Origin of the sequence: Leuconostoc carnosum, from assembly GCF_014207505.1 — a bacterium.
In the GTDB taxonomy this organism is placed as follows: domain Bacteria; phylum Bacillota; class Bacilli; order Lactobacillales; family Lactobacillaceae; genus Leuconostoc; species Leuconostoc carnosum.
Map to the genome: position 1 here is coordinate 240,408 of NZ_JACHGL010000002.1, position 57,671 is coordinate 298,078.

The 57,671-nt window shown below is 37.7% G+C and carries 57 protein-coding genes, 1 tRNA gene and 1 pseudogene (2 of these 59 cut by a window edge); 46 read left to right on the plus strand and 13 right to left on the minus strand.

Going from position 1 to position 57,671, the window contains the following annotated elements:
* The 5 genes from polA to thmT form a co-directional block, all read left to right on the plus strand.
* Positions 1 to 31, plus strand: the final stretch of a protein-coding gene (gene polA / locus HNQ98_RS03250) for a DNA polymerase I (protein ID WP_014974135.1). It extends 2,651 nt beyond the left edge of the window; the window shows 31 of its 2,682 coding nt (coding positions 2,652-2,682); its start codon lies off the left edge, out of view; the stop codon is at positions 29 to 31.
* Between the two features lie 104 nt (positions 32 to 135).
* Positions 136 to 471 carry a MerR family transcriptional regulator gene (locus HNQ98_RS03255; protein ID WP_014974136.1) on the plus strand — a complete coding sequence of 112 codons (336 nt, stop codon included), beginning with the start codon at positions 136 to 138 and terminating at the stop codon, positions 469 to 471.
* Between the two features lie 52 nt (positions 472 to 523).
* Positions 524 to 1,870, plus strand: a complete 1,347-nt coding sequence (gene glnA, locus HNQ98_RS03260; protein ID WP_014974137.1) for a type I glutamate--ammonia ligase — start codon at positions 524 to 526, stop codon at positions 1,868 to 1,870.
* A 186-nt stretch (positions 1,871 to 2,056) separates the two neighbouring features.
* A complete protein-coding gene (locus HNQ98_RS03265) occupies positions 2,057 to 3,037 on the plus strand; it encodes a YitT family protein (protein WP_014974138.1) in 981 nt (326 codons plus the stop codon).
* An 18-nt stretch (positions 3,038 to 3,055) separates the two neighbouring features.
* Positions 3,056 to 3,241, plus strand: coding sequence for a 2-hydroxymuconate tautomerase (gene thmT / locus HNQ98_RS03270; protein WP_014974139.1), 186 nt, complete (start codon positions 3,056 to 3,058; stop codon positions 3,239 to 3,241).
* Positions 3,242 to 3,296: 55 nt separating this feature from the next.
* Here thmT and HNQ98_RS03275 read toward each other — a convergent pair whose 3' ends face one another.
* Positions 3,297 to 4,265 carry a LacI family DNA-binding transcriptional regulator gene (locus HNQ98_RS03275; protein WP_135197289.1) on the minus strand — a complete coding sequence of 323 codons (969 nt, stop codon included), beginning with the start codon at positions 4,263 to 4,265 and terminating at the stop codon, positions 3,297 to 3,299.
* 189 nt (positions 4,266 to 4,454) lie between these two features.
* Here HNQ98_RS03275 and HNQ98_RS03280 point away from each other — a divergent pair, with 189 nt between their 5' ends.
* From HNQ98_RS03280 to HNQ98_RS03290, 3 genes and pseudogenes are all read left to right on the plus strand, one after another.
* Complete coding sequence (locus HNQ98_RS03280; protein WP_184284948.1) at positions 4,455 to 6,419, plus strand: sucrose-specific PTS transporter subunit IIBC; 1,965 nt, start codon at positions 4,455 to 4,457, stop codon at positions 6,417 to 6,419.
* Between the two features lie 9 nt (positions 6,420 to 6,428).
* Positions 6,429 to 7,694 (plus strand): glycoside hydrolase family 32 protein, encoded by a 1,266-nt coding sequence (locus HNQ98_RS03285; protein ID WP_135197291.1) that lies wholly within the window; start codon positions 6,429 to 6,431, stop codon positions 7,692 to 7,694.
* 49 nt (positions 7,695 to 7,743) lie between these two features.
* Positions 7,744 to 7,870: pseudogene (locus tag HNQ98_RS03290) on the plus strand (fructokinase); the annotation flags it as partial.
* Between the two features lie 74 nt (positions 7,871 to 7,944).
* On the opposite strand, the gene HNQ98_RS03295 reads toward HNQ98_RS03290, so the two are convergent.
* Positions 7,945 to 8,334, minus strand: coding sequence for a ribonuclease HI family protein (locus tag HNQ98_RS03295; protein WP_135197292.1), 390 nt, complete (start codon positions 8,332 to 8,334; stop codon positions 7,945 to 7,947).
* Between the two features lie 216 nt (positions 8,335 to 8,550).
* Here HNQ98_RS03295 and HNQ98_RS03300 point away from each other — a divergent pair, with 216 nt between their 5' ends.
* From HNQ98_RS03300 to HNQ98_RS03325, 6 genes are all read left to right on the plus strand, one after another.
* The gene (locus HNQ98_RS03300; RefSeq protein ID WP_135197293.1) at positions 8,551 to 8,952 is read left to right on the plus strand and encodes an EbsA family protein; all 402 of its coding nucleotides are present in this window, start codon (positions 8,551 to 8,553) and stop codon (positions 8,950 to 8,952) included.
* A complete protein-coding gene (locus HNQ98_RS03305) occupies positions 8,930 to 9,844 on the plus strand; it encodes an RluA family pseudouridine synthase (RefSeq protein ID WP_135197294.1) in 915 nt (304 codons plus the stop codon). Before HNQ98_RS03300 ends, HNQ98_RS03305 begins: the two co-directional genes overlap by 23 nt.
* Positions 9,845 to 9,897: 53 nt before the next feature.
* On the plus strand, positions 9,898 to 10,425 hold the full coding sequence (gene pyrR / locus HNQ98_RS03310; protein ID WP_014974147.1) for a bifunctional pyr operon transcriptional regulator/uracil phosphoribosyltransferase PyrR: 528 nt from the start codon (positions 9,898 to 9,900) through the stop codon (positions 10,423 to 10,425).
* Between the two features lie 68 nt (positions 10,426 to 10,493).
* Complete coding sequence (locus tag HNQ98_RS03315; RefSeq protein ID WP_014974148.1) at positions 10,494 to 11,579, plus strand: carbamoyl phosphate synthase small subunit; 1,086 nt, start codon at positions 10,494 to 10,496, stop codon at positions 11,577 to 11,579.
* Positions 11,554 to 14,067 carry a carbamoyl phosphate synthase preATP-grasp domain-containing protein gene (locus tag HNQ98_RS03320; protein WP_135197295.1) on the plus strand — a complete coding sequence of 838 codons (2,514 nt, stop codon included), beginning with the start codon at positions 11,554 to 11,556 and terminating at the stop codon, positions 14,065 to 14,067. Before HNQ98_RS03315 ends, HNQ98_RS03320 begins: the two co-directional genes overlap by 26 nt.
* Positions 14,060 to 14,353: a DUF7671 family protein gene (locus tag HNQ98_RS03325; protein WP_014974150.1), complete on the plus strand. Its 294-nt coding sequence runs from the start codon at positions 14,060 to 14,062 to the stop codon at positions 14,351 to 14,353. The genes HNQ98_RS03320 and HNQ98_RS03325 overlap by 8 nt, the downstream gene beginning before the upstream one ends.
* Before the next feature lie 50 nt (positions 14,354 to 14,403).
* Here HNQ98_RS03325 and HNQ98_RS03330 read toward each other — a convergent pair whose 3' ends face one another.
* Positions 14,404 to 15,630, minus strand: a complete 1,227-nt coding sequence (locus tag HNQ98_RS03330; protein ID WP_135197296.1) for an MFS transporter — start codon at positions 15,628 to 15,630, stop codon at positions 14,404 to 14,406.
* Positions 15,631 to 15,925: 295 nt separating this feature from the next.
* Between HNQ98_RS03330 and HNQ98_RS03335 the strand changes: the two genes are divergently transcribed.
* Both HNQ98_RS03335 and dtd read left to right on the plus strand, forming a co-directional pair.
* Complete coding sequence (locus HNQ98_RS03335; protein WP_014974152.1) at positions 15,926 to 18,163, plus strand: RelA/SpoT family protein; 2,238 nt, start codon at positions 15,926 to 15,928, stop codon at positions 18,161 to 18,163.
* A 22-nt stretch (positions 18,164 to 18,185) separates the two neighbouring features.
* Positions 18,186 to 18,632: a D-aminoacyl-tRNA deacylase gene (gene dtd / locus HNQ98_RS03340; RefSeq protein WP_135197298.1), complete on the plus strand. Its 447-nt coding sequence runs from the start codon at positions 18,186 to 18,188 to the stop codon at positions 18,630 to 18,632.
* A 42-nt stretch (positions 18,633 to 18,674) separates the two neighbouring features.
* Here dtd and plsY read toward each other — a convergent pair whose 3' ends face one another.
* Positions 18,675 to 19,289 carry a glycerol-3-phosphate 1-O-acyltransferase PlsY gene (gene plsY, locus HNQ98_RS03345; protein ID WP_135197299.1) on the minus strand — a complete coding sequence of 205 codons (615 nt, stop codon included), beginning with the start codon at positions 19,287 to 19,289 and terminating at the stop codon, positions 18,675 to 18,677.
* A gap of 205 nt (positions 19,290 to 19,494) precedes the next feature.
* Here plsY and parE point away from each other — a divergent pair, with 205 nt between their 5' ends.
* From parE to HNQ98_RS03440, 19 genes are all read left to right on the plus strand, one after another.
* Positions 19,495 to 21,594: a DNA topoisomerase IV subunit B gene (parE, locus tag HNQ98_RS03350; protein ID WP_135197300.1), complete on the plus strand. Its 2,100-nt coding sequence runs from the start codon at positions 19,495 to 19,497 to the stop codon at positions 21,592 to 21,594.
* Between the two features lie 137 nt (positions 21,595 to 21,731).
* Entirely contained in the window at positions 21,732 to 24,170 is a 2,439-nt protein-coding gene (parC, locus tag HNQ98_RS03355; RefSeq protein WP_135197301.1) for a DNA topoisomerase IV subunit A, read from the plus strand.
* A 49-nt stretch (positions 24,171 to 24,219) separates the two neighbouring features.
* Positions 24,220 to 25,125 carry a manganese-dependent inorganic pyrophosphatase gene (locus HNQ98_RS03360; protein ID WP_135197302.1) on the plus strand — a complete coding sequence of 302 codons (906 nt, stop codon included), beginning with the start codon at positions 24,220 to 24,222 and terminating at the stop codon, positions 25,123 to 25,125.
* 161 nt (positions 25,126 to 25,286) lie between these two features.
* Positions 25,287 to 25,436, plus strand: a complete 150-nt coding sequence (gene rpmG, locus HNQ98_RS03365; RefSeq protein WP_002815032.1) for a 50S ribosomal protein L33 — start codon at positions 25,287 to 25,289, stop codon at positions 25,434 to 25,436.
* A 1-nt stretch (position 25,437) separates the two neighbouring features.
* A complete protein-coding gene (gene rpsN, locus HNQ98_RS03370; RefSeq protein WP_014974158.1) occupies positions 25,438 to 25,707 on the plus strand; it encodes a 30S ribosomal protein S14 in 270 nt (89 codons plus the stop codon).
* A gap of 349 nt (positions 25,708 to 26,056) precedes the next feature.
* Positions 26,057 to 26,533, plus strand: coding sequence for a ribosome maturation factor RimP (rimP, locus tag HNQ98_RS03375; RefSeq protein ID WP_135197303.1), 477 nt, complete (start codon positions 26,057 to 26,059; stop codon positions 26,531 to 26,533).
* A 124-nt stretch (positions 26,534 to 26,657) separates the two neighbouring features.
* The gene (gene nusA, locus HNQ98_RS03380) at positions 26,658 to 27,761 is read left to right on the plus strand and encodes a transcription termination factor NusA (protein WP_135197304.1); all 1,104 of its coding nucleotides are present in this window, start codon (positions 26,658 to 26,660) and stop codon (positions 27,759 to 27,761) included.
* 116 nt (positions 27,762 to 27,877) lie between these two features.
* On the plus strand, positions 27,878 to 28,174 hold the full coding sequence (gene rnpM, locus HNQ98_RS03385) for an RNase P modulator RnpM (protein WP_014974161.1): 297 nt from the start codon (positions 27,878 to 27,880) through the stop codon (positions 28,172 to 28,174).
* Positions 28,164 to 28,484: a L7Ae/L30e/S12e/Gadd45 family ribosomal protein gene (locus tag HNQ98_RS03390; protein WP_135197305.1), complete on the plus strand. Its 321-nt coding sequence runs from the start codon at positions 28,164 to 28,166 to the stop codon at positions 28,482 to 28,484. Before rnpM ends, HNQ98_RS03390 begins: the two co-directional genes overlap by 11 nt.
* Positions 28,485 to 31,010 (plus strand): translation initiation factor IF-2, encoded by a 2,526-nt coding sequence (infB, locus tag HNQ98_RS03395; RefSeq protein ID WP_135198311.1) that lies wholly within the window; start codon positions 28,485 to 28,487, stop codon positions 31,008 to 31,010. It abuts the gene before it with no gap.
* 95 nt (positions 31,011 to 31,105) lie between these two features.
* The gene (gene rbfA, locus HNQ98_RS03400; protein ID WP_014974164.1) at positions 31,106 to 31,459 is read left to right on the plus strand and encodes a 30S ribosome-binding factor RbfA; all 354 of its coding nucleotides are present in this window, start codon (positions 31,106 to 31,108) and stop codon (positions 31,457 to 31,459) included.
* 97 nt (positions 31,460 to 31,556) lie between these two features.
* The gene (locus tag HNQ98_RS03405) at positions 31,557 to 32,738 is read left to right on the plus strand and encodes an aminotransferase class I/II-fold pyridoxal phosphate-dependent enzyme (RefSeq protein ID WP_135197307.1); all 1,182 of its coding nucleotides are present in this window, start codon (positions 31,557 to 31,559) and stop codon (positions 32,736 to 32,738) included.
* 9 nt (positions 32,739 to 32,747) lie between these two features.
* Complete coding sequence (locus tag HNQ98_RS03410; RefSeq protein ID WP_014974166.1) at positions 32,748 to 33,263, plus strand: PTS sugar transporter subunit IIA; 516 nt, start codon at positions 32,748 to 32,750, stop codon at positions 33,261 to 33,263.
* The gene (truB, locus tag HNQ98_RS03415; protein ID WP_135197308.1) at positions 33,250 to 34,158 is read left to right on the plus strand and encodes a tRNA pseudouridine(55) synthase TruB; all 909 of its coding nucleotides are present in this window, start codon (positions 33,250 to 33,252) and stop codon (positions 34,156 to 34,158) included. Before HNQ98_RS03410 ends, truB begins: the two co-directional genes overlap by 14 nt.
* Positions 34,159 to 34,160: 2 nt before the next feature.
* Positions 34,161 to 35,108 carry a riboflavin biosynthesis protein RibF gene (ribF, locus tag HNQ98_RS03420; protein WP_135197309.1) on the plus strand — a complete coding sequence of 316 codons (948 nt, stop codon included), beginning with the start codon at positions 34,161 to 34,163 and terminating at the stop codon, positions 35,106 to 35,108.
* A 131-nt stretch (positions 35,109 to 35,239) separates the two neighbouring features.
* Positions 35,240 to 36,268 carry a heat-inducible transcriptional repressor HrcA gene (gene hrcA / locus HNQ98_RS03425; RefSeq protein ID WP_014974169.1) on the plus strand — a complete coding sequence of 343 codons (1,029 nt, stop codon included), beginning with the start codon at positions 35,240 to 35,242 and terminating at the stop codon, positions 36,266 to 36,268.
* A 17-nt stretch (positions 36,269 to 36,285) separates the two neighbouring features.
* On the plus strand, positions 36,286 to 36,849 hold the full coding sequence (gene grpE / locus HNQ98_RS03430; protein ID WP_135197310.1) for a nucleotide exchange factor GrpE: 564 nt from the start codon (positions 36,286 to 36,288) through the stop codon (positions 36,847 to 36,849).
* 101 nt (positions 36,850 to 36,950) lie between these two features.
* On the plus strand, positions 36,951 to 38,795 hold the full coding sequence (gene dnaK, locus HNQ98_RS03435; protein WP_014974171.1) for a molecular chaperone DnaK: 1,845 nt from the start codon (positions 36,951 to 36,953) through the stop codon (positions 38,793 to 38,795).
* 78 nt (positions 38,796 to 38,873) lie between these two features.
* Positions 38,874 to 39,782: a DnaJ C-terminal domain-containing protein gene (locus HNQ98_RS03440; protein ID WP_014974172.1), complete on the plus strand. Its 909-nt coding sequence runs from the start codon at positions 38,874 to 38,876 to the stop codon at positions 39,780 to 39,782.
* Between the two features lie 157 nt (positions 39,783 to 39,939).
* Here the strand turns inward: HNQ98_RS03440 and def are convergent, their stop codons facing one another.
* On the minus strand, positions 39,940 to 40,521 hold the full coding sequence (def, locus tag HNQ98_RS03445) for a peptide deformylase (RefSeq protein WP_014974173.1): 582 nt from the start codon (positions 40,519 to 40,521) through the stop codon (positions 39,940 to 39,942).
* A gap of 58 nt (positions 40,522 to 40,579) precedes the next feature.
* Between def and HNQ98_RS03450 the strand changes: the two genes are divergently transcribed.
* From HNQ98_RS03450 to HNQ98_RS03470, 5 genes are all read left to right on the plus strand, one after another.
* The gene (locus HNQ98_RS03450; RefSeq protein ID WP_135197311.1) at positions 40,580 to 40,852 is read left to right on the plus strand and encodes a UPF0223 family protein; all 273 of its coding nucleotides are present in this window, start codon (positions 40,580 to 40,582) and stop codon (positions 40,850 to 40,852) included.
* On the plus strand, positions 40,849 to 41,634 hold the full coding sequence (locus HNQ98_RS03455; RefSeq protein WP_135197312.1) for an inositol monophosphatase family protein: 786 nt from the start codon (positions 40,849 to 40,851) through the stop codon (positions 41,632 to 41,634). Before HNQ98_RS03450 ends, HNQ98_RS03455 begins: the two co-directional genes overlap by 4 nt.
* A gap of 64 nt (positions 41,635 to 41,698) precedes the next feature.
* Positions 41,699 to 43,537 carry a translational GTPase TypA gene (gene typA, locus HNQ98_RS03460; RefSeq protein WP_014974176.1) on the plus strand — a complete coding sequence of 613 codons (1,839 nt, stop codon included), beginning with the start codon at positions 41,699 to 41,701 and terminating at the stop codon, positions 43,535 to 43,537.
* A gap of 39 nt (positions 43,538 to 43,576) precedes the next feature.
* A tRNA-Ser gene (locus HNQ98_RS03465) sits at positions 43,577 to 43,665 on the plus strand.
* Between the two features lie 175 nt (positions 43,666 to 43,840).
* Positions 43,841 to 44,470 carry a pyridoxamine 5'-phosphate oxidase family protein gene (locus HNQ98_RS03470; RefSeq protein ID WP_135197313.1) on the plus strand — a complete coding sequence of 210 codons (630 nt, stop codon included), beginning with the start codon at positions 43,841 to 43,843 and terminating at the stop codon, positions 44,468 to 44,470.
* A gap of 544 nt (positions 44,471 to 45,014) precedes the next feature.
* On the opposite strand, the gene HNQ98_RS03475 is transcribed toward HNQ98_RS03470, so the two are convergent.
* Positions 45,015 to 46,046 (minus strand): lactonase family protein, encoded by a 1,032-nt coding sequence (locus HNQ98_RS03475; protein ID WP_135197314.1) that lies wholly within the window; start codon positions 46,044 to 46,046, stop codon positions 45,015 to 45,017.
* 130 nt (positions 46,047 to 46,176) lie between these two features.
* Between HNQ98_RS03475 and HNQ98_RS03480 the strand changes: the two genes are divergently transcribed.
* Genes HNQ98_RS03480 through HNQ98_RS03490 form a run of 3 tightly spaced genes read left to right on the plus strand, consistent with a single transcriptional unit; the run spans position 46,177 to position 50,666 of the window.
* The gene (locus HNQ98_RS03480; protein WP_135197315.1) at positions 46,177 to 47,349 is read left to right on the plus strand and encodes a metallophosphoesterase family protein; all 1,173 of its coding nucleotides are present in this window, start codon (positions 46,177 to 46,179) and stop codon (positions 47,347 to 47,349) included.
* Entirely contained in the window at positions 47,349 to 49,706 is a 2,358-nt protein-coding gene (locus tag HNQ98_RS03485; RefSeq protein WP_135197316.1) for an ATP-binding protein, read from the plus strand. The genes HNQ98_RS03480 and HNQ98_RS03485 overlap by 1 nt, the downstream gene beginning before the upstream one ends.
* Positions 49,707 to 49,718: 12 nt before the next feature.
* Complete coding sequence (locus tag HNQ98_RS03490; protein ID WP_135197317.1) at positions 49,719 to 50,666, plus strand: 3'-5' exoribonuclease YhaM family protein; 948 nt, start codon at positions 49,719 to 49,721, stop codon at positions 50,664 to 50,666.
* A 42-nt stretch (positions 50,667 to 50,708) separates the two neighbouring features.
* Here the strand turns inward: HNQ98_RS03490 and HNQ98_RS03495 are convergent, their stop codons facing one another.
* The 3 genes from HNQ98_RS03495 to HNQ98_RS03505 are packed head-to-tail and all read right to left on the minus strand — an operon-like array spanning position 50,709 to position 52,350.
* Positions 50,709 to 51,620: a peptidyl-prolyl cis-trans isomerase gene (locus HNQ98_RS03495; protein WP_135197318.1), complete on the minus strand. Its 912-nt coding sequence runs from the start codon at positions 51,618 to 51,620 to the stop codon at positions 50,709 to 50,711.
* A 54-nt stretch (positions 51,621 to 51,674) separates the two neighbouring features.
* Complete coding sequence (locus HNQ98_RS03500) at positions 51,675 to 51,914, minus strand: hypothetical protein (RefSeq protein ID WP_184284949.1); 240 nt, start codon at positions 51,912 to 51,914, stop codon at positions 51,675 to 51,677.
* 13 nt (positions 51,915 to 51,927) lie between these two features.
* On the minus strand, positions 51,928 to 52,350 hold the full coding sequence (locus tag HNQ98_RS03505) for an HIT family protein (RefSeq protein ID WP_014974184.1): 423 nt from the start codon (positions 52,348 to 52,350) through the stop codon (positions 51,928 to 51,930).
* Between the two features lie 73 nt (positions 52,351 to 52,423).
* Here HNQ98_RS03505 and HNQ98_RS03510 point away from each other — a divergent pair, with 73 nt between their 5' ends.
* The 3 genes from HNQ98_RS03510 (at position 52,424) to trmB (ending at position 55,214) form a co-directional block, all read left to right on the plus strand.
* Positions 52,424 to 53,167, plus strand: a complete 744-nt coding sequence (locus tag HNQ98_RS03510; protein WP_014974185.1) for an ABC transporter ATP-binding protein — start codon at positions 52,424 to 52,426, stop codon at positions 53,165 to 53,167.
* A complete protein-coding gene (locus HNQ98_RS03515; protein ID WP_135197319.1) occupies positions 53,154 to 54,443 on the plus strand; it encodes an ABC transporter permease in 1,290 nt (429 codons plus the stop codon). Before HNQ98_RS03510 ends, HNQ98_RS03515 begins: the two co-directional genes overlap by 14 nt.
* 111 nt (positions 54,444 to 54,554) lie before the next feature.
* Positions 54,555 to 55,214, plus strand: coding sequence for a tRNA (guanosine(46)-N7)-methyltransferase TrmB (trmB, locus tag HNQ98_RS03520; RefSeq protein WP_135197320.1), 660 nt, complete (start codon positions 54,555 to 54,557; stop codon positions 55,212 to 55,214).
* Positions 55,215 to 55,262: 48 nt separating this feature from the next.
* On the opposite strand, the gene HNQ98_RS03525 is transcribed toward trmB, so the two are convergent.
* The 4 genes from HNQ98_RS03525 to HNQ98_RS09365 form a co-directional block, all read right to left on the minus strand.
* The gene (locus tag HNQ98_RS03525) at positions 55,263 to 56,009 is read right to left on the minus strand and encodes a site-specific integrase (protein ID WP_223822761.1); all 747 of its coding nucleotides are present in this window, start codon (positions 56,007 to 56,009) and stop codon (positions 55,263 to 55,265) included.
* Between the two features lies 1 nt (position 56,010).
* Positions 56,011 to 56,223 (minus strand): tyrosine-type recombinase/integrase, encoded by a 213-nt coding sequence (locus tag HNQ98_RS09360; protein WP_135197338.1) that lies wholly within the window; start codon positions 56,221 to 56,223, stop codon positions 56,011 to 56,013.
* Between the two features lie 248 nt (positions 56,224 to 56,471).
* The gene (locus HNQ98_RS03535; RefSeq protein ID WP_135197321.1) at positions 56,472 to 56,912 is read right to left on the minus strand and encodes a hypothetical protein; all 441 of its coding nucleotides are present in this window, start codon (positions 56,910 to 56,912) and stop codon (positions 56,472 to 56,474) included.
* 69 nt (positions 56,913 to 56,981) lie between these two features.
* On the minus strand, positions 56,982 to 57,671 hold the 3' portion of the coding sequence (locus tag HNQ98_RS09365) for a hypothetical protein (RefSeq protein ID WP_373306181.1). 396 nt of this gene lie beyond the right edge of the window; 690 of the gene's 1,086 nt are visible here — the last part of the coding sequence; its start codon lies beyond the right edge, outside the window; the stop codon is at positions 56,982 to 56,984.

Sequence of the window (57,671 nt, forward strand, 5' to 3'; positions counted from 1 at the left end):
TTATGGTGACACGTGGTATGATGCCAAGTAAGTTATAGGATCATATTTATAAAATTGATGTCAGGTTTCCTAACACGTATTTGCACAGTGCAAAAAAATCTATTACAATATAAGTATGTTAACGGAGGTTGTTCAATGAGCGAACGTGAATTGAGAAGAAACTTAGCAATTTTACCCATTGGCACAGTACGTGAGCTTACCTTATTGTCGGATCGTCAGATCCGCTATTATGAGCAGAATGAGCTTATTATGCCAAATCGTGGTGCAGGTGGTCAGCGCCGTTTTTCGTTAAATGACGTTGACCGTCTCCTAGAAATCAAGGATTTTCTAGATGCTGGTGATTCAATTAAAGATATTCAAGAAATATTTGCCAAACAACACCGTATAGCACTTGAAAAGCATGACTCCGAATTAGCGTTACGTCGATCATTGCAAAAAGAATTTGCACAAATTGGTCGATTTGGACGCTAGTTTACAACGTATCATATTTATCATCGCATGTTGCATAGAAGAAAGGGAAACCATGGCACGAAAATCATTTACCAAAGAAGAAATTAAACAGCTCGTAGAAGATGAAAACGTGGAGTTTATTCGCGTAACATTTACTGATGTTTTGGGTGCAATTAAAAATGTTGAAGTACCAACATCACAATTGGACAAAGTATTAGCTAACGATTTAATGTTTGATGGCTCATCAATTGAAGGATTTGTTCGTATTAATGAATCAGATATGTATTTATATCCTGATTTATCAACATTTATGATTTTCCCATGGGCTACAGACAGCCATGGTGGTAAAGTAGCACGTTTGGTTGCTGATATCTATACTGCTGATCGTGAACCCTTTGCTGGTGATCCACGACATGCCTTGCGTGAGGCATTAGCATCTGCTAGAAAAGCAGGGTTTACAGCATTCAATGTTGGGACTGAACCAGAGTTCTTTTTGTTCAAACTTGATGAATTGGGTAATCCGACAACTGAGCTTAATGATCAAGGTGGTTATTTTGATTTGGCACCACTTGATAGAGGTGAGAATGTTCGTCGCGAAATCGTATTGACGCTTGAAAAAATGGGATTTGAAATAGAAGCAGCTCATCACGAAGTCGCAGAAGGCCAACACGAAGTTGACTTTAAGTATGCTTCAGCACTTGAAGCTGCGGATAATATTCAAACATTTAAGTTGGTAGTTAAGACAATTGCACGTAAAAATGGATACTATGCAACATTTATGCCAAAACCAGTAGCTGGTATTAATGGATCAGGAATGCACACTAACATGTCATTATTCCGTGATTCAGAAAATTCATTTGAAGATGTTTCTGATGAAATGGGATTGTCAAAGACTGCTTATAACTTCTTAGGTGGATTATTAGCTCATGCAACTGCAATAACTGCCTTGGCTAATCCAACGGTTAACTCATATAAGCGTTTAACGCCTGGATTTGAGGCACCTGTCTATGTCGCTTGGTCAGCATCTAACCGTTCACCAATGGTACGTGTGCCTGCTTCACGTGGCAAGTCAACCCGATTGGAATTACGTTCTGTTGATCCAACTGCGAACCCATATACAACACTAGCAGCTATTTTGGTTGCCGGCTTGGATGGCATTAAAAATGAGTTAGAACCACTTGCTTCAGTTGACAAGAATATCTATTTGATGGATGAAACTGAACGCGTTAAGGCTGGTATTACGGATTTGCCTGATACATTATTGGCAGCTGTTCGTGAGTTATCGGCCGACCAAACTGTTATTTCAGCAATTGGTACACACATTGCAGATAAATTTATTGAAGCTAAGAAAATTGAATACACATCATATCGTCAATACGTTTCAGAATGGGAAACAGATGCATATTTTGAAAATTATTGATAATTAAACATTATATAACTGGTCACGGGTGAATGTCGTGGCTTTTTTGTTTGTTTCGTATTGAAAACTGAAATAAGGTTGATGTTGTAATGATATTTTGTGTCAGTGCAAAATACTATAACTTATGTATGTTTTTTGTTATGATATAGGAAGTCGTTTTATTTGTCTGAGGAGTAGGCTATTAACATGAAAAAAATTACAATTAATTGGCGGAAAATTTTATTAACTTCTATTATTTTTTTGGCGAGTTCCGCTATACAGGTGTTGTCACTGAATGCCTTTTTGATTCCTAATAAGGTTTTTTCAAGTGGCTTTAATGGTATTGCACAGTTACTATCATTATTATTTGTTCACGCGTTTAGTTTAGACCTACAAACTGGAATCTTTATTATGATTTTCAATATACCAATTGGTATTATTGGTTGGAAAATGATTGGTGGTCGATTTACCATACTGAGTTTTTTGAATTCAATCTTTGTTGCTGTCCTACAGATTGCAGTACCAACGCACTCACTTACTACTGACCCACTATTAGCATCCTTATTTGGTGGCCTTTTGTTAGGTGTATCTATTGGCTTAGCCTTACGTTATGGCTTCTCTACAGGCGGCATGGACATCGTCGCGATGGTTGTTCAGAAGCGTACTGGTAAGTCATTAGGTGCACTGATGAATGCAATTAATTTTGGCGTCGTGCTTGTGGCTGGTGCATTTATCGGTTGGCAAAACGCCTTGTTCACGTTAATTGGTATCTATGCAACAGGTCGAGCAATCGACGCACTGTATACAGGTTACCAGAAATTAACTGCTTTAATTGTAACTTCTAAGGGTGATGACGTTGTTGAAGCACTGCATAGGGATCTGATCCGCGGTATTACAATTTTACCATCAAAGGGTGCTTACACAAAGCTTGACTCGATGACATTAATGATGGTATTATCACGTTATGAATTAGTTGAAATGCAAGAAATTGTGCACGACGCAGATCCAAAAGCATTCATTAATTTAATTAGTACAGTTAGTGTATCTGGTGAGTTCTTTGATGCAGATCGGCAATTACAAATGAAAAAGGCGATAACGGTACCTAAAGTGGAAACCGTTGAAGCACAACTTGAAGCTGAACAGCAATTAGAGGCGCAGCTTGGTCAAGTAGAAGATAATAAAAATTAAGAAAATAGAGGGAAATTTATGCCTATCGTACAAGTAGAGTTATTAGAAGGACGTACACATCAACAATTAGCTAAGATGGTTAAGGATATTACCGATGCTATAGTAGAAGATGCCGGAGCTTCACGTGAAGCAGTCCATGTGATTGTACGCGAAATGCCAAAAGACCGTTACTCAGTTGGCGGCGTGTTGAAGAGCGATCAATAAAGTCTAAATAAAAAGCAGAACATGTAGGCACATGTTCTGCTTTTTATTTAGATTTTCACATTAAATCAGTCGAATCACGCACAACTAATTTTCCGTCCATTACAATACGTTGTATTTCTGTCTGTGGGTGATCACGAATGGTTAAAAACAAACGGTAGAGTTGCTTACCAGTTTCAAAAAAATCAAATTCAAAGCTAGTTAAATTAGGCGTGACAGTCTCACTGAAGTAAGATTTACCAAATCCAATAAAACGCGGTTGTTGATGAAGAGAAAATGCAGATTGCATGGCACCAACTACGATACGATCACTCGCACCAATTATGAGATCAAATTTTTCTTTTTCCATGGCTATTAACGCATCTGATTTGGCAACATCTAATTTAAAGTCAGTGACGACTTCTTTATGCGGAATACCTAAAAGAGCATCATCAATGCCGACAAATCTGTTATGTCCAACCGCACGATCTAATGTGGCATCAACCTTTAAGAGTAGCACATTTTTAGGTGTTAACTTTTTGAGGTACTGCCCAACAGCTTGACCTGCTTGAATATCATTTAAAATTACACGGTGAAAATCAGGTTCATCTTGTCCTTGAATAATAACTGGTAGTTGAGATTCTTTCAAAGCCTCACGAATATCATCCGTTAAATTAGCAGTTAAAACAATCAATCCACTAACATTTTGGGACTGTAATTTTTTGATTGCAGCTAGTTCACGTTGGCTGTTTTGATAAATATTAACAATTAAAAAAGTATCATTTTTGTTCAATTCATCTAGTCCACGCAACATGTCAGATTGCGCAATTGAATCTAATCTAGGAACAATCACGCCAATCGTGTGATTCACTTGTTGTTTTAGACTTTGCGCAAATGTATTTGGTGCATAGTTGTGTTCTTCAACAATACGATCGATTTTTTGTCGTGTATGCTGACTAACGGAACCGCCATTAAGGTAACGTGAAACCGTACTTTTTGCAACACCAGCTAATGTTGCGATGTCATTAATTGTGATTTTTTTATGCATAATTTAATAATATCAGAAAAAGTGTATATTGAGGTCACAAATTCACGACAAATAAAATTAAAATAAAGGCTTGCAAAATATTATGTAAGCGGTTACAATATAAAGTGTAATAAAGAACCGGTTCCAAAGTGCACTATCATACGTTGTTATATAAGGCATGTTTTGTTGACATGTATAGAGGAAAGAAAAATGAACCATAAAGAAGTCGCAAAGCGCGTGGCTAAAGCGTTACAAAAAGACAATATTGTCGCAGCAGCTCACTGCGCAACTAGATTACGGTTGGTAGTTAAAGATATTAAAAAGATCGATCAAACAGCATTAGATAATGATCCTGATCTTAAAGGTACTTTTAATGCCAATGGACAATATCAAATTATCGTTGGACCTGGGGATGTTAATCATGTCTATGATGAATTTGTGAAATTAACTGGTGTGAAACAAGCATCCACTGATGACTTGAAAAACATTGCTGCAAAATCTGGTAAGAAAAACCCATTAATGGATTTAATCAAAGTATTATCAGACATTTTCGTACCATTAATACCGGCCTTGGTTGCTGGTGGTTTGTTAATGGCCTTGAACAACATTTTGACTGGACAAGGGATGTTTGGTCCTAAGTCATTGGTCGAAATGTTTCCACAAATAACAGGGTTATCGGAAATGGTTAATTTAATGGCTAGTGCGCCATTTGCCTTTCTGCCCATTCTGATTGGTATTACAGCTACACGTCGTTTTGGTGGCAGTGAAATCCTTGGTGCAGCTGCTGGTATGATGCTGGTTATGCCAAGTTTGATTAATGGTTATAACGTTTCTGAGGCAGTAGCCACTGGAAAAATGCCGACTTGGGATTTGTTTGGTTTATCAGTTGCTCAAGCAGGTTATCAAGGGCAAGTGCTACCAATCATCGGAGTTGCTTTTATCTTAGCTACTCTGGAGAAGTTCTTTCATAAGCACCTTAAAGGTGCTATTGACTTCACATTTACACCAATGCTATCAATGTTGATTACTGGCTTTGTGACTTTCATCGTCGTTGGTCCATTACTACGTATTGTATCAAACGGTATTACTGATGGATTAGTTTGGTTAGTCACAACATTTGGCTTTGTCGGTTATGCGGTATTTGGTTCATTTTATTCAGCTATTGTTATTACTGGATTGCATCAAAGTTTCCCAGCTATTGAAACCCAACTATTAGCCAATATTGCAAAAACAGGTGGTGATTTCATTCTCCCAATTGCCGCAGCTGCCAACGTTGCGCAAGGTGCTGCTACATTTGCAATTTACTTCTTGGCTAAAGGCAATGTGAAGTTACGTGCCTTATCATCATCAGCTGGTGCTTCAGCAATGTTAGGAATTACTGAACCTGCGTTGTTTGGTGTTAACTTGAAATACAAGTTCCCATTCTTCATTGCATTGGGATCATCTGGTATTGCAAGTTTGGTGATGGGATTATTCCAAATCATGTCATCATCACTTGGACCGGCTGGTCTGATTGGATTTATTGCTATTCCCGCCAATAAGTGGGTGGGATTCTTCATCGCAATTGCGATTAGTTTCATATTAGCTTTCACACTGACTTTGGCTTATGGCCGTTCACACATGCCAGAAATGGATCAACCACAAAATAATGATGATACAATAGTTGATCAACATGATGACGGTTTCGAGGTGGCTGCACCGATTGCTGGTCAATTGGTAGATATTGCCTCTGTTAATGATCCAGTATTTTCAAGTGGTATGATGGGACAGGGTGTAGCTATTGAACCAACTGATAATCGGGTGCTTGCACCGGCTGATGGTGAAGTTACAGTTGCTTATGCGACAAACCATGCTTATGGTTTGAAAACAACAGATGATGTAGAAGTACTTATCCATATTGGGATTGATACAGTTAACCTTGATGGTAAAGGATTCGAGAGTCAAGTGACACAAGGTCAACAGGTTAAAAAAGGCGATGTTTTGGGAACGTTTGATAAACAAATCATTGTCGACGCTGGATACCCAGTGACAACAATGGTGATTGTCACTAATACAAAAGAATTTGCAGATGTTGCATTAGATGAATCATATGGCACAGAAGTGGTACCTGGTAATGCGATTTTGACAGCTGTACCAAAAGTTGTTAATGAAAACGTCAATATGGCAAAGGCGTAAGGAGATTGAATGTTAGTAACAAATGACGAAACTGCTTTTGAGCAGTTTCATTTATATCCAACAAATGGTTTGTTGAATGACCCTAATGGTTTGGTATTCTTTAAAGGTCAATATCATGTATTTTATCAGTGGAACCCATATGCTTGTGACCATAAATATAAAGAGTGGGGACACTTTGTTTCAGATGATTTAAAAACATGGCAGCGGGTGGCATCCGCGCTAAAACCATCACTTGAAAACTTGGATAGTGCTGGTATTTATTCTGGTGCAGCCTTTATTCATGAGGATCGTTTATATCTTTTTTATACGGGTAATGTCCGTGATGAAGCAGGGCACAGTGTGAAGTCCTCGCAAATGTGGGCTGTCAGTGATGATGGGATTCACTTTGAAAAGCTAGGTGAATTATTCCCACATCCAGAAGGTTTCACGAAAGATGTTCGTGATCCCATGGTTTGGCAAGGCAAGAATGGTCATTATTTTTTAATCCTTGGTGCGCAACATGATAATAAGATTGGTGATATTATTATTTATGAATCAACCGATTTCAAAACATGGCAATACAAAGGGTCGCTAATTGAAGATCAATTATTAGATGTACGTGGTTATATGCTGGAATGTCCAGGATTTGTCGACGTTGATGGGAGACAAGTTTTAATGTTTTCACCCCAAGGGCTAACTCCTGATCTAAAAAATCATCGTTTTGAAAATATTCATAATACGGGTTACGTCATTGGTCGTTTTGATGAAAAAACAGCACGATTTCATGTAGAGACAGAATTTAAGGAAGTTGACCAAGGGTTTGAATTTTACGCGCCACAAACAATGAGTTTACTCAATGGTCGCCGTATTATGTGGGGATGGGCTGGGATGATGACGCCAGAACGTGAAAGTGCTGTACCCACCATTAAAAGTAACTCATGGGTACATGTTCTAACGGTACCGCGTGAATTACATGTCAACGACCATAATCAACTCACACAGCAACCTATTTCAGAGATTTTAGATCCTGAAGAGGTAGATAACGTCGAGAATATTAGTGTTGGACAATACCGGCTAAATATTACCGATGATTGGCAGTTACAGCTGGGCCAAAATGTTACGATTACCCGACAATCAGATACTTTGAAGTTAAAAAGGCGTCAATGGGAATCTGATGTGGTAGAGAGTCGTCAATTTACAGGTGATTTGGATAATTTGTTGTTAATTGTTGATGTGGATATTATTGAAATTTATACTAGTGATGGACTTAATGTCCTGACCAGTCGCTGGTTTTAGCAAAAAATTGAAAGAGATATATAAAAGAGAGAAAAAATTAAAGCAGGTGGAAGAAAGTTTTGCTGAACAAATGAGTGATTACTTAAACGTACCAGATTTAGATGAGTATATTGTCCTTGTTGCCAACGGTGACAATACTGGGCTGCTTCTACCTAGCTAAGACGCTTGTTAAATAAGCAGTATTAAAGAAAGTATGAATAAAAAGGATAACGCTTTCAGCAACTTTGTTGAAAACGTTATCCTTTTTTCATTAAGACAATTTATGCTGTTGTAATGCCTGTAGAGCTAGATGATGTGCACCTAAATTTTCTTTTTCAGGCAGCCATTGATTTAAGACTAACGGATATGGTGATAATAACTTGATAATATTGTCTACAAATGGTTGATAATGTTTAGCATATTGTTTATCAATGGCATCAATCAATATCTGAGAGTCACTATAAATTTTTAAAATATCGATTTTTTTTGGTAATTGCTGTAGTGCCCAAATCAGAGCACAGAACTCAGCTTCATGATTGTCTTGAGTAATAGGAAGGGCAGCTTTTTGTTGTGACTGTATTTTATCGATGATAATCACAGTACCGGCAGCTGTTTGACCAGTATGTATATCACGTGCGGCATCAACATAGAGTGTAATCATCAAGTTAGCTCCTTTATTCTACAATAATATATTAACATCATAATTTAATTCATTCTAGCCAAAGATTATTTGACATAATGAGGGTTGCTTAAAATTGTTCTTAAAACGTAATTGAAATCCATGGTAAAATAAAGAAGAACAATTTGAAAAGCATAATCAGTTATATTTTTATACAGTAAACAAGTTATGTTAATAAAGTAGGGGTAATAGAAAAGTATGATACCAAAGCGCGGATTTTTCCAACCAGTAGATTCAACAGGGCAAATTGGATGGCTGTGGTGGCTTATTTTTTTGATGGCTGGCATTATCTTTTGGAGTGAAATAGGCTTTAAAATTCAAATTATACCGATTGCTTATATTGTAGTGATGTTAGTTTTGGCGATCGTAATTATTTTACGTCGACGGATATATGTTGCAGGAGCACAACTTTTCCTGGGGCGGGTTTTTGGTGCAGAATATGAAAAAATATCATTACTTCAAATTGATAATTGGCAATTAAATGGACATACTTTATCATTTACACGTGCTGGAAGATTACGTAAATATTGGTTAAGCGCCAATATTGCACAACAAATTAAGGAATATATGAATACGCATGGCGGAAAAAATAACAATTAATATCAAAGAACAACAAGGACGTCTGGATGCTATTTTAGCAAAGGAGGATATTCCTTACTCACGTACAGTTTTAGCAGATTGGATACAAGATGGCACCGTTTTAGTGAATCAGAAAAAGGTGAAACGGTCTTATAAGGTCGTATCTGGAGATACTGTGACACTGACACCGCCTGAAGTACAAAATACGGCAATTGTTGCAGAAGACATACCACTAAGTATTGTCTATGAAGATAATGATCTGATAGTGGTTAACAAACCGCAAGGCATGGTGGTACATCCTGCTGCTGGACATACTTCTGGGACATTAGTGAACGCATTGTTGTATCATGCACCATTGTCAACTATTAATGGTGAATTTCGTCCTGGTATTGTTCATCGTATTGATCGAGATACGAGTGGATTACTTATGGTAGCTAAAAATGATGAAGCACATCAAGCCTTATCAGCTCAACTTAAAGATCATAAAAACCAACGTATCTATTATGCGTTAGTGCGCGGCGAATTTACAGAAGAATCTGGTACGATTAATGCGCCTATTGCAAGGCACAAAGTAGATCGTAAGAAACAAGCAGTACAATCAGGCGGTCGTGAGGCAATCACGCACTTTGAAGTATTAAAACGCTATGTTGGTTATACTTTATTAAAGGTGCAACTTGAGACCGGTAGGACGCATCAAATTCGTGTACACATGACCTATATTGGACACCCTGTAGTTGGGGATCCGGTCTACGGTTCTGCACAAAAACTGCCTGGTGTGAATTTAGAAGGGCAGTTATTACATGCGAAAACAATAAGCTTGATACAGCCAAAAACGCATGAAGAACTAACATTTAATAGTCCTTTGCCGGCCTATTTTGAGGCAGCATTAGACACATTGACACCGATTATCTAAAATGAAAGGAATGTGTGGCAACAATTGATTAGGTCTGCCATATACAGATGATTATGACTAATAAAGAGGTACTTGATAATGCATCGTTGCAACGAGCACTGACACGTATTACTTATGAAATAATTGAACGCAATAAGGGTGGTCAAGATTTGGTTCTTGTGGGTATTAAAACACGAGGTGAATTTTTAGCACACCGTGTGGCCGATCGTTTAGAGCAATTGGAAGACGTTAATATCCCTGTCATGGCGATTGATGTGACAAATTACCGTGACGATGTCTTGAATCGTGATGATAATTTGGGTTTAAATGATGAAGAGAAAACTAACATTGCCAATAAAAATATTGTGTTGATAGATGATGTGCTATTTACCGGGCGCACGATTCGTGCAGCACTGGACGCATTAATTCATATCGGACGTCCCAGTACAATTGCTTTGGCTGTATTAGTAGATAGAGGGCATCGCGAGTTGCCAATTCGTGCCGATTTTGTAGGTAAAAATATTCCTACGGCACAAAATGAAAAAATAAAAGTACTTGTACAAGAAATCGACGGACGTGATGCTGTTGAAATTGTACATTGAATTAGGAGAACAAAACGGTTTGCTGCTTAACTAGTAATTTACTAGGAACAGTCCGTTTAGAAATTATGATGCAACGCCATTTAATATTAGAAGACGGTACGACATTCCAAGGCATGAGCTTTGGATCACCGGCAACGACTTTTGGGGAAATTATTTTTCATACAGCCATGACAGGCTATCAAGAAATCATTACCGATCCAATTTACGATGGGCAAATGATTGTTTTTGCGACACCTATTGTTGGTGCGGCTGGTATTCATGCGGAAGCATATGAGTCTGTTAAACCTACAATTCGTGGCATGATAGTTAATGATTTAGCAGAGGTTTCTGTCAATCGTCAACGCCGTATGAATCTAGATCGTTTTTTAAAGCAACATAATATACCTGGTCTGTATCAAGTTGATACGCGGCAATTAATTCGACATCTACGTGAAACAGGACCACAGAAAGCTACGATTGTTGATTATGCTGATGAGCATGCAGTTGATCAATTGGTTGCAACTGTTTTGACTAATAAACAGGTGCAGAATATGGCAACACCTAAACCTTATGCTAATCCAGCGCGTGGTCGACATATTGTTGTGATTGATTTTGGATTAAAACATGGTATTTTAAGAATGTTAGGTGATTATGATGCTAATGTTTCTGTTTTACCGTACACAACTAGTGTTGACGAGGTGTTGACACTAGATCCAGATGGCATTATTTTATCTACTGGACCTGGTGATCCTCGAGCATTACCAGAAAGTGTTTTGACACTCATTAGGGTACTCCAGTCAAAAGTACCGATGCTTGGCATTGGTCTTGGACACGAATTATTTGCACTAGCAAATGGTGCAGAACTCATGCCATTGCCATCAGAACATCATGGTATGAATCACCCAATCCAAGAAATTATTTCACGTCAGATTTTTTATGCGATGCAAGGGCAAGGCTATGCCGTTGATGAGAAAACAATCGATCGTAAGAAACTATTTGTTACTTACCGTGACCTAGTGGACGGTGCGGTACAAGGATTGCGTCATCGTGATTTCCCAGCATTTAGTGTACAATTTTTCCCAGATGCAGCCCCAGGACCACTAGAAGCAACAACAGTATTTGCAGACTTTTTTGAAACGGTAGAAGATTATGTCGAACACTATAACCAACAATAAAATAAAAAAAGTATTGTTTATTGGTGCTGGCGCAAATGATTTTGGTCGCGAAGGTGAACATGATGCAGCGATTTTTCAAGTCATGCCAGAATTGCGTGGTCATGGTATTGAAATTTTTATCATTGATGATAATCCTTATGCCTTGTCTCTTGAAAGTTTAGCAGCAACTGTTTTTTGGCAACAATTGACAGTTGATAATCTAAAAAAAGTTGTTCGTGAAAATAATATTGATACAGTTGCACCTTTATTTGGTGGTGAATCTTCTCTGCGCTTGTGGGCAGAGGTTGTACAAAGTTGGGCGCACGGCGATGGTACGGTGCCAAGTACTTTAGGACTTAGCATTGACATGCTACTTAAAGTCAATAATATTCCTGCTCTAACAGCCATGATGGCTGATATTGGATTACCAGTCATTAATAATTATGTTTTAAAAGCACAAGATGAAGCCAATGAACTATTGCGTGAATTGCATTTACCATTAATGGTGCGCGCGCTACATCCCAATCAAACAAACACACGACAAATTGTTGAGCGCTTGGATGATTTTGAAGATGCTATTAATCTGGCAAAAACGCAATCAGTCACACAAGAAGTGATTATTTCGCGTGCGATTAATGGTTTAAAAGAAGTTAGTATAGAAATATTGCGAGATGTCCGTGGTAATAAAATGCAAATTGGCGCTAGTGAAGATATGGATCCAATAGGTATTCATACAGCTGACTCGCTAAGCGTCTCGCCCATTCTAACGATTCAAGATCAACTCATTGGTCGTATGCGTGACTATGCTTTTAGAATTGCAGATATGCTGCAATTGAAGGGCGTGATGCATGTGCAGTTTGCAGTAGATGATGACACGCATACAATTTATGTGATTAAAGTTTCGCCATACATTGATCAGATGGCTACGCGCATGTCGCTGGCAACGGGTTATCCAACAATGCTTGTGGCAATTAATTTAGCTATTGGTGTACCGCTTGAAGAAATTGTATTGCCACATGATTTTGGAAAGCATGTGGCTATGATGGAGCCTATGATGGATCATGTTGTGGTCAAGCTACCGGTATTTCCTTTTGGTGAACTTGAAGCGGCAGGGGTACATGTCAATCGCCAATTGAACAGTGTGCAAAAATCTGTTGGTTCAACGTTAGGATTGGGGCGTACTTTTATTGAGGCTTTGGAAAAAGCAATTCGCTCTGCTCACTTTAATAATGCCAGTTTTTCACCGACAAATATGAAGCATATTAACGATGATGAATTAATCCAGCAGTTAATTCATCCGCAAGATAACCGAGTTTTGTTACTAATCGAAGCTATCAAGCGTGGCTATGAAATTGACGAATTAGCTGAATTAACAGCTATTGACGAATTTTATTTTTACCAATTGAAATATCTTCATCAACTCGAGAGTGAAATTGAAGCCAATATCGATAACATCGATGCCTTGCGATTAGGTAAAAAGTATGGCTTATCAGATGGTTTAATTGCTCGTTTTTGGCACACTGATTTTAATATTATTCGAACACTAGCTAAAGAAAACGGGATTAACGTGACCTATAAATCTGTGGAGCCCTCAGCAGGTGAGTTTCCAGAAAATGCTCGGCAGTACTATGCGACATATGAATCTGAGAATGAGTCGGTTCAAATTAGCGATAATACGGTATTAGTCATTGGATCAGGTGCTTTTCGAATGGGGGATGCTGCGGCTGGGGGGTATGCTACAACAGTTGTCATGTCAGAGCTGCGTCGTCTGCAGTATCCAACAATCATTATGAATAACAATCCAAGTGATGCAACATTATTGCCTCATCTTGCGGATAAGCAATATTTGGAACCTTTAGAAGTTTCAGATGTTATGAAAGTTGTGGAATTAGAAAAACCGAAAGTTATTGTTATTCCAGGTAATCGTCGTAAACTCATCAATGCTTTACGTGATTTGAATCAAAATGTTGTCATATTACCAAAAACAAAACATATACCAGGTGGTCCAAATGAGAATCAATCTGAATTTGCTTTGAACATATTTTATGATGGCCAGCAAGCTTATCCAATTAATTTGACACAACATATGGCTGGTGAAATGCGTGTCATCCCACAAGTGGCCCATATTCCAGATACAATTGTATCGACAAATTTTGAAGCTCCTGGTGTTTACCAAGTTATCTACTATCAGAGTATAGTTCATTGGGTTGATCGTATGGATTTATCAAATATGGGTTATGATTCATGGATACGACCTATGCCGTTTGGTCAAGTGGCTTATTTGTCAAAGGCCATGCAAACGCAATGGTTAAGATTGACAATTCGTGCAGCTATGGATGACTTAACTAGTCGAGACATCGAATTACTGCAAACAATTAATGAACGTCCAATTGTTTATCCATACAGCATGATAGCAGCTGATATTAACTATCGTCTACATTTACAGCCTCACGAAGTGATTGATGGGACTAGATTTGAAATGGGTGTTGGTGTGAAAGACTATGGCTGATAGTAAAAAATATGAAACACACTTATATACTGGCATTGTTGTGACACCAAATGCTTCTGGCAAATATGAACCAAAGGTAGACGCAAAGACGCATGTTTGGCGCACTGGAAAACATACTAAAGGTAAATATCAACGAATTGGTCAGGTGTTTTTGACAGAAAATAATCAAGCGGTCGCGGTTTTAACAGTTGAAAAATTAGCTTTTAATAAACGACATCAATATACAGCTTTACAGCGTTGGACTAATGAGCAAGTTGAATTAACATTACTTACTAATTGGTTATAAAAACACCCAAATGTGAGCATGATAAACATTTGGGTGTTTTATAGTGAAGTTTAGGATTTTAAATTTCGAGTATTGAAGTTAAACAATATGGCATTAATAATAATGATTATTGCGCTGAATATAAAAATACCACGATAATCATATATACTGGCTACCAAAGCACCAAGCATGGGACCGAGTACAGAACCAATAGCCTGAAAACTTTGATTATAACTAAATATACGGCTTGTCATTGCTGTTGGTGTATGTCTAGATAGTAGTGTTTGGACTGCTGGCATCATAGTGGCATCACTAATTCCTACAATGAATCTTAGTACCATAAGTATTGTTATACTTGTGACAAATGCAGTTGGAATAAAAGCAATAACGGCAATCATAAATCCAATTTTGATCATGCGCTCTGTACCAACACGATCCCCGATACGACCAAATGATGGCGCAACAAGCACCGTAGCAATACCAGGCATTGCTGCAACGACGCCAGCAATAAAAGTGGTGTTCCCAGCATTATTGGTTAATTCTCGAACGAATAAACTGACAACCGGATTGATAGATGTATTGACCATCTGTACAAACATTGTTGTAATAAATAATCCAATAATAAATTGTTTATTGGGTACTTGTTGCCATAATTCTCTGGTGGATGACTCAGCGATATGTGATATTTTAGGTTGAGGGTCTTCTTTGACTAAAAATAGGGTGAGAAAAAAAACTAAGAGTAGAATGGCACCAGTAATATGAAATGACATTCGGTAGTCAAACACAGTTGCCAGTATACCACCAAATAGTGGGCCCAATAAGTTACCAGCTGTCATCCCCGTAACCAAAATACCAAGTGCTCGTCCAGCGTGTTGTTTTGGTGTTTGTGTTGCAATTAAGGCATTAGAATTGGAGACAAAGCCACCCATCGCACCTTGTAGTGCACGAAGGGCAAACAACTGCCAAACATTTGTGACAAAGCCCATTAAAAATAAAATAATGGCCATACCGAGCGCAGCACGTAAGAGCATCAATTTTCGACCTTTACGGTCAGCTAATTTCCCCCAAAGAGGTGAGACAAAAGCCGTGACCAGAAAGGTAATTGCAAATACTGCACCAGAATAAAAAGTTAATTGGTTTTTATTGAAATTACCAAGTGTGTCGATATACAACGATAAAAAAGGCATGACCTCACTAAGTGCAATACCAGTCATAAACACACCAAACCAAAGTACAAAAACATTGCGGTGCCACAATGAATCAGAAGATTCTTGCGACGTGTGATTGTTTTCAGACATGGTGTCCTCCTTTGCAAATAAAATGATATTAATAGTTTATGCTTATTTTTAAAAATAAGCACGTTATAATACTTAACTTGTGAAAATATTATAATTTTATTATAATTGAACTACGTATAAAAGCGTATTAAGGTATGTTGCGGTTATGATAACAGTGACGTATCTTCCGGAATAAATGAAGGGAAAAGTCCATGTAGATGCGAATTGATTATTCAATATGCAACGTTTTTTTGTAGCTGAAACTGTGTTGTGTCATGGGTCGTTAATAGTTTATTTATGGGCAAATATAATTAATATGGCAAAAACAAAAAATTACACAGGCGAAGAAGTACTTGATTTGGTCGGACAATACATGTCAGATGCCGATACGGCTAAGGTGAGAGAAGCTTATCTTTGGGCAGCTGCTTTGCATGAATCGCAACGCCGTAAATCAGGCGAGCCATATATTGTTCATCCGATTCAGGTTGCTGCCATACTAGCAGAATTAAAAATGGATACAGCGACGGTTATTTCTGGCTATCTACACGATGTTGTTGAAGACACACCAGCAACACTGGCTGATGTTGAAGCAAAATTTGGTGCGGTAATTGCTCAAATTATCGATGGTGTCACTAAAATTAGTAAAATAAAATATCAAAGTTCACAAGAACAACTGGCGGAAAATCACCGTAAGTTGCTTTTAGCCATGTCTAAAGATATTCGTGTGATAATTGTTAAACTAGCTGATCGTCTGCACAATATGCGTACTCTCGGTGCGTTAAGACCAGATAAACAACGGCGCATCGCTAGTGAAACATTGGATATTTATGCACCTCTAGCGGATCGCTTGGGTATTAGTGCAATTAAGTGGGAACTTGAGGATCTGTCCCTAAGCTATCTTGATACTGAAAAGTATCATGGTATTGCCTCACAAATGAACATGAAACGTGATGAACGTATACGTTATGTTGAAGAAGCTGTTTCTGAAATAGAGAAGACCATTCATGAACTAGAATTAAAAAATGTTGATGTTTACGGTCGGCCAAAGCATATTTATTCAATTTATCGTAAGATGACAGATAAACATAAAGCATTTGAAGAAATTTATGATTTATCAGCTGTGCGTGTTTTAACTGATACAATTCCTGATACTTATGCAGTACTAGGGGCCATTCATTCAAAATGGATGCCTGTACCAGGCCGATTTAAAGACTATATCGCTTTACCAAAAGCAAATGGTTATCAAAGTTTGCATACAACTGTTGTTGGACCTGGTGGTCGGCCGCTCGAAGTACAAATTCGAACACACACCATGCATGAAGTTGCCGAATATGGTGTTGCAGCCCATTGGGCCTATAAGAAAAATAAAAACTCCAATAAAGAGGCTAATGTCACTGATAAAAATGAGCATGCACTCAATGTCATTCAAGGTATTTTAGAATTACAAGAAGATGCTAAAAATGCTGAAGATTTCATGGCAAGTGTTCAAGGTGACTTATTTAGCGATCGTGTCTATGCGTTTACTCCGCGTGGCGATGTTTTTGAGTTAGCAAAGGGCGCTGGCCCATTAGATATGGCCTTTTCAATTCATACTAATGTTGGCATTAAGACCGTGGGTGCAAAGATTAATGGACGTATTGTGCCACTAGATTATAAGATTAAAACTGGTGATATTATTGAAATTATTACCAGTGCGACTGCCAAACCAAGTCGCGATTGGTTGGATCTAGTATCTACGCGTCGTGCGCGCAATAAAATTAAACAGTACTTTAAACAATTAGATCGTGATGATAATATTTCTGCTGGTCAGGATTTATTGGCGCGTAGTTTACGAGACACAGGATTTGATCCAATCACTGTTTTGACGGCAGATAAATTGACCAAAACTGCCGAGAGTATGCATTTGAATTCTTCAGATGATTTACTCGCAGCCATTGGGTATGGTGATGTCGCTTCGCCAGGTGTAGCTAACAAATTAACTGAAGACATTCGCGAAGCACAGCAAGAAGAGGCGACAGCAGAGCTACAACGTGAATTGCTTGAAGAGGGTCATGAAATTAAGCGTGAAAATACAGCATTGACACAGCGGCAAAGAGCTGTGGCTGATGATATTGTCATTGCCGGTGTTGATAATTTATTGATACGTTTAGGTCGTTGTTGTACACCGGTACCTGGCGATCATGTGAAGGGATATATTACTAAAGGACGTGGTATTTCCGTTCACCGCATTGGCTGCCCGAATATTCGAGCTGCCGAAGCCCATGGTCAACGTTTGATTGATGTCCAATGGGAAGATGATAAAGGCTTAAAACCAAATTATGATGCTGATTTAAAAGTGCACGGTGAAAATCGCAATGGCTTGCTAAATGACGTGTTAAGATCAGTTAATGGTCGTACGAAATATGTTAATTCAGTTAATGGTCATGTGACAAAGAACGGCATGGCACAGGTTTCATTGTCCATCGGTGTCAAAAACAGTGAACAATTAGACCAAATTATGGATTCATTAAATAATTTGCCTGCGGTTTATGATGTTGAACGGACTTTCCATTAAAAAATCTTGAGGAGCAGGTCGCATGAAAATTGTGTTACAGCGCACTTTAGAAGCAAGTGTGGAGATTGATAACCAAACCATTGGTCAAATTAATCATGGTTTTTTATTATTAGTAGGTGTGTCAGATGATGATACACAGCAAGACATTGATTATCTAGTTCGCAAAATAACACAATTACGTGTTTTTGAAGATGAACAAGGTCGATTAAATTTAAATATTAATGAAGTAGCCGGTCAGATACTTTCTGTATCGCAGTTTACGTTGTTTGCTGATACCAAGAAAGGTAACCGACCAAGTTTTACGAAAGCCGGTTCACCAGATTTTGCTAAAATAATGTATAATAAATTCAATACTAGCTTACAAAATACAGGGTTGTATGTTGCAACAGGTCAATTCGGTGAAGATATGAAGGTATCATTAGTGAATGATGGTCCTGTGACTATCATTTTTGATACACATGATAAATAAAAGGCATTACGTTCATTAGTTGAACGTAATGCCTTTTATTTACTATTGACGGCGTTTGCGGATGGTATGGTATAAACCAAATGGTATGGTACTTTCAGTGCCATTTTTGATACGCAAGATATTCGTACGGTGTCGGTAAAAAACGAATGTTGTGAGTATAATTGATACGACCAGTAGAATCCAATCGTGATAGAAAAAAGAAAATAAAACTGCTGAGCTAAAGGCAACCATAGAACTAGCTGAAACCATTGATGTTAGTAATAGCACAACAATAAAAACAGCTATAACAAAAATAAAGAAGGGGGGGTTGTATGCTAGCAAAACACCAGCAGAGGTTGCGACTGCCTTACCACCCTTGAATTTAATCCAGATTGAAAATGTATGGCCTAAAATTGCGGCAAGTCCAACCAGCATGGGATTAATGTTATTATTAAATAATAGCGGCAAGCAACCTGCAGCTGTTCCTTTAAGTAAATCAAGAACAAGTGTAATACTTCCCGCAATAGGACCTAGTACACGAAAAGAGTTGGTTGTGCCGATATTTCCTGAACCCTCATCTAAAATATTTTTGTGATAGAATATTTTTCCAATCCAATAGCCGGGGATCAGAGATCCTAAAAAATAAGCAATGATGAACATTAATATAGTTACAAACATGATTTGAACTCCTCTTATCAGTGCGATAACGCAAATCTTATTTTATCATAAAAAGCGATAGTAGATGGGGTTAATTAATAAAATTGAAACATTTATACTTGTCAGATGGGAAAAATTAATCTATGATAGGATAGGCTGACACATGAAGGTGGACAATTGTTCTCTGATGTCAATAAGTTTTAATACAAGAAAGATATGAGTATTCATGGCAGAAAAAAATCACTATGATTCAGATTCAATAAAAATTTTAGAAGGGTTAGAAGCGGTTCGTAAGCGGCCAGGTATGTATATTGGCTCAACAGATGGGCGTGGTTTGCACCATTTAGTTTATGAAATCGTTGATAATGCCGTCGACGAAGCACTTGGTGGTTATGGTAATGATATACGTGTAACCATTCACGCTAATAATGCTATCACTGTTCAAGACTTTGGTCGTGGCATGCCAGTTGGTATGCATGAATCAGGAAAACCAACACCTGAAGTTATCTTAACAGTCTTGCATGCTGGTGGTAAATTTGGGCAAGGTGGCTATGCTACCTCAGGTGGATTACATGGTGTAGGCTCATCTGTTGTTAACGCATTGTCTGAAAGCTTACAAGTGACCATTGTACGTGAAGGTCATAAATGGCAAGAAGATTTTAGTAACGGTGGTCAACCAGTCGGGACGTTACGTGATTTAGGTAAAACAAAAGAACCAACCGGCACCACGCTTACCTTTAAGCCGGATTCAAGCATTTTTAGTGCGACCGTGTATAAATACGATACACTGTCCGAGCGTTTACGTGAATCCGCCTTCTTAATGTCGGGCGTTAAGTTTACTTTAACTGATGAGCGTGTTGAACCCAATCGTGTTGAAGAATATCACTACGAAAAAGGGCTTGAGGCATTTGTTAGTTTTCTAAATGAAGACAAGGAAACAATTGGTCCTGTCATGGCTTTTGAAGGGCAACAAGATAATATTGTTGTGGATGTTTCAGCACAATACAACGATGGCTATTCTGAAACATTATTATCATTTGTTAACAATGTCCGTACACAAGATGGCGGGACACATGAAGTTGGTTTCCGCACAGCTTGGACAAAGGCTTTTAATGAATATGCACGTAAAGTTAATCTTTTGAAGGATAAGGATAAAAATCTTGAAGGTTCTGATGTGCGAGAAGGTTTATCTGCAGTGATTTCTTTGCGTGTACCCGAACAATTCTTGCAATTCGAAGGACAAACAAAAGACAAGTTGGGCACACCTGAAGCGCGCGGTGTGGTTGATAATGTAGTTAGTGAAATTTTAGGTCGCTTTTTGATGGAGAATGGCGATTTCGGTCAAAACTTGATTCGTAAAGCTTTGAGGGCGCGTGAGGCACGTGAAGCCGCTCGTAAAGCACGTGAAGAAAGTCGCACAGGAAAATCAAAGGGTCAAAAAGAACGGTTATTATCAGGGAAATTAGCACCTGCACATTCAAAAAATTCAGAACGTAACGAATTGTTCTTAGTCGAGGGTGATTCAGCCGGTGGTTCTGCTAAGCAAGGCCGTGATCGTAAATTTCAGGCGATTTTGCCATTACGTGGTAAAGTACTAAACACTGAAAAAGCCAAGTTGGCTGATATTTTGAAAAACGAAGAAATTTCAACATTGATTTATGCAATTGGTGGTGGCGTTGGTACAGATTTTAAGGTAGAAGATGCTGCGTTTAGTAAAGTCATTATTATGACCGATGCGGATGATGATGGTGCGCATATCCAGACACTATTGTTAACATTTTTCTACAAATATATGCGGCCATTAGTTGAAGCTGGACGTGTATTCATTGCCTTACCACCGCTTTACCGTATTAAGTATACTTCAAAGAAGCACGCAGATCAGTTTGCTTGGACAAATGATGAATTAGAAAAAATAACGAGTCAAAATGATGCACGTTACGAATTAACCCGATTTAAAGGTTTAGGGGAGATGAATGCCTCATTACTTTGGGATACAACGATGGATCCCGAATCAAGGACATTGATTCGGGTAAAAATTGATGATGCAGTCTTAGCAGAAAAGCGCGTCACAACATTGATGGGGGACAAAGTCGAGCCACGACGTGATTGGATCGAAGCTAACGTTCATTTCACTATGGACGAAGCAGGCTCCATCTTAGATACAGTTGAAGGTGATGATGCTAAGGCCAGTGATGTATTTGAGAAGATACGTCAACACGAAACTAAAGGCTCAGCAAAGAATAAGCCGGCATCTAAAAAAAGCCCTGTCATCACAAGTTGGCAGGATGATGATGCTGGTCAAACTGGACCAATGGACTTATTTTAATCGTGATGAATGTTAATGTTAGTAACAGCGTTTGATATCATAACAATGATATTTTGTTAGTTTAAACATTTCAATATTTTAGAAATACATCAAACGAAGGATTTGTTGGAGTCTTGCAAAAGGAGACAAGGAGTTAAATGGCAGATCGGATAACCGACCTTTCACTTGAAACAGTGATGGGAGAGCGCTTTGGGCGCTACTCAAAATATATTATTCAAGAACGTGCGCTACCAGATATCCGCGATGGTTTAAAACCAGTGCAACGTCGTATTTTGTTTGCGATGGATCAGGACGGTAATACTTATGATCACCCTTATCGTAAGTCTGCTAAGTCTGTTGGTAATGTGATGGGTAACTTTCATCCGCATGGTGATTCATCAATTTATGAAGCGATGGTTCGTTTATCACAGGATTGGAAAGTTCGCGAACCACTGATTGATATGAATGGTAATAACGGATCAATTGATAATGATCCAGCAGCAGCAATGCGTTATACAGAAGCTCGATTGTCTAAAATTGCTGGTGAAATGATGGCAGATTTGGGACAAGAAACGGTTGATATGGTGTTGAATTTTGATGACACAACCTATGAACCAACAGTATTGCCATCACGTATTGCCAGTCTATTTATCAATGGTGCCACAGGTATTTCAGCAGGCTATGCAACTGAAATACCACCACATAACTTAAAAGAAATCAATGCCGCATTAATTTATTTACTCGACCATCCCGAAGCACCGTTATCAGCTTTGATGCGGTATGTCAAAGGACCAGATTTCCCAACTGGTGGTATTATTCAAGGCCGAGAAGGCATTAAAAAAGCTTATAAAACTGGCCGTGGTAAAATTATTGTTCGATCAAAAACTGAAATTTCTGACCTTAAGGGTGGTAAGAAAAAAATTGAAGTAACAGAATTACCTTACGAAATTGTGAAATCAAATCTAGTAGCTAAAATCGATACAATTCGTTTGAATAAAGATGTTGCAGGTATTTCAGAAGTGCGCGATGAATCAGATCGTGAGGGGATGTCAATTGTTATTGAATTGGCAAAAGATGCCAACGCAGAAGGTATATTAACCTACTTGTTTAAGAAAACCGACCTGCAAATTTCTTATAACTTTAATATGGTCGCGATACATGATCAACGCCCAGTTCATGTGAGTTTACAGCAAGGATTACAGGCTTTTTTGGATTTCCGAAAGAATATTGTCCTTAAACGATCAACTTATGAGTTAGCTAAGGCACAAACACGTCAACATATTGTCGAAGGTTTGATTCGCATGTTGTCCATTTTGGATGAAGTTGTGACAACAATTCGCTCTTCCAAAAACCGTAAAGATGCTACACAAAATTTGATTCAAACATTTAACTTTACGCAACCACAAGCAGAAGCAATTGTGACATTGCAATTGTATCGTTTAACCAACACTGATGTCACACAACTAGAAGAAGAATTTGCTGAGTTAACAAATAAAATCAATCGTCTGAATTTAATCCTACATGAGGAATCTGCATTGAAAGATGTCATTCGTGACGAAATTACTGCAATCACTAAAACATATTCATCACCTCGTCAGTCTGTTATTCAAGCAGATATTGAAGACTTGGTCATTGATACGGCAGTAACAATTGCTCAAGAAGATGTTCAAGTTCTTGTTTCTCGCAATGGTTATTATAAGCGTGCCTCGCTACGCTCTTATAAAGCATCAGATGATGAAAATGGCTTAGCTGATGATGATCTTGTTGTTTTTGAAGGTAAACTAAATACAACGCAACATCTGTTTATGTTTACTAACAAAGGCAATGTTATTTATCGACCTGTACATGAATTACCTGATTCAAAGTGGAAAGATACTGGCGAACATTTTTCTCAGCAACTTGCTAATTGGCAGTCAAACGAGTGGGTGATTAATGTGATAGCCGTTGATAACCTTGAGCAAGGAGGAACCTTCACACTAGTATCCAATGATGGTTTTATTAAACAAACGACACTAAGTGATATGTTACCCAAAGCTTACAAGAAGAAAACGGCTATGGCAATGAAGTTAAAAGCCACTGGCAGTTATGTCGTCAATGTGGCATACTTTAATAAAGTTACTCAGCAAGAAATTTTATTATTGTCGCATAATGGTGTTGGATTAAGATTTAGTTTAACTGAGGTACCGGAAATTGGGGCACGTACAGCCGGTGTTAAAGCAATGGAATTACGTGATGCAGATACGATTATGTCAGCGTTATTTATTACTGATACTAGCCAATTGGTAGCCATTGTAGCGGAAAATGGTGCATTTAAATATATGCCAGTTTCTGAAATAACGCATTCAACAAGAGCCAGGAAAGGTCTTTTGATTTTCACGCAAAAGAAGACAGTAGCTTATCGTGTAGCGACAGCGACAATTTTCAACAAAGATACTAAAGCACTTGAAATTTTAACGCAACGTTGGCAAGTTCAAGATTTACAATTGAGTGATTATCGTGCGTCACAACGCGTTGGTAATGGGCAATATGTTGTTGATGTTGATAAGAATGGTACACCATGGTTTATTAAACCGCTTACAATATCAGCGACAAAATAACCTTTTTTTGATAAGATAGATGTATAAAATCTTAGGAGATATAAGAATAATGGCGAATACTTTAGTTTTCGGGCACAAAAACCCAGATACTGATACAATTGCTTCAGCTATTGCTGCAAGTTATTTACTAAATAAAACAGGTAATGATACGGAAGCTGTCGCACAAGGAACACCTAATGCTGAAACACAATTTGCACTAGATTATTTTAGTGTTAAAGCACCACGCGTCATCACATCAGCAGACACAAGTACTGTAGTTTTGGTTGATCATAACGAAGAAGCACAGTCAATTGATAATTTAGCAGATGTGACGGTTGAAGCGATTTATGATCATCACAAGTTCTCATTTACAAATACAACCCCTTTGTATATTACAGCCAAACCTTGGGGTTCAGTAGCAACTATTTTGTATTATGAATTTAAACAAGCTGATGTCATGATTCCGGCTGATATTGCTGGTTTAATGGCTTCTGCAATTATCTCTGATACATTATTGTTAAAGAGTCCAACGACTACAACCTATGATCAACCAGCTCTGGAGGCTTTAGCACAAATTGCTGGCCTTGAAGATTATGAAAATTATGGGTTAGATTTACTCAAAGCAGGTACAGATTTATCATCACGAACTGACAAAGAATTAATCGATGGGGATGCAAAGTCATTTGATATGGGTGGTCATCAGTTCCGCATCGGACAAGTTAATACTGTTGATATTGATGAAGTCTTATCTCGTCAGGATGGGATTCAAGCTGCTATTCAAGAGGAAAACTATGAAGATTTTCTCTTCGTCATTACAGATATTTTAAATTCAAATTCAAAAGCTTTGTATTTGGGTGATGCTAATCAAGCCATTGAAGGCGCCTTTAATGGTAAACTAGTAGATAATATCATTGACTTACCTGGTGTCGTTTCACGTAAAAAACAAGTTGTGCCACCATTAGAAAAGCAATTTTAAAATTGTGAGTTATTGATTTGATAACAGTTATTCACACTAATATCGAACATATTTTCGTGGATTTATACAAATCCTCTTTACAGTGTTTGCAAGTTCATGTATAATAGTTACTTGTATTGACAAGCAAATAATTTTAACAAACCACACTAAGGAGTAAGAATATGCGTATTCACGTTGTTCTAGGAAATGATGAAACTGGTGAACGTATTTACTTGACGTCTAAAAACCGTCGTAATACACCAGATCGTCTTGAGTTGAAGAAGTACTCACCAAAACTTCGTAAAGTTGTAACATTTAAGGAGATTAAGTAATATGGCAAAAAAGTCAAAGATTGCTAAAGAACAACAGCGTCAAGTTTTGATTGCAAAGTATGCTGCAAAGCGTGCTGAATTAAAGGCAGCTGGAGATTTCATCGGTTTGGCTGCTTTGCCAAAGGACTCATCTCCAGTTCGTACACATAACCGTGACTTGATTGATGGTCGCCCTCATGCTTATATGCGTGAGTTTGGTATGTCACGTTTGAACTTCCGCCAATTGGCACACAAAGGTCAAATTCCTGGTGTCCGTAAGGCTTCTTGGTAAAGTAAAGTTTCGCAAAAGCGAAGAGCGTAACTTACTTTTGTAAGCATTGCGTGGGCGCGTTAAAAGTCAATTATTATAGCATCAGCTAAATACAGTGACTGCCTCAATGAGCATAGCGAATGGGGTCATAAAGGTTCACAAACTAGTAAAGATCACTTCTACGTGGTCTTTTTTATGTATTAAAAAAGTAAAAATTTGCAATTCCTTAAAAATTAGGTTATACTAGGAGTTGTTAATTTACATAATAAATTGTAAATGAGCGGGTTGCAGTCATGTAGCCGGCTCATTTTTTATGGGATTGGCACTTGCTTGCAATATAATTTAATATGTCATCAAAGGAGGGGATATCATGGTAAATAAAGTTGAACAAACAATGATAGATTTGATTCAACCACTTGTTGAACAACAGAATGATCTATTGTGGGATTTGACATATACTAAAGAAGGTGGGCAAAAAGTTTTGCGCATTTTATTAGATAAGGCAAATCATGAGTTGATTACGATGGAGGAACTAACATTATTCACCCAAAAAGTTAATGAACTGTTGGATGCTGTCGAACCTGATCCTATTCCAGAAGCCTATATGTTAGATATTTCATCACCGGGTGTTGACAGACCATTAAAAGCGCCTTGGCATTTTCAATGGGTAAAAGAGTCTGACGAGAATATTTTAATATCACTTTTTGTAGCAAAAGATGGCCAAAAAAAGTGGCAAGGGAAAATTAAAGCGTTAAATGATAACGGATTAATTTTGACAACGGAAAATGGCGAATTATCACTTGATTTTGATGAAATTGCTAAAGCAGTGCTGGACATCCAGTTTTAACATCAACCAGATTGCCATTGCCTGATAATTAGCTAGTACATTACGTTATCTCAACATAATGTGTTCAGTATGATACAATCAATTTTGGCAGAGGTAATAATTAATAATAGATGAGGATAGGCGAATGAGTAAAGAATTAGTTGACGCGCTCGATGCCCTTGAAGCCGAACGTGGCATTGATAGAGCGGTCGTGGTTGAAGCATTAGAAGATGCTTTACGAGCTGCTTATAAAAAGCAGTATAATGCTGAACAAAATGTTGAAGCGGTGTTTGATACCAAAAAAGGTAATGTTGCCATTAAACAAGTAAAAAATGTTGTTTTGGCTGAAGACTTCGAAAACGAAGACACCGAAATTACATTAGAAGATGCTTTGGTCATTAACCGAGCTTATGAGCCTGGTGATGAAATTCGCTTTGACGTTACACCAAAGGACTTTGGTCGTATGGCAGCTCAGGCAGCTAAACAGGTGATCGTCCAAAAAATTCGTGAAGCGGGTCGTGAAGCAATCTTTAATAAATTTTCTGATTACCAAGATGAAATCATCACGGCAGAAGTTGATCGCCAAGATACACGTTTCTTGTACGTGACATTACCAGGTAGTCAAGAAGCTGCCATGGCTCCCAATGACCAAATGCCAAACGAACATTACCGTATGGGAGATCGTATTAAGGTCTTAGTTAATAAAGTTGAAAATAATTCAAAAGGGCCCCAAATTTTTGTATCTCGTACAGCACCGGACTTAGTTAAACGTTTGTTTGAACAAGAAGTCCCAGAAGTGTATGATGGTACTGTTGAAATTATGAGCATTTCACGTGAAGCTGGCGATCGTTCAAAAATTGCTGTCTATACACACGACACTGACTTAGATCCCGTTGGTGCCATGGTGGGACAACGTGGTGCACGTGTTCAGGCTGTTGTTAATGAGCTTGGCGGCGAAAATATGGATATCGTTGAATGGGTTGAAGATGAGGCGCAGTATATTGCAAATGCTTTGAACCCTTCAGAAGTAACGGATGTCATTTTTGATACTGAAAATGAACGCGCAGTAACAGTTATCGTCCCAGACAATCAATTGTCATTAGCTATTGGTAAAAAGGGTCAAAATGCCCGGTTAGCTGCCCGATTAACTGGATTTAAAATTGATATTAAGTCAGAAAGCGAAGCAGCAAATACATTATCAAAGTCTGATGCAGTAGCAGATAAAGCAGTAACCGAGGAAACTAATTAATTTTTAGGAGGAAAGTGTTGATCCTATAAGACTAGTAGCACATAGTATCTATAATTGTACATTTAACGGCAAATATAGGCAGGTATTAGTTTTTTGAATGCAGCATCATAAAGAGAATGAAACCTAGAAAAATACCAATGCGAAAAGACATTGTAACAGGTGAGATGTTTCCTAAAAAAGAACTTGTGCGTGTTGTTCGTGACAAAGAAGGACACGTTAACTTGGATCCAACATCTAAAGCAAATGGGCGTGGCGCCTATATTGGTCTGAACCGTGATATTGCGGCAGAAGCTAAGAAACAGCGTATTTTTGATAAAGCGTTTGATGTGAAAATTCCTGATGAATTCTATGATGAACTTATCGCATATATTGACCATCAGCAAGCGCGTCGGGAGTTGTTTGGTGATAAGTAAAGACGACCAAATTTTAAATCTTTTGGGTTTGGCGATGCGCGCCGGAAAACTCGTATTAGGTACTGATTCAACACTGACAGCTATTCGAGCACAGAAAGTGCAATTGGCATTTTTCCCGAGTGATGGGGGCCAAAGTCAAGCCAAAAAATTTATTGATAAATCAAGCTTTTATCATGTAACACTAGTTCAAGACTATACTAAATCACAATTAATCGATGCCATTGGTGTCAATCGAAGCGTATTTGCTATTGCTGATCGTGGTTTTAGTCGGAAAATTAAACAATTAATTTTAGAAAAGGAGCGGAACTAAATGACAGAAGAAAAGAAATTCTCAGACTCAAACCGTCCTGCAAGAAAACAGGCAGTTCCAGAACGTAAGGAATTACCTGCATCACAACGTCGCCATGCGGCTAAATTAACAGGGGGATCTTCAACTCCCACAACAGGTGGCACGTCATCAGAACGTCCAAGCCGCCCAGCACGTGCAAATAACAATCAAAATCGTAATGGACAATCACGTAATAGCACCCAAAGTCGTCCAAATGGACAAGGGCAAGGTGGCAATCGTTCAAACACTAGCAATGGTGGGCAAAATCGTAATCAACGTCCAGGAACACGTTCACAAACTGCAGAGGGACGCCCAGCAGTGCGCGAGAAGAAAAATTGGTCAACACAACCACGTGAAGGTCAAGTTGATTATTCTAAGCAAAAAGATAATAGTTTAAAACAATATGTGAATGAAAATCAGAAACGTAAGCAAGCTGCAGAAGCTGCTAAGGCACCTAAAAAGCCGGCAGCTAAACCAGCAGAGGCACCTAAAAAAGCAGCAACTAAACCAGCGGCTAAAACGGCAACTACAACAACTGCAACTAAAAGTGCGGGTGCTGGTAAGTTCGGTGGTGCATTAGCATCAGGAAACAATTCAGCGCGTAATAATTCACGTAAGCGTAATACATCCGGTACTGGTCAACAAACACCACGCCGAAATGATAAGCCACGTGGTTCAAAGAAGTCGCGTCGTATAGCAGCTAAAAGAGGTCCAGTAGTACCACCTACTGAACGTAAAGAACAGCCATTGCCAAAGGTATTAGAATATCGTATTGGTATGAATGTTCAAGATTTGTCAAAGTTGTTGCACCGCGACACAGCTGAAATTATTAAAAAACTTTTCTTACTTGGTATTGTAACGAACCAAAACCAATCATTAGATGGAGATACCATTGAAATTTTGGCAGCGGATTATGGTATTGATGCACAAGTTAAAGAAGAAGAAGATGTGGCTGATATTGATCGATTCTTCATTGATGAAAATATTGATGAAGGTAAGTTAGTATCACGTCCACCTGTTGTAACAATTATGGGTCACGTTGATCACGGTAAGACAACTTTGCTGGATTACTTGCGTAACTCACACGTTACAGAAGGTGAAGCTGGTGGTATTACACAACATATTGGTGCTTATCAAACACAACTAAATGGTAAGACAATCACATTTTTGGATACACCAGGGCACGCTGCCTTTACAGAAATGCGTGCGCGTGGTGCTAATGTTACTGACTTAACTATTTTAGTGGTTGCTGCTGATGATGGTGTTATGCCACAGACTATTGAAGCAATTAATCATGCTAAGGCAGCACATACACCAATTATTGTAGCTGTTAACAAAATTGATAAGCCAGGTGCAAATCCTGACGAGGTCATGAACCAATTGATGGCATATGATTTGGTACCTGAACAATATGGTGGTGATACAATCTTTGTTAAGATTTCAGCTAAGTTTGGCCAAAATGTTGATGAATTACTTGAAATGATTTTGTTGCAAGCTGAAGTTCTTGAGTTAAAGGCTAATCCTGATATGCCAGCACGTGGCTCAGTTGTTGAAGCACGTTTGGACAAAGGACGTGGGCCTGTTGCAACAGTATTGGTTCAACAAGGAACGATGCATGTAGGTGACCCAATTGTTGTTGGTAATACCTATGGCCGTGTGCGTACAATGACTAATGAGCGCGGTACTGAACTTGCCGAGGCTTTGCCAGCAACACCTGTACAAATTACTGGATTAAATGATGTACCACAAGCTGGTGATCGATTTATTATTATGCCGGATGAAAAGACAGCGCGTGCTGCAGGTGAAGAACGTGCCAAGCGAGCTCAAGAAGTGGTTCGTAATTCTGGTTCAGTTGTTACATTGGACACATTATTCAGCACCATGTCTGAAAAGGCTATGAAGACAGTGCCAGTAATTGTTAAGGCTGATGTGCAGGGCTCTGTAGAAGCACTTTCTGGTTCATTAAAGAAAATTGAAGTCGATGGTGTACGTGTAGATATTATCCACACAGCTGTGGGTGCAATTAACGAATCAGATGTAACGTTAGCTGAAGCATCTGGTGCTATTATTATTGGATTTAATGTTCGTCCAACATCTTTGGCAAAGTCTCAAGCTGATTCTGAGAAAGTCGATATGCGATTCTACAATGTTATTTATAACGCTATTGACGATGTTGAAGCGGCTATGAAGGGACAGTTGGAACCAGTTTACGAAGAAAAGATTATTGGAACTGTTGTCGTTAAAGAACTCTTTAAGTTCTCGAAGGTTGGTATTATCGCCGGTGCAATGGTTGAAGAAGGTAAAATCACTAAAGAAGCCAAGGTACGTATCATCCGTGATGGTGTTGTCGTTTATGATGGCGAAGTCGCTTCGCTGCAACGTGGAAAAGATTCTGTCAATGAAGTTAAGATGGGATTTGAATTTGGATTTACAGTTTCAAAGTACAACGATATTCAAGTTGATGATACTGTAGAAGCTTATGTGATGGAAGAAGTAAAAGTGAAGTAATTAATCTTGTATGTGGTAAAAATATGCAAGTAATAGTTACCTAGTTTGTTTAGACACTATAACAGATAACTTTTGTATAAAGAAAGAGGCACACCATGGCTAACCCACAACGTGCAGGTCGTCTAGCACAAGAAGTTCAACGTGATGTGACTGATTTATTGCTAAAGCGGATTAACGATCCGCGCGTGCAAGATGTCACCGTTACAAGTGTTGAATTATCTGGCGATTTGCAGATTGCTACAGTTTATTATTCAATCTTATCGGATTTAGCTAGTGATGGTAAAAAAGCTCAAGCTGGATTGGAAGCTGCAAATGGCCTTATTCGTAAAGAATTAGGGGCACGATTAACAGTATATAAGACACCAGAGTTGAAATTTGTTCGTGATCAGTCAGTTCAATATGGTAACCATATTGAAGACTTAATTCGCAAGTTGCATTCTGAAAATTAATAAATTGTGAATGAATTAACGCTACAATCAAAGTGTAGCGTTTTTTTGTGTTAAAATGGAAATACATTAAACTTAAGTAAAAGTAAGGATTTCAAATATGACTAGCTCAAATCAACCTTTAAACCCAATAATTACTAATATGGCACCAGATAAACTACTAAATTTTCAACAAACTGTCCGTGATATTCCTGGTGTTTTAAAATTGACATTGGGTGAACCGGGATTTGATGTTGATGACCGTATTAAGCAAGCAGCCACAGATGCAATCACTAACAATCGTTCACATTATGCCGAGAGTCAAGGTGAATTAGCCTTACGTTTAGAAGCTGTGAAATACTTTAATCAAACGTATCATTTAAATTATCAAGATGAGAATAATGTGATTGTAACACTTGGTGTAAGTGAAGCTATTAATGTTGTTTTAAATACGTTACTTGGGGTGGATGACGGTTTACTAGTACCTGAACCAACCTATGGTCCATATTTTTCATCCTTACGCTTGGCTCATGGCACTAAAATTACGATTGATACAACTAAAAGTCATTTTAAATTGACACCAGAAATGGTCGATCAGGCTGTTGCACAAGCTACTGTGCCAGTTCGCGCTATCTTGATGAATTATCCAACTAATCCAACTGGTGTCACTTATTCAAGAGATGAAATTCATGCTTTAGCTGAAGTATTTGTCAAACATAATATTTGGGTAATATCTGATGAAATCTATTCAGTTTTGACCTATGATCAAGAACACGTTTCATTTGCTGAAATTATTCCTGAGCAAACTGTTTATATTAACGGCTTATCTAAATCACATGCTATGACAGGGTATCGTGTTGGCTTCATTTTAGGATCAGCTAATGTCATTGCGGAAATGCAAAAAGTTCACGGTACGCTAACTTTTGCAATTCCGACATTTATTCAAGATGCAGCATTAGTTGCGTTACGAGATGTGACGGACACACCGTTAACTATGCGTGAAGTGTATAAAGCACGTCGAGACCGTGTTGTGCCAAAATTGCAAGCGTTAGGATTTGATGTGGTTACGCCGCAAGGTGCATTTTACCTTTTTGCTAAATTACCAGCAGATTTAGGTGAGGATGGCGATGCCTTTGCGCTAAAATTAGCACAAGAAGGTAAGGTAGCGGTTATCCCAGGTTCTGGTTTTAGTGAGGCAGCGAAGGCATATATCAGAATTTCATATGCAGCATCAGATGCGGATCTTGACGAAGGCATACATCGTTTATCGACATACATCGATCAATTACGTAGAGATAATTAAGAGGAATATATGAGTTGGTGGCAAAATTTATTCAGTAGAAAAAGTCAATACGGAAATTTGAGAACAACTGGGCAAATTAATGCTGTTCAAATTTCACGTCAATCCGAATTAACAGTTATAGTAGCACCTGTTACCGGTCAGTTACAAAAAATTGATGATGAAAATGACCAAATCCATAGTAAAAATGGATTTATGATGTTACCAAATGGTTATACTATTCTGTCACCAGTGTCAGGTATCGTTGTTGAATCTAAAAAAAATATGTTAACAATTAAAAGTGTTAATCACGCTGAAGTCGTAGTGAGTGTTGTGACGCATGATACTGACAACGCACGTTTAGCGCTGTATAGTCACGGACAACAATTACATGCTGGCGATATGATTGGTACAATTAGCGCCAAAAATAGCAATGCAACAGTTTATGTTATTTTTGAAGAAAATGTGATACCGCGAGTACGATATGGTGCAGTATATGCCGGACAAAATGTTTGGCAAAATCAAGAGGTTGTTAATGAATCCAAGTAATATAATTGATGGTATCATTGTCATTGATAAACCGAAAGGTGTGACATCATTTGATGTTGTAGCCAAAGTACGTCGAGCAATTGGCCAACGAAGAGTTGGACATGCAGGCACATTAGATCCAAATGTTGACGGTGTTTTAGTGGTTGCATTAGGCAAGGCAACTAAATTAATTGATGAGCTACAAACTCGTCCAAAGCGTTATATTGGTGAAATCACGTTGGGTTTTGCAACGGAATCGGAAGATTTGGACGGCGAGGTGGTTGAAGAGACAACCATCACAACACCATTTTCCAATCGGGTGATTGATGAAGCTATTGCAGAGCTGCAAGGACATATTAAACAGACACCACCCATGTTTTCAGCGGTAAAAGTAAATGGTAAGCGATTATATGAATATGCACGTGCTGGAGAAATCGTTGATCGGCCAATTCGCGATGCCATTATTTATAATTTTAAACGGACATCTGATGTGACCTATGTAGATCAGCGCCAACTATTTAACTTTGAAGCTACTGTATCAAAAGGGACATATATTCGTACGCTTGCCGTTGATGTTGGTAAGAAAATAGGCGTTCCGGCGACAATGACTAGTTTAACGCGCACAATGGGCAGTGGTATTACTAAAGAGGACGCTATAACCTTGGAATCGTTAAAAACATTATCACGTGAAGAACTATTGCAACATATTATATCCATTCAAGATATACTCACGTGGCCAATAAAATCATTGTCTGATGACGAATGGTTTGCGGTTAAAAATGGTCAGAAGATTAGCCAATGGGAACCTAGTAATGATTATTTGCAACTTGTTTATCATGGTGAACTTAAGGCAGTATATGCTTATGATAGGGAACAAAATGTGTGGCGTTCTCGCTACGTATTTACGAATGAATAAAAATGACTAAAATCGTTAAATTACATTATCCAATTAAAAATTTTCAAAAGCCGGTTCGACAAGTTGTTGCAATGGGTTTTTTTGACGGTGTTCATCGTGGACATCAGGCTGTTATTCAACGCGCAAAGACTACAGCTAATCAATTGGGCGTGCCTCTAGCCGTACTGACATATGACCCACATCCAGTAGTTGTCTTTAAAACTTTGACTGAACCCTTACGTTATTTAACGACGCTATCTCAAAAGGCAGCTTTGCTTACGGAACTTGGTGTCGATACCATGTATGTCATGCAATTTACATCTCAATTAGCACAATTATCCCCACAGACGTTTGTAGATGACGTTGTGATGCGCCTTAACCCAATCACTATTGTTGCTGGATTTGATCATTTATATGGCGGTAATCCAGATATATCTAATATGGATCGTTTATCTGACTATGCTCAGCAGAGATTTGATGTGGTTCAAGTGCCGGAGTTTACTGACAGTAATCAAAAAATTGGTTCAACGATGATTCGTTGTGCCTTAGAACAACATGATGTTGATAAAGCTAACCGACAATTAGGACGTATTTATACAACGACTGGTCTGATAGTTCATGGGGAAGCGCGTGGTAGAGAGTTAGGTTTTCCCACTATCAATGTCAAAACGCCTGAATTAGAGTGGTTACCTGGCATAGGTATCTATGCCGTAAAGGTAAAAATTTCAGATACTTGGTATATGGGTATGGCCAGTATCGGACGTAATATTACTTTCGGTGACGAACATCCAATTACTGTAGAAATTAATATATTAGATTTTAAACAAGATATTTATGGTGAAGAAGTAGTGATTGCTTGGCATCATTATCTTCGTGGTGAAGTTAAGTTTATTGGCATTGATGGTTTAATTGAACAACTGAAACAGGACGAAATAGCGACACGTCAATATTTTAAAAGCACGCAACAATGATTGAGTGCTTTTTTATTTAGCACTCATATAAAAAGAGTGCTAAAAAGGGTTGCGTTATTTTGAAAAAGGTGTATCATAATAACTGTTAGCAGTTAGATGCAAAGAGTGCTAATATAAATGGAGGTGATGGTATGCTAACAGCACGGCAAAAGTTGATTTTAAATGCCATCATCTATGAGTATACGCAGACGGCGCATGCAGTTGGGTCAAAGAGTCTACAAGAACAACTAGATATTAAAGTTAGTTCGGCAACCATTCGTAACGAGATGGCAGCATTAGAATCTGAGATGCTTATCAAAAAACTGCATACTTCAGCTGGACGTGTACCGTCACGATCAGGTTATCGATACTATTTAGATAATTTAATGTTGGCACGTCATGCAACACAGCAAGATGTTGTGATGGTTATGCAGTCGTTTCGCGGTAACTTCCATGAAATTGATGATTTACTTGATGAATCAGCCAGAACGTTATCTGATTTCACTGGCGCGACAGCTTTAATTTTAAAGCCAAAGCGTTCCGGGGTTAAAGTATCAGGTTTTCGTTTAGTGCCATTAGAAAACCAGCAGTTGATCGCGGTATTGGTGACCAATGATGGTAAAGTTACGAGTCAGACTTTCAAGTTACCACGTGAACTCGCTGTGGCATCTTTAGATGGTATGGTGAAATATATTAATGATCAGATGACAGGACAGCCTGTATTGGAAGTTTTACGAATGATGCAATCAGATGAGCTGCCGACGCAAATGAGTCGTGTGATTGAAACACCTGCAGCTTTTTTACAACTGTTTGGTGATGTGCTGGCACGATCAATTGGTGATAATGTGCATATTGGTGGTCGGTTGAATGTTTTGGACTTTAGTGATGACGATGTCGAAACGAAAGATTTGAAGCGTTTGTTAGAGTTTTTAACATCGGCTTCCGGCATACGCAGAGTTTCACCGACTTACGGACGACGCGTTACAGTAAAAATTGGGTCTGAGATTGGGGAACCATTACTCAAACCGTTTAGCTTAATGACAAGAGCATTTACCGTCCCTAATCAAGGTGAGGGGATCATTGCTTTGCTCGGACCAATTCGCATGCCATATGCGCATCATACATTGCTTATGGATGCATTTGGTGAAGCATTGAGTCAGAAAATGATTGAATATACATAAATTAGGAGGTCACTTACGTGGCAGATAAAAGTCAAGAAGAAATAAAAGATGAAGCAGTTGTTAATGAAGATGTGGTCATCGAGGAAAATGAATCAGACGTTGATGAATTAAAAGAAGACGTTGATCCGCAAGAACAAAAAATTAATGAGTTGACATTAAAAATATCAGAATTAGAAGACAAGCTACTCCGTTCACAAGCTGAAATACAAAATATTCAGCAACGCAATGCGCGTGAGTTACAAAGCATGCGTAAATATGAGGGACAGAAGTTGGCTACTGCAGTATTGCCAGCCGTAGATAACTTAGAACGTGCTTTACAAGTCGAAGCAGACGATGCTGTTACTAAGCAAATTAAAACTGGTGTTGAAATGACACTTAAAACTTTGGTTCAAGCGTTAACAGATAATGGTATTTCTGAAACAGGTCAAGTTGGGGAAACATTTGATCCAACAAAGCATCAAGCCATTCAAAGTGTTGAAACAGATGAAGTTGAATCAGATGCTATTGCCTCTGTCTTGCAAAAGGGTTATATCCTGCAAGATCGTGTTCTCCGTCCTGCAATGGTTGCGGTAGCAAAGTAAAACAATGTCAGCATATCATTAATAATCATGGTGATTCAGCGCAACGCACTACACCTTAAAAAGCTTAAACTTGATTAAAAAAGTAAAGGAAGAATATATTCATGTCAAAGATTATCGGTATTGATTTAGGAACAACGAACTCAGCAGTTGCTGTCCTTGAGGGTGGCGAACCAAAGATTATCACAAACCCAGATGGTGGTCGTACAACACCATCAGTTGTGTCATTTAAAAACGGCGAAAACCAAGTTGGAGATGTGGCTAAGCGACAAGCGATTACCAACCCAGATACAATTATCTCTATCAAGTCACACATGGGTGAAGCAGGATATAAGGTTAGTGCTGGTGGTAAAGATTACCAACCACAAGAAATTTCAGCAATGATTTTGCAATACATTAAAGGTTATGCTGAAGATTATTTAGGTGAAAAGGTTGAAAAGGCTGTTATTACAGTACCAGCTTACTTTAACGATGCACAACGTCAAGCTACTAAAGATGCCGGTAAGATTGCTGGTTTAGAAGTAGAACGTATTATTAACGAACCAACTGCTGCTGCTTTGGCATATGGTTTGGATAAGTTAGACAAAGATGAAAAAATCTTGGTTTATGATTTAGGTGGTGGAACATTTGATGTTTCTATACTTGAATTAGGAGACGGTGTCTTTGAAGTTTTGTCAACAAATGGTGACACACACTTGGGTGGTGACGATTTTGATGATAAGATTATTGATTTCTTGGCTGAACAATTCAAATCAGAAAATGGTGTTGATTTGAAAGATGATAAGTTGGCATTGCAACGTTTGAAGGATGCTGCTGAGTCAGCAAAGAAGACTTTGTCTTCAGCTAATGAGGCACAAATTGATTTGCCATTTATTGCTTCAGGTGAACAAGGACCATTGCATTTACAAACATCATTGTCACGTGCAAAGTTCAATGAATTAACTGCTGAATTGATTAAGCGAGCTGAACAACCTGTATTGCAGGCGCTTAAGGATGCTGGTTTATCATTCTCAGACATCGATGAAGTGATTTTGAACGGTGGATCAACACGTATTCCTGCAGTTCAAGAATCTGTCAAGAAATTGACAAGTAAGGAACCTAACCACTCAATCAACCCTGATGAAGCTGTTGCTTTGGGTGCTGCTGTACAAGGTGGTGTGATTACTGGTGATGTTAAGGATGTTGTTCTTTTGGATGTAACACCTTTGTCATTAGGTATTGAAACAATGGGTGGTGTGTTCACTAAATTGATTGACCGTAACACAACAATTCCTACTTCAAAGTCACAAGTATTCTCAACTGCTGCTGACAACCAACCAGCCGTAGATATTCACGTGCTTCAAGGTGAACGTTCAATGGCTGCTGATAACAAGACTTTGGGTCGTTTCCAATTATCAGATATTCCTGCTGCTAAGCGCGGTGTACCACAAATTGAAGTAACATTTGACATTGACCGTAACGGCATTGTATCAGTTTCTGCTAAAGATTTGGGTACGCAAAAAGAACAAAAGATTACCATTCAAGCTGCTGGTGGTTTGTCAGATGAAGAAATCGAAGCAATGATGAACGAGGCTAAGGCTAATGAAGAAGCTGATGCAAAGAAGAAGGAAGCTGTTGATACACGCAACGAAGCTGATCAATTGATCTTCTCTACAGAAGCAACATTAGAAGAAGTTGGCGACAAGTTGGGTGATGACGATAAAAAACCTACACAAGACGCTTTGGAAGCTTTGAAGAAAGCTAAAGAAGAAGCAGTTGCTGAAGATGCTGATTTGGCAGACTTAAAGGCTAAATCAGATGAATTAGCAAAAGTAGCACAAGAATTAGCTATGAAGTTATATCAACAAGCAGCACCACAAGAAGGTGCTGAAGGTGAAGCTAAGTCAGCTGATGATAATACGGTTGATGGTGATTTTGAAGAAGTTGATCCTGATAAAGACAAGAAGTAATTTAATAGTTTAATCTATTTAAACAAACCGCACGTCACTGAATGCGGTTTGTGTACATAATTTAAAAGGAGCGGGTAATTGAACAATACAGAATATTATGAGCGTCTTGGTGTTGATAAGAATGCGACGCAAGATGAAATTAAAAAAGCTTATCGTAAGTTATCTAAAAAGTACCATCCCGATTTAAACCATGAAGCAGGGGCAGAGGAAAAGTACAAAGAAGTACAAGAAGCCTTTGAAACGCTTGGTGAAGAACAGAAGCGTGCGCAATATGACCAATTTGGACCAGCAGGAGCCAATGGTGGTTTTGGTGGACAAGGCGGATTTGGTGGCTATCAGCAAGGGCAACAAGGCGGGTTTGGTGACTTTTCCGATTTGGGTGATATTTTCAGCCAAATGTTTGGTGGCGGTTTTGATCCTAATCGTCCGCGTAAAGGTCAAGATTTACAGTACCGCATGCGTCTAAACTTTGAAGAAGCTATTTTTGGTAAGAAAGAAACAATCAAGTTCAATCGTGGTGATGGTGCTCATGAAATTGAAGTTACCGTACCTGCAGGTGTTGAAACTGGTCAACAAATGCGTCTTGCTGGTCAAGGTGAAGAAGGTGCTAACGGTGGTCCACGTGGTGATTTGTTCGTTGTCTTCCAAGTTGCACCATCTAAAGACGGATTTGAACGTGACGGCGCAGATATTTACTTAGAAGAGAAGATTGATTTTGTCAGCGCTACATTAGGTGATGAAATTCAAGTCAAATCAGTTCATGGGGATGTTAGTTTAAAGATACCAGCTGGAACACAAACTGGTACACGATTCCGCTTGCGTGGCAAGGGGGCACCTCGCTTACGTGGTACTGGAAACGGTGATCAGTACATTATTGTCAAAATTGATGTACCAACTAAGTTAAACAAGGGTCAGAAGAAGGCTTTGGAAGCATTCCAAGAAGCAACTGATGGCACAAAAAAGAAAAGTTTCTTTGATAAATTGTAAAGTTAGAAAATCGGTTTTTTGGGCGTTGATGTTGCCTGAGACACCGATTTTTAGTCTATAACAATTTGCACAACATCAAGACTATCAATATTATAAAAGTTAACTATAATTAACGCCAAATAAAAAGCAGATACTTAGTTGGTATCTGCTTTTTTGGTTAATCTATATATTTTGTATCATCATTGACTTGCCAAGGGGCTTTTAAATCAATATGGTCATAGTATAAGTGGCCATGCAGATGATCGATTTCATGTTGAAACACAATAGCCGGGTAATCCTTTAACTTAATGGTATGTGTGTCACCACTTTCATCTTGGTAGCGGACTGTAATACGATTGGCGCGGGGAACAAATCCAGGGATATCTTCATCAACGGATAAGCAACCTTCACCGACTTCCAACGCACTTCTTTTCACTGATTCTGAAATAATGACAGGATTGAAAATAGTACCTTTAAAATAGGGGGTTTCTTCATCATGCTCGTGTGGATCTAATGCCGGGATTAAGACTGAACTCATTTTTAATGAATAACCGACTTGTGGGGCAGCAAGTCCAACACCAGGGCGTAAACCATATTTTTCATTTTTTTGGTCATCTTGCGAAACAACAAGATAAGTCATCATATCTTTGGCTAGTTGTGCATATTCGTCACTTAGTGGGAATTTAACTTCTGTTGCTATTTGACGTAACACAGGATCTCCATCGCGTGTTATCTTGTCCATTGTAAATCTAATTGTCATGTTTTTTTTCACCTCATTTATTAGTATATCAAACTAAACAACATGTTAAAATAGAAGTATGAATGAAAATTATACATTACCAATTGATGGCAATTGGACCACTGAAGATATAGTAACAATCTCAAATTTTGTAGATAGTGTACTTAACGTGTATGAAACTGGTGTTTCAAAAGCAACACTAATGTCACGTTATAAGGCTTTTCGTGATGTCATTGTTTCAAAAAGTGAGCAGAAACAATTTGATAAAAATTTTGAGCGGCAAACGGGGCATAGTATTTATCAAACGATGAAACTCGCCCAACAAACAACAAAAGATAAGGTACGCGGATGACTTTACGCCGATTTGAAATTCAAGACATTGATCAGACAGTATTATTATGGCTTGAAGAATTACGAACAAAAACAATTACTGCTATGCAAGATGAATTAACTGTTGGAACAAAAAGTGACGTCCGTGATTTAGTCACAAATGTGGATCGTGCCAATGAAAAGTTGATTAATCAAAAAATTCGTGCTTATGATTCAGAGGCACATATTGTGAGTGAAGAAGGTTTTGGTGATCAGCAACGCGATATGAAAGGGCATGTTTGGTTTGTTGACCCGATTGATGGCACAATGAATTTTGTGAAAGAACGTGAAGAATTTGCAATTATGATTGCCTTGTATATTGATAATCAGCCAGTTTTAGGGTGGATTTTAGATGTTGTCAATAATACAGTGTATCATGGTGGACCGGAAATTGGTGTGTTTGCTAATCAATTACGATTAACGCCTCCTGTGGATGAATCGCTTGCTCAAGGCATTGTATTACTCAGTGGCGCTCGGCTACTTTACGGTATGTTTGGGTACGATCATATTGCGAAGGCAGCTTTAGGTTATCGCGTGATAGGTGCTGCTGGACCGTCCTTCATTCGTGTGATTAGAGGTCAAGCTGTCGGCTATTCGTCTAAAATGATGCCATGGGATTTTGCTGCTGGTCAAGTTTTAGCAAAAACATTAGGTTTATCCGTTTCAGATATTGACGGACAACCATTAGATATGTTATCATCAAACATAGTATTAGTGGCTACAAATCGTGCGCATCGTGATATTTTAGCGTTGCATAAAAGCTAGGGCGCAACTGACCCTAGCTTTTACTATGAGATAAGTGGCATTAAATTAAAGGAGCACTAGGAAATTGGCAAATCGCGAAGATATTCGTAACATCGCTATCATTGCCCACGTCGATCATGGAAAGACGACGTTGGTTAACGAACTTTTAAAACAATCAGATACATTGGACTCACGCAAAGAATTGGGTGATCGTGCAATGGATACAAACGATATCGAAAAAGAACGTGGTATCACCATCTTGTCAAAGAACACAGCCGTTAAGGTTGGAGACAAGCAAATCAACATTTTGGATACACCTGGACACGCTGATTTTGGTGGTGAAGTTGAACGTATCATGGGTATGGTTGATGGTGTCTTGTTGGTTGTTGACGCCTTTGAAGGTACCATGCCACAAACACGTTTCGTTTTGAAAAAAGCGTTTGAACAGAACTTGACACCAATTGTGGTGGTTAACAAAGTTGATCGTCCTGGTGCACGTCCATCAGAAGTTGTCGATGAAGTTTTGGATTTGTTTATTGAACTAGGTGCTGATGAAGAACGCTTAGACTTCCCAGTTATTTTTGCTTCAGCTATGAATGGAACATCATCATTGTCACCAATAGTTGAAGATCAAGAACACACAATGAAGCCTGTCTTTGACAAGATCTTTGAAACAATCCCAGCACCTGTTGATAATTCTGATGAACCATTACAATTCCAAGTTGCTATGTTGGACTATAATGATTTCGTTGGTCGTATCGGTATTGGACGTGTTAAACGTGGCACAATCAAGATGGGTGATAACGTTGAAGTGTTGAAGCTTGACGGTACAACGCAATCATTCCGTGTTACTAAATTAGCTGGATTCATTGGTTTGGATCAAGTTGATATTAATGAAGCTAAGGCTGGAGATTTGATTGCTGTTTCTGGTATGGATGATATTTCAGTTGGTGAAACTGTTGCAGATCCTGCACATCCAGATCCACTACCAATCTTACGTATTGATGAACCAACTTTGCAAATGACTTTCCGTCAAAATGACAGTCCCTTTGCAGGTCGTGAAGGAAAGTTTGTTACGGCTCGCCAAATTGAAGATCGTTTGCGTCGTGAATTGCATACTGATGTATCTTTGCGTGTTGAAGATATAGGTCAAGCTGGGGCTTGGTTAGTATCAGGACGTGGTGAATTGCATTTGTCAATCTTGATTGAAACAATGCGTCGTGAAGGCTTCGAAATACAAGCTTCACGTCCACAAGTTATCTATCGTGAGATTGATGGTGTACAGTCAGAACCTTATGAATCTGTACAAATTGATACACCCGATGAATATGCATCAACTGTTATTGATTCATTGAACCAACGTAAAGGTGAAATGGAAAACATGGAGTCAGTTGGTAATGGTCAAACACGTTTGACATATATGGCACCTTCACGTGGATTAATTGGTTATTCAACTGAATTTATGTCAGCAACACGTGGTTATGGTATTTTTAACCATACTTATGCTGAATACCGCCCAGTTGTTCGTAATTGGGAGCCTGGTCGTCGTAATGGTGCTTTGGTTTCAATTACTCAAGGTACAACTACAAACTATGCGATTATGGGTGTTGAAGATCGTGGGCAAATGTTTATCGGTGCTGGTGTTGATGTTTATGAAGGCATGATTGTTGGTATGAATGCACGTGACAATGATATTTCTGTTAACGTGACAAAGTTAAAGCCACAATCAAACGTTCGTTCATCAAACAAAGACCAAACTTCATCAATCAAGACACCTCGTTTGATGAATTTGGAAGCTAGTTTAGAATTTTTGAATGATGATGAATACGTTGAAGTAACGCCTGAAAACGTACGTATCCGTAAGGCAATTTTGAACACAGCAGAACGTGAAAAGTCAGCTAAACGTCGTAAGGCATCTAACTAAATTTAACATGTATTGAAGGACATTTTTGTTCTTCATTATGGAGATATGGCACAATCTGGTACTGCAACGGACTCGAAATCCGTCGAGCCGCTTTTGGCGGTGTGCGGGTTCAAATCCCGCTATCTCCTTTGGTATACTCTTTTCGCACATAGAGAGAAAATATTTCTTGAGTACAATTTTAATTCATAAAAAGTCAATTCTAATAAATATTAGGACTGACTTTTTTATTTAATTTTTTTCATGATATTTTATATTTAGAGAAAGTATGATAGTATTTACATTGTGAAGTGGAGGAGTATGATAATGTATGCAAAAAGGTTTATTCAATTGTTTATTATTTTTTTAATAACAGTATTTGTTGCAATGTACTGTGTGAAAGTGATTGGTGTTGAAGGCTATTTTTATCAATCGCTTATTTTAACTGTTATCGGTTACATTATTTTAATTGTGCCATTAACTGCTTTAACGATTATGAAGCAAAAAAAGAAATTTAGTTTAAGCACCAATACTAATAAACAGCATGCTTTCCAATCAGCATTAGAAAAGTTAGAGAACATTGTAATTGTATCAACGCTTTCAAATGATGGGATGATGACATCAAGTATTCTAACTTTCAAACAGTCAAAACAGCAAGAGAATGTCTGGTATGTGGTCACTGATAAAAAATCAAAACGTGTTCAGAACATCCATGATACTAAAAAAGTCTCTTTAACAACGTGGTTTGACAAAGAAACGGGTATAAGGATAAGTTCTAATAATATTATGCCAACAGTACTTGAAAATGATGCCCTAAAAGACGAGATCGTGAAGCACAGTGAGATAAAAGAACTAGCAGATAATTTCAATAACAAAGTAATTATTAGACTAGATATCCAATCTGTTTTAGTTGAGTCATTTCGGACTAATCCAACTGTGATATCATTTCAAGACTAAAGTAATAGGAAGTCGTTGAATTATTTGCACTTTTAATCTAATGAGAATGCTTTTGTATTGTAAGCGCTTGCAATTATAAATTATAGATGTTATACTATAGACATAGGTTAGGAGGAAATCCTCATAACAACTTAAGTTGTTGCAATCATTCTTGACGATGATTGGAATGGATTTCTTTCAATCCGATGACAGTTTACTCGAAGTTTGAACTAAGTAGTGGCAAATGGATGCGTTGAGCATTGGTTTAGCAGACAAGTTTGAGCGTAATGGAAATGTTGTATGAGATGTAAATCTCATAAATGTTGACTTAGAGTAGGCTGTTTTTAATGTTTCATGAACCAGTCGCGTATTTCAAAAATCTGAGTGGAATGGGTTATGATTGTGCCAACTAAAGAAGTAGAATGACTTGTAGAGCAGAAAAAGATACAATCATTGATGCTAAAAACTCAGTTAAAAACAGTTTTGGTAATATAAAAAAGTAACTGACCAAAATTATTTGGTTAGTTACTTTTTTTATTTGATAGCGAACAATAATATTTTAAAATTAATATTCAAAAGTGACGCGCACGCCCTCTGGAATAGCAAAATCTTTTTGTAGGAGTGATAATTCACCAGTGGTTTCATCTCGAGCGTATAATGAAACATTATCAGTGTCCTGGTTAGCAACGACTAAGAAAGCTTCATCTTTATCCCAATTCATGTCACGTGGGAATTCACCTTCAGTACTAATGAGCTGAATACGTTCAATCTCGGTACCGCCATTAACAATTTTGAAAACAGCAATTGAATTGTGACCGCGATTAGTAGCATAGATAAAGCGACCATCATGGCTTAAACGTAGGGCAGCTGAGCCATTATGTTCAGTCCAATCAGAGGGAATTGTTGAAGCAGTCATAATATGCTCAAATGAACCATCATCAGAGTTGTACTTTAAGACACTTAACAGGCTTGAAAGCTCACCAAGCACGTAAGCATACTGACCGTTTGGTGAGAAACGAATATGACGTGGACCAAAACCTTCTTCTGTTTTAAAGCGTGAGGCTTCCGTTAGTTGACCGTTGTCGGTGACATCAAAAGTGATGATTTCGTCACTACCTAGATCCACCGCTACTAGCCGTTTATCGGGTGTTAAGTTAGCAAAATGGATATGTGATGAACTTTGCTCTGGTCGGGGACCTGAGCCTTCGTTTTGCCAAGTATCACTTAGTGATAGTGAGCCATCAGCATTAATAGTATATGATTCAACAGTACCGCGGTGATAGTATCCAGCAAAGAGCAGTTGACGGTCCTCATCAATGCCCATATAAGCTGGTGCGGAACCTTCAGTCAATTTGGCGTCAAGTTCAACCACAGGACGTTTTGCATTATCCAATGTGACTACACCACCTTGACCATTACGGTTTTCAACAACGTAAATTTTATTAGCTTTTGAAAGGGCTAAATAAGTAGGATTAGTTAATTGACCAATGAAAGTTGGATTTTGAAGCTGTTTTTTGTCTGTGTCCAATTCTGCTTCATATAAACCTTTTGATAGACGTTTGGTATACGTACCAAACAAAATTTTGTGGATTGCCATATTTATTGTCTCCTTAGTTAAACTACTTCTATAATAGCATATATGTAAGGGGTTTCACAAGTTGAGAAAACGGTTTATTTTCAGTATAATAACATTAAACGAACATTTGTTCAAAAATTAGAGGTTGGTTATGAAATTTATCCATGCAGGCGACATTCATCTAGGAAATCCATTTTTAGGATTAGATCAACAATTACCAGAGCATTTAAAACCAATAATACAAAATGCGACACTGACAACCTTTGGAAAGTTGATTGATTCAGCTATTGCTGAGAACGTTGATTTTGTATTATTTCCAGGGGATTTATACAATTCATCTGAAAGTGGACCACAGATTCAAGAAATGGTGAGTGTACAGTTTGAGAGATTACATGCTGCTGCGATACCTGTATATTTGAGTTTTGGAAACCATGATTTTGAGGCAAATAAGCAAAAACATTTACCATGGCCGGAAAACATTCACATATTTGCACAATCTATAGAAACTAAGTATTTATCTTTAAACAGTGGAGAACAGATAGCTCTGACAGGCTTTAGCTATCAAACACAACGTCAAAAAGAACAACTTATTGATAATTTCCCGCCTAAGGATATAGCAGCAGATTATCATATTGGCTTATATCATGGTGCACTCGGCGTTGACGGTGAAGCATATGCGCCATTTTCTGTTAATGATATGTTAATCAAAAACTATGATTACTGGGCTTTAGGACATATTCACGTTCGGCAAACATTAAATGATTCGCCTTTTATTGGGTACTCGGGCAATTTACAGGGATTAAATCGCAAAGAGGTCGGACCAAAAGGTTATTATTTAGTTACTAGCCATAAAAATAAGTTAATACCCGAATTTAAGCCCGTTGCAGCTGTTATATGGGAAAATCTAACCATTTCAGAAATGGTTGATGAAGATGATTTAGTCACACAAATTGTAGATTATCAAACAGAAAAAACAACACTATTTTCAGTTGATATTACCGCAAAATTAAATAATACACTGATTGAACGCGTGTTAAGCGGGTTAACGTTAGAAAAAGTACGTGCTAAATTGCCAGATAATTTGTGGGTTGTACGTCTTGGGTTGAAAAAAGCACCAACATCTGTATTGGCTGAGGACAATATTGATCAGAAATATTGGAAATCATCGTTACAATCAATTTTTGACAATTTTAATGTATCAGATTATTTATCGAATCAAGCACCTGTTTTTGTTAGAGAGTATTTCATGAGTAAAGAAGGACAAGCTGTGTTACAAGAGAAAATGTGGCAAATTATGCAGGCTAGAAAGGCACGTGATGAATAATGAAAATCAAAAAAGCAGAAATTAGTGGGTTTGGACGATGGTCACAGCAAACCTTCGATTTTTCCGATGGTTTTCAAGCGATTGTTGGTCAAAATGAGTCTGGTAAGTCTACGCTACGTGCTTTCATTATCGGCGTTTTATTTGGTTTTCCAACAAAAAAAGGGCAAAATAATGTATATGATCCTAAAGATGGTAGCAAATATGGCGGTAGTTTAGTTATTACTGTGAGTCAAAATGACTATAAAATTACGCGCATTAGTCGAACACAATCTGAATTGACAATTACAGATATGTCTAGTCAAATAGTGATAGAACACCCGGAAGAATGGTTATCACAACAATTACTACCGTTAACAAGGGCATCGTTTGATGATATCTTTAATTTTAGCCAACGCGATTTAGCACAAATTGCTCAATTAAAACCTATTGAACTACAAAAACTACTGTTAAATATAGGTGCTGTGGGTAGCACAAGTTGGCTTGATGTGGCTAATGATGTTGCCAAGCAATCTGATAAGCAATTTGCTCAGCGTTCGACAGGGAAAAGACCTTTGAATTTAGCCACAAGACGTTATGAGAAGAATAGTGAAGCATTACATGATAAAAATGATGCTGTAGCGGATTATGTAAATGGACAATCAGATATCGAACTGCAACAAAAAGCATTAAATAAGAAACAATCTCAAATATTAGATTTATCAAAAAAAATGCAGGATTTACAATATTTAATGCAACAATATACGCTTTATAAAAAAGCAATGGCATTGAAGGAGACGCTGACCTCTGAAACTACATTAGTGTCAGATGAGGATATTGATGAAGTCCGGCGTCTAGCAATTATGACTGAAACTAGTCAAAAATCTTTGCAAAATCTTAATGAAGAAAAGCAACAACAATCAACAAAAATTAAGCAGGCACCATATGATCAGTCAACTATTGCAAATCTGGAAGTTGAAAATCATCACCTTCAAAATTTAGAAAAAGAACGTGCTGTTTTAATCAACGAAGTTGATGGTATACGATCTAATTTTAAAATTGAGGTACCCAAGCTCCTAACAGACAGTGAGAAAGATGCACTATCTGAAAAAGACTATGGCTTGATAATTATCATTGTTGCCGTCTTATTTGGCGCAGTAATGTACTTTATCTTCAAACCAGCTTTAATTTTAGCTGCGCTCATAGCCGGTCTCGGTTATTTTTTTCTAAAACAACATCGAGATAAGCAGTCTAAAATACGACAACGTTATGGTATGTTGTCAATTACGGAAATTAATACCGCTCAGTCTGATATTCGTAGAATGCTACAGAAAGAGCAACAGATTAGTGAGTTGGATGCTAGTATTGATGCAACTAGAGACACGCTTGTCAATAAACTAGAGCCAATTACTAACTTTCTAAATATAGTGGTGCGCCCTGATGACCTTGAAATGACAATGTCACAATTAATGCATAGCAATGATCAATGGCAGTTACGTTTACAAAACAACGAATTACTATTTGCACAAAGGCAACAACAAATTTTAACTGAAATTCAAAAAATGCAATCCTCACTGTTAGAGTATTCAACTGCAAAGCAAGCTATTTTCAAAAAGTATCAGGTTCAAGATAGTGAGTCATTGATGGCTTTAAAGCAACAAGCAACAGCGCAGTTGCGTAAAAATCAAAGATTCAATGATATGATGCAACAGATCAAGCCAGAGATGATGGAACAATTACAACAAATTGATAGTATTACTGATTTGCAAGAACAATTAGATAACGTAGAAAAAGAGTACAATCAAGCTCAGCAAGCTGCATTTACTAAACAAGCCCAGTTATCAGATTTACAAGCACAGCAACAACAGCGCACGAGTAGTGACCAATTTTTAGCTTTACAGCAAGAACTAGCTAATGAACAGACGATGTTAAACGATCAGTTTGGTGAATATCTTGCTGAAAGATTGACGGTGGATTGGATTAATCGCGCGCTGCAAGCAGCCTCACAAAATCGTTTCCCAAAAATGCAAAAAATTGCTACGCAATATTTTACAAGGTTAACGCAAAATAATTATATTGACATACAATTCGTTAAAGATGATCTGTCACTCGTACAGAAATATGGTCACAAGTTTGGTGTAAGTGAGCTATCAACTGGCACGCAAGAACAGCTCTATGTTGCTCTGAGATTAGCCTTAAGTCAAGTCATTGCAGATATTGTGTCAGTCCCTTTGCTGATTGATGATGGGTTTGTTAACTTTGATGATGATCGGCGAGCAATCATGCTAGATATTTTACAAGAAATAGCGCAGCAACAGCAAATTTTTTATTTTACCACGGCATTTTCAGAGCCACATGTTAAACAAATGATAGCATTATAAAGGGAGTATATTATGGTTAAATTGTTGACAGATTTTCAAGATACTGAGCACATTGATAGTTTTGCGCTAATTAAAAGTGCTGATATACGATTAACTAAAAATGGAAAAACTTATTTAAGTATGGTATTTTCAGATCGCTCAGGCGATTTACCTGGGAACTTATGGGATGCCACTGAATCCCAGATTAGTACATTATTACCTGGTAAGATTGTACAATTACAGGGTGTACGAGGTTCATATCAAGATAAACCACAAGTACAAATTACAAATATTCGTCTGTCCGGTGTTGGGGAACCTGACAACCCAGCTGAGTTTATGGCTCATGCACCAATTAAAGAAGATGAGATGGATGATGAGCTGAACGACTTTATCCTGATGATTACTAACCCAACTTGGAATCGTTTAGTACGTAAATTATTTAATGCTTACCATGATCAGTTTTTACGTTATCCTGCTGCCAAAATGAATCATCATGCGTTTGCAGGTGGGTTAGCTTTTCACTCATTGTCAATTGCAAAATTAGCCAAAAGCGTATCAGCACAGTATACACAACTGAATCAAGACTTACTGATTGCTGGTGCGTTATTACATGATCTAGGCAAGGTAATTGAATTATCTGGACCGATTGCAACAAAATACACAGTTGTTGGTAGTTTAATTGGCCATATCACGCTGATTGATGAACAAATTGTTTTAGCAGCAAATGAATTACACTTTGATTTACAATCAGAAGATATGGTTATATTGCGACACACCATTCTATCTCATCATGGTCAGTTAGAATATGGGTCACCTGTACGCCCCAATATATTGGAAGCAGAAATTTTGCATCAAATCGATGAGATGGATGCTAGCATTCAAATGATAACAGGTGCATTAGAAAAAACGGCTGATGGGTCATTTTCTGACAGGATTTTTGGTTTAGATAACCGGCGTTTCTTTAAATCATCATCAGAGTAAAATAAAAAACGTAACCATTTTGGTTACGTTTTTTATGTATTATTATTTACCAGGTGATGAAATACCTGCAGTCAGGTAAGTGTTCAATGCAGTTTTCAACTGTGCATCTTTAACATTAACATTTTCTTTACGTAAGACTTTACCGATGATAGCTTGAACCTTTGATGCATTTTTTTGATCAGTTAAGAATTTTGATACAATTTGGTCAGACAGTTTACTACGAACACTGTTTAGACTAGGTTTTGTAGTTGTTTTATCTAATTTAATGACATAGTAACTACCAGTTGATCCGGTAATGGGAGAAGTTGTATAGTCTCCAACTTTACTTAATTCAAATGCAGCTTTTTGTACTGCTGGATCCACAGTCGTACTTGTTGAGTCAAAAGCTGGCAACTGACCATTGCTTTTTTCATATGTTTTATCAGTTGTATACTTCTTATAAACAGTTTCCCAACTATTATCAGACTTTAAATCGGCAATAGCATTTTTAGCACTTGCTTCATCTTTAGCCGTAATCATTGATATTGTTGTATTTTGGTGGTAATCTTTATAGGCTTTTTGAATTTCTTTATCAGTGATTTTGAAGTTTGCTTTAACCGCTTCGGTAATAATTAGATTATTTTTAATACTTGTTTTAAATTGTTCTTCAGTTGTGTTGTTTGATGCTAGTGTCGATTTAAACGCGTCACCATACTGTGCTTTCTGTGTATCAAAGGCATCTTGAACGTCCGACTTTGATACATTAGTACCATATTGTTCTGCAAGTACCTTATTAATGACCATGTTAGCAAATTCTTGTTGACCAGCTGATGATTTCTTCAAGTCAGTCATGAATTGTTTTTCTGTAATTTTACCTGAATCTGATGTCATCAATGTTTTTGACGAATTTAAACTAAGGAAGATAAGACCGCCACAAAAAATTACGACGATTAATCCCCAAATGAATTTACGCATATCTTGTTTCCTTTTCTGATTAGTATTCTAAATATTCTACCACAAAATAAACAACTACGCTTTAAACTTAGATAGTTGATCATTTAAATGTTCTGTTGTTTCTTTGATACGATCTGAGTGTGGCTTGTTTTTGAAATTCATTTTTTCAATTTCTACTTGAATTTCATCACTTGTAGTTTTGATTTGATCAACTTGCTCAACTAAATTTTTTTGCTGTGCTTTGAGTTGATTAAGTAAGCGACTAATTTCTTTGAGTTGAGCTGATAAATTTTTGATATTATCTAAAATTTTCATTTATATACCTCAATTAGAATTGTGATGCGATTGCGTCAGCAATTGTTTGATATTGTTCCGCTGAGAAGTTAGCACTATTATCGATAGTAGGTGCGAGTTTGTCATTTAAATTGTCATCATCATAACGTGGGATGAGATGCCAATGTGAGTGACGAACAGTTTGACCAGCTGACGTACCATTATTTGATTGAATATTGATACCAGTGATGTCGTCATCACTTGCTTTGATAGCACGTGCAATGATAGGTAATTTAAGCAGCACGGCTTCAGAGATATCCTTGTCATAATCAAAAATATCATCTACATGTTTTTTTGGTACAACGAGTGTGTGCCCAGGTGTTACTTGAGAAATGTCTAAGAAAGCAACAACGTCATCATCTTCGTATACTTTATAACTTGGAATTTCACCGACAATAATTTTATCAAAAATATCCATAATTAATCCCCATTCATGATTGTACTATCTTTATTATATCAAATAAAGCGCCCAGCCTGTTATAATAGTAGGTATGGGATTAAAAATAAAAAACTTATCTGGCGGTTATGCTGGTAATCGTATCTTAAAAAACGTGTCATTTAACGTCGATAACGGTAAAATTGTAGCGCTAATTGGTTTGAATGGTGCCGGTAAATCAACAACAATGAATCATATTATTGGTGAGTTGCAGCCAACTTCAGGCACAATTGTACTGAATGGCACTAACATTGTGCAAGAACCAACTGCTTTTAAATCAAAAATTGCTTATATTCCGGAGCAACCGATTTTGTATGATGAGTTGACATTAGCTGAACATCTACATCTCATGTTAGCGGCGCATGGGTTGGATGATGATGAGACGTGGGAGAATGTTCTATCATTGCTCCGACGTTTCCGTCTTGAAGATAAGCTACATTGGCTACCAATTCATTTTTCAAAAGGTATGCGTCAAAAAGTCATGCTGGTGTCAGCATTTATGTTACAGGCACCACTTTTAATTGTTGATGAACCTTTTCTGGGCTTAGACACTTTGGCGCAACGTGATGTTGTTGAATTGATGCGTCAACAGGCTAATCAAGGCGGTAGTGTGTTGATGACGACACACTTACTTAGTTCAGCAACAGCATTCGTGGATGAATTTGTTGTGCTTCGTGATGGTGAAGTACAGTTCATTGGGACACCAACATCATTAGCTGATAGCTATCAATTGCCACTTGCTAAACTAGATGATTTGTTTGATATGATGCAAAAGGAGTCAGCAGATGGCGTTGAATAAATTATTCATGCAGCGGTTTGCTAGAAATCAACGAACAAATTTAAAGTATTTACGCTTACTATTCAATGATCATTTTATTGTATTCTTAATGATTGCTATTGGTGGTTTGCTATTGGCTTACCGGCAACTATTTGTCACACAGCAGTCAGATGAGTTTTGGTATCAGCTTTGGTGGCCATTATTTAATACACTTTGGTTAGTAATTGGCTTAAATATGGGACATTTGGTGACCTATTTTAAACCAGCAGATCGTTTATTTTTGTTAGGCAGCGATCAATTGATTATAAAAAAATATTTAAACTATTCAGTCATTCTGAGTTGTAGTTATGCATTTTTGTGGCAGATTATATTTATGGCAACAATTATACCGATATTTTGGCAAATTTATAATGGTGATATGACACGACTAGCCTTACTAGCAGGTTTTATCATGACTTATAAGTGGCTATCATTATTGGGTGAGCGTGATAGTTTACTGATCAAGACACGGCAATCATTTAATTCATGGCTCATGACACATCCGATGATGAACATCTCCATTTTTAGGTTCAGCATACCGGTGATTATGATAGCTATGATATTATTGCTATCGATTCAATGGCTTTTGGTATTGACAGTTAGCTGGCTGCTAGTGGCAGCCATAATGGCTAAAATGTTATTCATTAGCCAGGGGATGGTCACAAAGATAGGAATTGATTGGCATAAAGCCAACTTACAAGCCCAGAAACATGAGCAACGCGTGTTACATTTTTATGCGATGTTTGCCAATGTACCACATCAACCAAAGACGATCAAACGTCGACGATACTTAGATTATGTCGTTTTCAAACTTGCAAAACATCGTTCTGTCATGTATCGTTTATATATTACGCGATTGGCTCGTGATGTAGAAATTTTACCACTGGTGTTACGTTTGATAGCAGTCGGTGCCATTATGGTGTATGCGCTCCAAGCAGCACCTAGTTGGTTAATTGCTATTGTCGGTGCATTGACTGTTTATTTAGTGGTTTTTCAAATGTTACCATTATATGATGAGACACAAAAAAATATGTGGACACGTCTGTTGCCAATTGATACAAAAGCAAAGCAAAAAGCGTTCCGACTATTGAGTGGTCAATTGATGGCACTAGCTACTATAATTATGATCATAGCGAGTATCATACATGGTTTACAAGCAGTTGGTATGACGATTATTAGTTTAGCTGTTATCATAGTATTTTTAAATAATATATATATTCCCAGACAATTTAGTAATAAAAAAAGCAATCAAAAATAATAAAAGAAAGCAGGAACGTTGAAATATCATCCGATTATTTTTTTCAGTAAACTTTGAACATTTAAAAGTGTGCTGACTAATTGATTGGTTATGACAACGTTGAGATTAATTATGCATCTTAGATCAAAACCTTGGGCAGGAGAGTGGTTGACTAATCATTCAGACATCGTGATTGACCAAGAACATGCGACTTTACAGATTGGAAAGTGGCAGTCATTGTTTGACCAAGAACAGCCTATCCATATTGAAATTGGATCTGGTAAAGGACAATTCATCTTGGGCATGGCGCTCGCGCATCCAGAAATTAATTATATTGGGATGGAAATTCAAGAAACGGCTGTCGCCGTTGCTGCACGTAAAAGTTTTGATTCAGTTGGTAAGTTACCAAATTTACGGTATATCTATGGGAATGGGAACGGTGTAGAAACCTATTTTGAAAAGAACGAAGTTTCAAAACTGTATTTAAACTTTTCAGATCCATGGCCTAAGACAAGGCATGAATCACGACGATTGACCTATAAAAGTTTTTTGCAGTCATATGAAGCTATCTTACCAGAAACGGGTGAAGTTGAATTTAAAACAGATAACCGACATTTATTTGAATATTCAATGGTGAGTTTTATGGATTACGGCATGCGCTGGACATCAGAAGATTTCACTTTAGATTTACATGCTGATGAAGATAAAGTTGCTGGTAATATCGAAACAGAGTATGAACAGAAGTTTATGGCTAAGGGTCAACCTATTTATAAGATTAAGGCTCACTTTTAGAGCAACAAGGGTTACAGGGTATTATATAAACAAAAAACAACGTCTAATTTAGGCGTTGCTTTTGCTTTCTGGGGACATTTGGGGACTTGATGATAAAAACTTTAAAGCCATTGTACTTTGTTCTGTCTCTTTCTCTTTTAACATGTGGGCATAAACGTCTAATGTTATACGCGTATTTTTATGACCTAGGCGCTTTGAAACATAATCAATAGAGACATCATTGTACAGTAGAAAACTAGCGTGAGAGTGCCTTAAATCGTGAAATCTAATGAGTGGGATATCAAGCCTATCTAGAATATATTTTAACCGCCTGCTAAACTGCCTATTGTAGTAGTGAGAATATAAAGGGAAGTAGTCAGACTTATCGCGTAGTAATTTAGCAAACTGTTCTGTGATCGATATAATTCTGTGTGACTGCGTGTTTTTAGTTTCTGTCAATTTTTGCACGGCTACAGAATAAGATTTTGAAATATTTATAGTGTTCATTGTAAAGTCAATATCATCTACTGTTATGCCTGCAATTTCGCCTAACCGCGCACCTGTTTCTAACGCAATTAGTATGCCTAAATCAGAATCTGTCTCAATGTGATCATACAAATAGGCTTGTAACTTGCTGAAGTTGGTCGCTGAAAGGACACCTTTATCGGCTCCTGATTTAGTAGCATGTGTTTTCACACGAGTCCAAATATCTTTTTTAATTAATCTATCTATCTGGGCATCTCTTAAACATGATTTGAGAATATCCCAAAATTTTGAGATAGTCGCTGGCGCAACAGTTTTACCGTATTCGTCCAACTTATCCTGAACAAGCGGGTGTATTTAGTTGTTCCAGCTTTACACCGTCAAATAAAATCTTTACTCGGTTATACTCGGAAATATAACGCATTTGAGTTGATTCTCTGATGTTTGGCTTTCTATATCGTTCATACCATTCTAAAAAATATTCGGGGAGGGTAATAGTTGCACGTGATATTGTATAGCCGTCAACTTTAGAATTTTCTACTTTAATTGCCCATTCCGTTGCTTCTTTTTATACGGCTAACGCCCTCTATTACTGATACAATAGCACGCCATTTTTTACCACGTTTTTCAAAACTTGCCATATAAAAAGCCTCCTAAAGCTCATACTTAAAAAGGGGGCTGACATCTGTTATAATTAACTGGAATGCCCCCGTGCGTTTAACTTTTTGTCTTAGCACACCAGAACTTTTGCTGGTTGGGTGTGCTTTTTTAATTTATAAAAATAGATGATGGTATTTACTTTACAACATCGCCTTTAATTAACCAAGATCCTAATTCACCTTTTGCTGCTTCAACTTTGAATTTAACGTGATCACCAGCTTTTAAATTATACTGCTGTGTGGCCGGATAAAAATTCAGGTGTTCACCAGCTTGAAGGTTTTGACCTAGTTCGCTAGAATTAATAGCTTCGAAGATTTCAACATCAACAATTTCCCCGTCAATATTTTGGCCATTGTTTAGTTGTGATTCGGCATCAGCAGTAGATAAGTTAGCTTTAATTGCTGATGATGAACTAGATGAGGAAGAAGACACCTTTGTAGAGTGACTACTCGTAGATTTTGATTTTGTCGTTTCATTTTTGTCATTGTTGGTTGACTTAGTACCAACAATGTAGCTGCCCATGGCTATTATAAGTATCACTAAAATACCAATAACTATTAGCAATTTTTTATTCATTCCCAATCTCCAAGAACCTTTTAACGTGGTTGTTTAGCACGTAATATGTAGGCCCAAGAAGGGCATTGATTAGTATCCGTAATCGTCATTAGCCTTACCTTGATTATCAATGATTTCAGCACTCATAGCAGGTATTGTTATTTTGCCGCCCATTGTTGAATCATAAGATGTTGTGCCATCACTTTCACCAGAAGCAGTTACTAAATCATCTTCAAGAATCCGTGATCCTTTTAAAATATCTTGATCTATATCAACCAAAATAATGTTATCACTATTTCCATCTACGGCTAGTCTGATTTGCGTTTCATCATCATCTTCCAGGACTTGAATAACTTTTCCAGTAAATTGTATTTTTTTACCTTCGTGATCATCCGGTGTTCTGGCAATTTGTTCGTAGGTTATACCGGTTTTAAAAGAGTTGGGATCTTTTTCTGACGTTTCATCGCTAGAAATTTCTTCACTGTCTGAATCAGAATCATCTTCATCATAGCTTGAAGAACCAAGATCATTGTAATATTTTGCTTGTGATTCACTTAATGTTAAATTAGTTGTTTTAATATTATCAGTAATATTTGACTTTAAACTACTACTGATTTTTGATTCTATACTGTAATGTTTTAATTTTCCTTTTAAACCTGTCACAGCAAACAAATAAGCTTTGAAGGTTTTATTGGCTTGATATGTTTCTTCGTAGTGCATCGTCAATGGATTAACTGACATTGCAAACTGTCCATTTTTAACTATTGACCAAGACATATC

What these genes read in the sequence shown, in the direction of transcription:
- HNQ98_RS03325 (WP_014974150.1), top strand. Translation starts at nt 14,060, where the DNA reads ATGGCTGATAGTAAAAAATATGAAACACACTTATATACTGGCATTGTT.
- HNQ98_RS03320 (WP_135197295.1), top strand. Translation starts at nt 11,554, where the DNA reads ATGTCGAACACTATAACCAACAATAAAATAAAAAAAGTATTGTTTATT.
- HNQ98_RS03315 (WP_014974148.1), top strand. Translation starts at nt 10,494, where the DNA reads ATGCAACGCCATTTAATATTAGAAGACGGTACGACATTCCAAGGCATG.
- dtd (WP_135197298.1), top strand. Translation starts at nt 18,186, where the DNA reads ATGAAAATTGTGTTACAGCGCACTTTAGAAGCAAGTGTGGAGATTGAT.
- HNQ98_RS03495 (WP_135197318.1), bottom strand. Translation starts at nt 51,620, where the DNA reads ATGCGTAAATTCATTTGGGGATTAATCGTCGTAATTTTTTGTGGCGGT.
- truB (WP_135197308.1), top strand. Translation starts at nt 33,250, where the DNA reads ATGAATCCAAGTAATATAATTGATGGTATCATTGTCATTGATAAACCG.
- HNQ98_RS03360 (WP_135197302.1), top strand. Translation starts at nt 24,220, where the DNA reads ATGGCGAATACTTTAGTTTTCGGGCACAAAAACCCAGATACTGATACA.
- HNQ98_RS03330 (WP_135197296.1), bottom strand. Translation starts at nt 15,630, where the DNA reads ATGTCTGAAAACAATCACACGTCGCAAGAATCTTCTGATTCATTGTGG.
- HNQ98_RS03500 (WP_184284949.1), bottom strand. Translation starts at nt 51,914, where the DNA reads ATGAAAATTTTAGATAATATCAAAAATTTATCAGCTCAACTCAAAGAA.
- HNQ98_RS03405 (WP_135197307.1), top strand. Translation starts at nt 31,557, where the DNA reads ATGACTAGCTCAAATCAACCTTTAAACCCAATAATTACTAATATGGCA.
- HNQ98_RS03255 (WP_014974136.1), top strand. Translation starts at nt 136, where the DNA reads ATGAGCGAACGTGAATTGAGAAGAAACTTAGCAATTTTACCCATTGGC.
- HNQ98_RS03480 (WP_135197315.1), top strand. Translation starts at nt 46,177, where the DNA reads ATGAAATTTATCCATGCAGGCGACATTCATCTAGGAAATCCATTTTTA.
- pyrR (WP_014974147.1), top strand. Translation starts at nt 9,898, where the DNA reads ATGACTAATAAAGAGGTACTTGATAATGCATCGTTGCAACGAGCACTG.
- HNQ98_RS03470 (WP_135197313.1), top strand. Translation starts at nt 43,841, where the DNA reads ATGTATGCAAAAAGGTTTATTCAATTGTTTATTATTTTTTTAATAACA.
- dnaK (WP_014974171.1), top strand. Translation starts at nt 36,951, where the DNA reads ATGTCAAAGATTATCGGTATTGATTTAGGAACAACGAACTCAGCAGTT.
- HNQ98_RS03485 (WP_135197316.1), top strand. Translation starts at nt 47,349, where the DNA reads ATGAAAATCAAAAAAGCAGAAATTAGTGGGTTTGGACGATGGTCACAG.
- HNQ98_RS03505 (WP_014974184.1), bottom strand. Translation starts at nt 52,350, where the DNA reads ATGGATATTTTTGATAAAATTATTGTCGGTGAAATTCCAAGTTATAAA.
- parE (WP_135197300.1), top strand. Translation starts at nt 19,495, where the DNA reads ATGGCAGAAAAAAATCACTATGATTCAGATTCAATAAAAATTTTAGAA.
- thmT (WP_014974139.1), top strand. Translation starts at nt 3,056, where the DNA reads ATGCCTATCGTACAAGTAGAGTTATTAGAAGGACGTACACATCAACAA.
- HNQ98_RS03295 (WP_135197292.1), bottom strand. Translation starts at nt 8,334, where the DNA reads ATGATTACACTCTATGTTGATGCCGCACGTGATATACATACTGGTCAA.
- infB (WP_135198311.1), top strand. Translation starts at nt 28,485, where the DNA reads ATGACAGAAGAAAAGAAATTCTCAGACTCAAACCGTCCTGCAAGAAAA.
- glnA (WP_014974137.1), top strand. Translation starts at nt 524, where the DNA reads ATGGCACGAAAATCATTTACCAAAGAAGAAATTAAACAGCTCGTAGAA.
- HNQ98_RS03285 (WP_135197291.1), top strand. Translation starts at nt 6,429, where the DNA reads ATGTTAGTAACAAATGACGAAACTGCTTTTGAGCAGTTTCATTTATAT.
- HNQ98_RS03280 (WP_184284948.1), top strand. Translation starts at nt 4,455, where the DNA reads ATGAACCATAAAGAAGTCGCAAAGCGCGTGGCTAAAGCGTTACAAAAA.
- HNQ98_RS03300 (WP_135197293.1), top strand. Translation starts at nt 8,551, where the DNA reads ATGATACCAAAGCGCGGATTTTTCCAACCAGTAGATTCAACAGGGCAA.
- hrcA (WP_014974169.1), top strand. Translation starts at nt 35,240, where the DNA reads ATGCTAACAGCACGGCAAAAGTTGATTTTAAATGCCATCATCTATGAG.
- rnpM (WP_014974161.1), top strand. Translation starts at nt 27,878, where the DNA reads ATGAAACCTAGAAAAATACCAATGCGAAAAGACATTGTAACAGGTGAG.
- HNQ98_RS03455 (WP_135197312.1), top strand. Translation starts at nt 40,849, where the DNA reads ATGACTTTACGCCGATTTGAAATTCAAGACATTGATCAGACAGTATTA.
- HNQ98_RS03515 (WP_135197319.1), top strand. Translation starts at nt 53,154, where the DNA reads ATGGCGTTGAATAAATTATTCATGCAGCGGTTTGCTAGAAATCAACGA.
- rbfA (WP_014974164.1), top strand. Translation starts at nt 31,106, where the DNA reads ATGGCTAACCCACAACGTGCAGGTCGTCTAGCACAAGAAGTTCAACGT.
- HNQ98_RS03510 (WP_014974185.1), top strand. Translation starts at nt 52,424, where the DNA reads ATGGGATTAAAAATAAAAAACTTATCTGGCGGTTATGCTGGTAATCGT.
- HNQ98_RS03410 (WP_014974166.1), top strand. Translation starts at nt 32,748, where the DNA reads ATGAGTTGGTGGCAAAATTTATTCAGTAGAAAAAGTCAATACGGAAAT.
- HNQ98_RS03490 (WP_135197317.1), top strand. Translation starts at nt 49,719, where the DNA reads ATGGTTAAATTGTTGACAGATTTTCAAGATACTGAGCACATTGATAGT.
- rimP (WP_135197303.1), top strand. Translation starts at nt 26,057, where the DNA reads ATGGTAAATAAAGTTGAACAAACAATGATAGATTTGATTCAACCACTT.
- def (WP_014974173.1), bottom strand. Translation starts at nt 40,521, where the DNA reads ATGACAATTAGATTTACAATGGACAAGATAACACGCGATGGAGATCCT.
- HNQ98_RS03535 (WP_135197321.1), bottom strand. Translation starts at nt 56,912, where the DNA reads ATGAATAAAAAATTGCTAATAGTTATTGGTATTTTAGTGATACTTATA.
- plsY (WP_135197299.1), bottom strand. Translation starts at nt 19,289, where the DNA reads ATGTTTGTAACTATATTAATGTTCATCATTGCTTATTTTTTAGGATCT.
- trmB (WP_135197320.1), top strand. Translation starts at nt 54,555, where the DNA reads ATGCATCTTAGATCAAAACCTTGGGCAGGAGAGTGGTTGACTAATCAT.
- parC (WP_135197301.1), top strand. Translation starts at nt 21,732, where the DNA reads ATGGCAGATCGGATAACCGACCTTTCACTTGAAACAGTGATGGGAGAG.
- rpmG (WP_002815032.1), top strand. Translation starts at nt 25,287, where the DNA reads ATGCGTATTCACGTTGTTCTAGGAAATGATGAAACTGGTGAACGTATT.
- rpsN (WP_014974158.1), top strand. Translation starts at nt 25,438, where the DNA reads ATGGCAAAAAAGTCAAAGATTGCTAAAGAACAACAGCGTCAAGTTTTG.
- HNQ98_RS03265 (WP_014974138.1), top strand. Translation starts at nt 2,057, where the DNA reads ATGAAAAAAATTACAATTAATTGGCGGAAAATTTTATTAACTTCTATT.
- HNQ98_RS03335 (WP_014974152.1), top strand. Translation starts at nt 15,926, where the DNA reads ATGGCAAAAACAAAAAATTACACAGGCGAAGAAGTACTTGATTTGGTC.
- HNQ98_RS03475 (WP_135197314.1), bottom strand. Translation starts at nt 46,046, where the DNA reads ATGGCAATCCACAAAATTTTGTTTGGTACGTATACCAAACGTCTATCA.
- HNQ98_RS03275 (WP_135197289.1), bottom strand. Translation starts at nt 4,265, where the DNA reads ATGCATAAAAAAATCACAATTAATGACATCGCAACATTAGCTGGTGTT.
- HNQ98_RS03450 (WP_135197311.1), top strand. Translation starts at nt 40,580, where the DNA reads ATGAATGAAAATTATACATTACCAATTGATGGCAATTGGACCACTGAA.
- nusA (WP_135197304.1), top strand. Translation starts at nt 26,658, where the DNA reads ATGAGTAAAGAATTAGTTGACGCGCTCGATGCCCTTGAAGCCGAACGT.
- ribF (WP_135197309.1), top strand. Translation starts at nt 34,161, where the DNA reads ATGACTAAAATCGTTAAATTACATTATCCAATTAAAAATTTTCAAAAG.
- HNQ98_RS03305 (WP_135197294.1), top strand. Translation starts at nt 8,930, where the DNA reads ATGGCGGAAAAAATAACAATTAATATCAAAGAACAACAAGGACGTCTG.